The organism is Caballeronia sp. ATUFL_F1_KS4A, from assembly GCF_023630905.1.
Lineage (GTDB): Bacteria > Pseudomonadota > Gammaproteobacteria > Burkholderiales > Burkholderiaceae > Caballeronia > Caballeronia zhejiangensis.
Genome location: NZ_JALQEB010000035.1, coordinates 112334 through 169569, shown reverse-complemented (window position 1 = coordinate 169569; position 57236 = coordinate 112334). Strand labels below are relative to the sequence as shown.

General features: G+C 64.0%; 52 protein-coding genes and 2 pseudogenes (2 of these 54 running past the window's edge). 23 read left to right on the top strand and 31 right to left on the bottom strand.

Annotation, left to right across the window (positions count from 1 at the left end; all coding sequences use genetic code 11):
• The 3 genes from NCS03_RS23395 to NCS03_RS23385 form a co-directional block, all read left to right on the top strand.
• Positions 1 to 313, top strand: the final stretch of a protein-coding gene (locus NCS03_RS23395; protein WP_008349142.1) for an alpha/beta fold hydrolase. Its footprint begins 524 nt before the window's first position; only the last 313 of its 837 coding nucleotides appear in the window; its start codon lies beyond the left edge, outside the window; the stop codon is at positions 311 to 313.
• Between the two features lie 120 nt (positions 314 to 433).
• Positions 434 to 1672: an MFS transporter gene (locus NCS03_RS23390; protein ID WP_033536488.1), complete on the top strand. Its 1239-nt coding sequence runs from the start codon at positions 434 to 436 to the stop codon at positions 1670 to 1672.
• Between the two features lie 73 nt (positions 1673 to 1745).
• Positions 1746 to 2660: an NHL repeat-containing protein gene (locus tag NCS03_RS23385; RefSeq protein ID WP_250529897.1), complete on the top strand. Its 915-nt coding sequence runs from the start codon at positions 1746 to 1748 to the stop codon at positions 2658 to 2660.
• A 12-nt stretch (positions 2661 to 2672) separates the two neighbouring features.
• On the opposite strand, the gene NCS03_RS23380 is transcribed toward NCS03_RS23385, so the two are convergent.
• The 4 genes and pseudogenes from NCS03_RS23380 to NCS03_RS23365 form a co-directional block, all read right to left on the bottom strand.
• On the bottom strand, positions 2673 to 3566 hold the full coding sequence (locus NCS03_RS23380; RefSeq protein ID WP_372492544.1) for an ABC transporter substrate-binding protein: 894 nt from the start codon (positions 3564 to 3566) through the stop codon (positions 2673 to 2675).
• A 128-nt stretch (positions 3567 to 3694) separates the two neighbouring features.
• Positions 3695 to 4645 (bottom strand): annotated as a pseudogene (locus NCS03_RS23375) (ABC transporter permease subunit); the annotation flags it as partial.
• A 100-nt stretch (positions 4646 to 4745) separates the two neighbouring features.
• Positions 4746 to 6290, bottom strand: a complete 1545-nt coding sequence (locus NCS03_RS23370; protein ID WP_250529896.1) for a sugar ABC transporter ATP-binding protein — start codon at positions 6288 to 6290, stop codon at positions 4746 to 4748.
• Positions 6280 to 7521 carry an ROK family transcriptional regulator gene (locus NCS03_RS23365; RefSeq protein WP_175982673.1) on the bottom strand — a complete coding sequence of 414 codons (1242 nt, stop codon included), beginning with the start codon at positions 7519 to 7521 and terminating at the stop codon, positions 6280 to 6282. The genes NCS03_RS23370 and NCS03_RS23365 overlap by 11 nt, the downstream gene beginning before the upstream one ends.
• Positions 7522 to 7832: 311 nt before the next feature.
• Between NCS03_RS23365 and msrC the strand changes: the two genes are divergently transcribed.
• Positions 7833 to 8327 carry a free L-methionine (R)-S-oxide reductase MsrC gene (gene msrC, locus NCS03_RS23360; RefSeq protein WP_250529895.1) on the top strand — a complete coding sequence of 165 codons (495 nt, stop codon included), beginning with the start codon at positions 7833 to 7835 and terminating at the stop codon, positions 8325 to 8327.
• A 126-nt stretch (positions 8328 to 8453) separates the two neighbouring features.
• The gene (locus NCS03_RS23355) at positions 8454 to 9437 is read left to right on the top strand and encodes a substrate-binding domain-containing protein (RefSeq protein ID WP_033536490.1); all 984 of its coding nucleotides are present in this window, start codon (positions 8454 to 8456) and stop codon (positions 9435 to 9437) included.
• Between the two features lie 6 nt (positions 9438 to 9443).
• Here the strand turns inward: NCS03_RS23355 and NCS03_RS23350 are convergent, their stop codons facing one another.
• Positions 9444 to 10616, bottom strand: a complete 1173-nt coding sequence (locus NCS03_RS23350; protein ID WP_008349133.1) for a fumarylacetoacetate hydrolase family protein — start codon at positions 10614 to 10616, stop codon at positions 9444 to 9446.
• Positions 10617 to 10717: 101 nt separating this feature from the next.
• Here NCS03_RS23350 and NCS03_RS23345 point away from each other — a divergent pair, with 101 nt between their 5' ends.
• On the top strand, positions 10718 to 11464 hold the full coding sequence (locus NCS03_RS23345) for an IclR family transcriptional regulator (RefSeq protein WP_008349131.1): 747 nt from the start codon (positions 10718 to 10720) through the stop codon (positions 11462 to 11464).
• Here the strand turns inward: NCS03_RS23345 and NCS03_RS23340 are convergent.
• Complete coding sequence (locus NCS03_RS23340) at positions 11443 to 11985, bottom strand: universal stress protein (protein ID WP_250441225.1); 543 nt, start codon at positions 11983 to 11985, stop codon at positions 11443 to 11445. The genes NCS03_RS23345 and NCS03_RS23340 overlap by 22 nt on opposite strands.
• A 272-nt stretch (positions 11986 to 12257) precedes the next feature.
• Here NCS03_RS23340 and NCS03_RS23335 point away from each other — a divergent pair, with 272 nt between their 5' ends.
• The 3 genes from NCS03_RS23335 to NCS03_RS23325 are packed head-to-tail and all read left to right on the top strand — an operon-like array spanning position 12258 to position 16573.
• Positions 12258 to 13433 carry an HlyD family secretion protein gene (locus NCS03_RS23335; RefSeq protein WP_250529894.1) on the top strand — a complete coding sequence of 392 codons (1176 nt, stop codon included), beginning with the start codon at positions 12258 to 12260 and terminating at the stop codon, positions 13431 to 13433.
• Between the two features lie 4 nt (positions 13434 to 13437).
• On the top strand, positions 13438 to 15024 hold the full coding sequence (locus NCS03_RS23330; RefSeq protein WP_008349125.1) for a DHA2 family efflux MFS transporter permease subunit: 1587 nt from the start codon (positions 13438 to 13440) through the stop codon (positions 15022 to 15024).
• 1 nt (position 15025) lies between these two features.
• A complete protein-coding gene (locus tag NCS03_RS23325; protein ID WP_250529893.1) occupies positions 15026 to 16573 on the top strand; it encodes an efflux transporter outer membrane subunit in 1548 nt (515 codons plus the stop codon).
• Here the strand turns inward: NCS03_RS23325 and NCS03_RS23320 are convergent.
• Entirely contained in the window at positions 16570 to 16809 is a 240-nt protein-coding gene (locus tag NCS03_RS23320; protein WP_175982667.1) for a hypothetical protein, read from the bottom strand. The two genes, NCS03_RS23325 and NCS03_RS23320, sit on opposite strands and share 4 nt — an antisense overlap.
• A 219-nt stretch (positions 16810 to 17028) precedes the next feature.
• Between NCS03_RS23320 and NCS03_RS23315 the strand changes: the two genes are divergently transcribed.
• Positions 17029 to 17496: a response regulator gene (locus tag NCS03_RS23315; RefSeq protein ID WP_250529892.1), complete on the top strand. Its 468-nt coding sequence runs from the start codon at positions 17029 to 17031 to the stop codon at positions 17494 to 17496.
• Here the strand turns inward: NCS03_RS23315 and NCS03_RS23310 are convergent.
• Together NCS03_RS23310 and NCS03_RS23305 are read right to left on the bottom strand one after the other, a co-directional pair.
• Positions 17472 to 17882: a hypothetical protein gene (locus NCS03_RS23310; protein ID WP_008349118.1), complete on the bottom strand. Its 411-nt coding sequence runs from the start codon at positions 17880 to 17882 to the stop codon at positions 17472 to 17474. The two genes, NCS03_RS23315 and NCS03_RS23310, sit on opposite strands and share 25 nt — an antisense overlap.
• Positions 17883 to 18038: 156 nt before the next feature.
• Positions 18039 to 18953 carry a serine hydrolase domain-containing protein gene (locus NCS03_RS23305; RefSeq protein ID WP_250529891.1) on the bottom strand — a complete coding sequence of 305 codons (915 nt, stop codon included), beginning with the start codon at positions 18951 to 18953 and terminating at the stop codon, positions 18039 to 18041.
• A 151-nt stretch (positions 18954 to 19104) separates the two neighbouring features.
• On the opposite strand from NCS03_RS23305, the gene NCS03_RS23300 reads away from it, so the two are divergent.
• Both NCS03_RS23300 and NCS03_RS23295 read left to right on the top strand, forming a co-directional pair.
• Complete coding sequence (locus NCS03_RS23300; RefSeq protein ID WP_250458182.1) at positions 19105 to 20541, top strand: AarF/UbiB family protein; 1437 nt, start codon at positions 19105 to 19107, stop codon at positions 20539 to 20541.
• A gap of 237 nt (positions 20542 to 20778) precedes the next feature.
• On the top strand, positions 20779 to 25827 hold the full coding sequence (locus NCS03_RS23295) for an autotransporter outer membrane beta-barrel domain-containing protein (protein ID WP_250529890.1): 5049 nt from the start codon (positions 20779 to 20781) through the stop codon (positions 25825 to 25827).
• 4 nt (positions 25828 to 25831) lie between these two features.
• Here the strand turns inward: NCS03_RS23295 and NCS03_RS23290 are convergent, their stop codons facing one another.
• From NCS03_RS23290 to NCS03_RS23240, 11 genes are all read right to left on the bottom strand, one after another.
• Complete coding sequence (locus NCS03_RS23290) at positions 25832 to 26629, bottom strand: IclR family transcriptional regulator (RefSeq protein ID WP_175982662.1); 798 nt, start codon at positions 26627 to 26629, stop codon at positions 25832 to 25834.
• Between the two features lie 10 nt (positions 26630 to 26639).
• Positions 26640 to 27350 (bottom strand): SDR family NAD(P)-dependent oxidoreductase, encoded by a 711-nt coding sequence (locus NCS03_RS23285; protein ID WP_033536512.1) that lies wholly within the window; start codon positions 27348 to 27350, stop codon positions 26640 to 26642.
• An 11-nt stretch (positions 27351 to 27361) separates the two neighbouring features.
• Positions 27362 to 28663, bottom strand: a complete 1302-nt coding sequence (locus tag NCS03_RS23280; RefSeq protein ID WP_008349109.1) for an MFS transporter — start codon at positions 28661 to 28663, stop codon at positions 27362 to 27364.
• A 56-nt stretch (positions 28664 to 28719) separates the two neighbouring features.
• Positions 28720 to 29247 carry a 2,4'-dihydroxyacetophenone dioxygenase family protein gene (locus NCS03_RS23275; RefSeq protein ID WP_250529889.1) on the bottom strand — a complete coding sequence of 176 codons (528 nt, stop codon included), beginning with the start codon at positions 29245 to 29247 and terminating at the stop codon, positions 28720 to 28722.
• Positions 29248 to 29429: 182 nt separating this feature from the next.
• Complete coding sequence (gene cyoD, locus NCS03_RS23270; RefSeq protein WP_008349105.1) at positions 29430 to 29762, bottom strand: cytochrome o ubiquinol oxidase subunit IV; 333 nt, start codon at positions 29760 to 29762, stop codon at positions 29430 to 29432.
• Positions 29762 to 30370 carry a cytochrome o ubiquinol oxidase subunit III gene (gene cyoC / locus NCS03_RS23265; RefSeq protein ID WP_008349103.1) on the bottom strand — a complete coding sequence of 203 codons (609 nt, stop codon included), beginning with the start codon at positions 30368 to 30370 and terminating at the stop codon, positions 29762 to 29764. Before cyoC ends, cyoD begins: the two co-directional genes overlap by 1 nt.
• The gene (gene cyoB, locus NCS03_RS23260) at positions 30370 to 32379 is read right to left on the bottom strand and encodes a cytochrome o ubiquinol oxidase subunit I (protein WP_175982659.1); all 2010 of its coding nucleotides are present in this window, start codon (positions 32377 to 32379) and stop codon (positions 30370 to 30372) included. The genes cyoC and cyoB overlap by 1 nt, the downstream gene beginning before the upstream one ends.
• Before the next feature lie 3 nt (positions 32380 to 32382).
• The gene (gene cyoA / locus NCS03_RS23255) at positions 32383 to 33267 is read right to left on the bottom strand and encodes a ubiquinol oxidase subunit II (protein WP_175982658.1); all 885 of its coding nucleotides are present in this window, start codon (positions 33265 to 33267) and stop codon (positions 32383 to 32385) included.
• A gap of 368 nt (positions 33268 to 33635) precedes the next feature.
• Entirely contained in the window at positions 33636 to 33860 is a 225-nt protein-coding gene (locus NCS03_RS23250; protein WP_008349097.1) for a hypothetical protein, read from the bottom strand.
• Between the two features lie 104 nt (positions 33861 to 33964).
• Positions 33965 to 34489: a septal ring lytic transglycosylase RlpA family protein gene (locus NCS03_RS23245; RefSeq protein WP_502801539.1), complete on the bottom strand. Its 525-nt coding sequence runs from the start codon at positions 34487 to 34489 to the stop codon at positions 33965 to 33967.
• 54 nt (positions 34490 to 34543) lie between these two features.
• Positions 34544 to 35467 carry a peptidoglycan DD-metalloendopeptidase family protein gene (locus NCS03_RS23240; protein ID WP_250529887.1) on the bottom strand — a complete coding sequence of 308 codons (924 nt, stop codon included), beginning with the start codon at positions 35465 to 35467 and terminating at the stop codon, positions 34544 to 34546.
• Positions 35468 to 35629: 162 nt separating this feature from the next.
• Between NCS03_RS23240 and NCS03_RS31290 the strand changes: the two are divergent.
• The 11 genes and pseudogenes from NCS03_RS31290 to NCS03_RS23185 all read left to right on the top strand — a co-directional run.
• Positions 35630 to 36016: pseudogene (locus NCS03_RS31290) on the top strand (ATP-binding cassette domain-containing protein); the annotation flags it as partial.
• A gap of 98 nt (positions 36017 to 36114) precedes the next feature.
• Complete coding sequence (locus NCS03_RS23230) at positions 36115 to 37365, top strand: MFS transporter (RefSeq protein ID WP_250529886.1); 1251 nt, start codon at positions 36115 to 36117, stop codon at positions 37363 to 37365.
• A gap of 2 nt (positions 37366 to 37367) precedes the next feature.
• Positions 37368 to 38756, top strand: a complete 1389-nt coding sequence (locus NCS03_RS23225; protein ID WP_034472401.1) for a NarK family nitrate/nitrite MFS transporter — start codon at positions 37368 to 37370, stop codon at positions 38754 to 38756.
• Positions 38757 to 38960: 204 nt separating this feature from the next.
• A complete protein-coding gene (locus NCS03_RS23220) occupies positions 38961 to 42668 on the top strand; it encodes a nitrate reductase subunit alpha (protein WP_250529885.1) in 3708 nt (1235 codons plus the stop codon).
• The gene (narH, locus tag NCS03_RS23215; protein WP_250522087.1) at positions 42665 to 44218 is read left to right on the top strand and encodes a nitrate reductase subunit beta; all 1554 of its coding nucleotides are present in this window, start codon (positions 42665 to 42667) and stop codon (positions 44216 to 44218) included. The genes NCS03_RS23220 and narH overlap by 4 nt, the downstream gene beginning before the upstream one ends.
• A 13-nt stretch (positions 44219 to 44231) precedes the next feature.
• Positions 44232 to 44909, top strand: coding sequence for a nitrate reductase molybdenum cofactor assembly chaperone (gene narJ / locus NCS03_RS23210; protein ID WP_250441235.1), 678 nt, complete (start codon positions 44232 to 44234; stop codon positions 44907 to 44909).
• A complete protein-coding gene (gene narI / locus NCS03_RS23205; RefSeq protein WP_250529884.1) occupies positions 44906 to 45589 on the top strand; it encodes a respiratory nitrate reductase subunit gamma in 684 nt (227 codons plus the stop codon). The genes narJ and narI overlap by 4 nt, the downstream gene beginning before the upstream one ends.
• An 18-nt stretch (positions 45590 to 45607) precedes the next feature.
• Complete coding sequence (locus tag NCS03_RS23200; RefSeq protein ID WP_008349083.1) at positions 45608 to 47458, top strand: type IV pili methyl-accepting chemotaxis transducer N-terminal domain-containing protein; 1851 nt, start codon at positions 45608 to 45610, stop codon at positions 47456 to 47458.
• Between the two features lie 45 nt (positions 47459 to 47503).
• The gene (locus NCS03_RS23195) at positions 47504 to 48172 is read left to right on the top strand and encodes a response regulator (RefSeq protein ID WP_175982649.1); all 669 of its coding nucleotides are present in this window, start codon (positions 47504 to 47506) and stop codon (positions 48170 to 48172) included.
• A gap of 75 nt (positions 48173 to 48247) precedes the next feature.
• Positions 48248 to 49423, top strand: a complete 1176-nt coding sequence (locus NCS03_RS23190; RefSeq protein ID WP_250529883.1) for an NAD(P)H-dependent flavin oxidoreductase — start codon at positions 48248 to 48250, stop codon at positions 49421 to 49423.
• Between the two features lie 127 nt (positions 49424 to 49550).
• The gene (locus NCS03_RS23185; protein WP_008349074.1) at positions 49551 to 49772 is read left to right on the top strand and encodes a DUF3079 domain-containing protein; all 222 of its coding nucleotides are present in this window, start codon (positions 49551 to 49553) and stop codon (positions 49770 to 49772) included.
• 9 nt (positions 49773 to 49781) lie between these two features.
• Here NCS03_RS23185 and NCS03_RS23180 read toward each other — a convergent pair whose 3' ends face one another.
• The 11 genes in view from NCS03_RS23180 to NCS03_RS23135 are tightly spaced (at most 24 nt apart) and all read right to left on the bottom strand, a layout consistent with a single transcriptional unit that may run on beyond the window.
• The gene (locus NCS03_RS23180) at positions 49782 to 50810 is read right to left on the bottom strand and encodes a tetratricopeptide repeat protein (RefSeq protein WP_250529882.1); all 1029 of its coding nucleotides are present in this window, start codon (positions 50808 to 50810) and stop codon (positions 49782 to 49784) included.
• Positions 50807 to 51199: a cytochrome c-type biogenesis protein gene (locus NCS03_RS23175; protein WP_008349071.1), complete on the bottom strand. Its 393-nt coding sequence runs from the start codon at positions 51197 to 51199 to the stop codon at positions 50807 to 50809. The genes NCS03_RS23180 and NCS03_RS23175 overlap by 4 nt, the downstream gene beginning before the upstream one ends.
• Positions 51192 to 51731, bottom strand: coding sequence for a DsbE family thiol:disulfide interchange protein (locus tag NCS03_RS23170; protein WP_250436892.1), 540 nt, complete (start codon positions 51729 to 51731; stop codon positions 51192 to 51194). Before NCS03_RS23170 ends, NCS03_RS23175 begins: the two co-directional genes overlap by 8 nt.
• Positions 51728 to 53695, bottom strand: coding sequence for a heme lyase CcmF/NrfE family subunit (locus NCS03_RS23165; protein ID WP_250529881.1), 1968 nt, complete (start codon positions 53693 to 53695; stop codon positions 51728 to 51730). Before NCS03_RS23165 ends, NCS03_RS23170 begins: the two co-directional genes overlap by 4 nt.
• Entirely contained in the window at positions 53692 to 54147 is a 456-nt protein-coding gene (gene ccmE / locus NCS03_RS23160; RefSeq protein WP_250529880.1) for a cytochrome c maturation protein CcmE, read from the bottom strand. The genes NCS03_RS23165 and ccmE overlap by 4 nt, the downstream gene beginning before the upstream one ends.
• Complete coding sequence (locus NCS03_RS31175) at positions 54144 to 54269, bottom strand: hypothetical protein (RefSeq protein WP_268811663.1); 126 nt, start codon at positions 54267 to 54269, stop codon at positions 54144 to 54146. Before NCS03_RS31175 ends, ccmE begins: the two co-directional genes overlap by 4 nt.
• A complete protein-coding gene (gene ccmC, locus NCS03_RS23155; RefSeq protein WP_250529879.1) occupies positions 54266 to 55009 on the bottom strand; it encodes a heme ABC transporter permease CcmC in 744 nt (247 codons plus the stop codon). Before ccmC ends, NCS03_RS31175 begins: the two co-directional genes overlap by 4 nt.
• A 5-nt stretch (positions 55010 to 55014) precedes the next feature.
• Positions 55015 to 55683: a heme exporter protein CcmB gene (gene ccmB, locus NCS03_RS23150; protein ID WP_008349060.1), complete on the bottom strand. Its 669-nt coding sequence runs from the start codon at positions 55681 to 55683 to the stop codon at positions 55015 to 55017.
• Entirely contained in the window at positions 55680 to 56303 is a 624-nt protein-coding gene (ccmA, locus tag NCS03_RS23145; RefSeq protein ID WP_250529878.1) for a cytochrome c biogenesis heme-transporting ATPase CcmA, read from the bottom strand. Before ccmA ends, ccmB begins: the two co-directional genes overlap by 4 nt.
• Positions 56304 to 56327: 24 nt before the next feature.
• Positions 56328 to 56933, bottom strand: coding sequence for a NapC/NirT family cytochrome c (locus tag NCS03_RS23140; protein ID WP_008349056.1), 606 nt, complete (start codon positions 56931 to 56933; stop codon positions 56328 to 56330).
• A 20-nt stretch (positions 56934 to 56953) separates the two neighbouring features.
• Positions 56954 to 57236, bottom strand: the 3' portion of a protein-coding gene (locus NCS03_RS23135) for a nitrate reductase cytochrome c-type subunit (RefSeq protein ID WP_008349053.1). Its footprint extends 200 nt past the window's final position; the window shows 283 of its 483 coding nt (coding positions 201-483); its start codon lies off the right edge, out of view; it ends in the stop codon at positions 56954 to 56956.

The window sequence follows — 57236 nt, the reverse complement described above, 5'->3', positions numbered from 1 at the left end:
CGCGACGGTGCATCAGGGCGTCATCCAGAACTGGTGGCGTCAGGGCATGATGGGCAGCGCCAAGGCGCACTACGAGGGCATCAAGGCGTTCTCGGAAACGGATCAGACCGAAGATCTCAAGTCGATCTCCGTCCCCACGCTCGTTCTGCATGGCGAGGATGACCAGATCGTGCCGATCGCCGATGCCGCGCTGAAGTCCATCAAGCTGCTGAAGAACGGCACGCTGAAGACGTATCCGGGCTTCTCGCACGGCATGCTGACCGTCAACGCGGACGTCCTCAACGCAGACCTGCTCGCATTCGTGCAGGGCTGATTCACGCAGCCGGCGCGGACATTGTTCGTCCGCGCCGGCATCTCTGTTCAAGGCACACGGCTTTTTCCCGATTGGAAGCGCGCTTAAAGTGGCCAACTCCAATCTAGCCTCAGTGCCATCATGCAAATCGATACACCAGCAATTGCAGCATCGCCGGAAGGACGTTCGACGTCGATGCGCCAATGGCTCGCCGTCATCGCCGTGGCCGTGAGCGCGTTCGCGTTCGTGACGGCCGAATTCCTGCCCGTCGGCTTGCTGCCGCAGATCGCGCACGATCTCGGCGTGTCGCCCGGCGTCGCGGGTCTCATGGTGACGACGCCCGGCGTCATGGCCGCGATATTCGCCCCGACGCTCATCGTCAGCGCGGGCCGAATGGATCGGCGATATGTCTTCCTGCTCCTCACCGCCGTCCTTCTGATCGCGAACCTCGTCAGCGCCGTCGCGAACAATCTGCCGGTCATGCTCGCGGGCCGCGCCATGCTCGGCGCCGCGTTGGGCGGCTTCTGGACTTTGGCGACCGCCGCCGCGCCGCGACTCGTGCAGCCGAAAGATGCAGCGAAGGCCACCGCGACCATTCTGACCGGCGTGACGCTCGCGACGGTCGTCGGCGTGCCGCTCGGCACGTTCATCGCGTCGTTCGCGTCGTGGCGTTTCTCGTTCGCGGCGACGGCGGGACTCGTCGCCGTGGCGCTGATTGCACAGGCGCTGCTCGTGCCTTCGTTGCCGTCGGCATCGGCGTTGCGCATCGCCGATTTCAGAAAGCTGCTCGCGCGTCCTCACACGCGATTGAGCATGCTGATGGTCGCGCTCGTTTTCGGCGCGCATTTCTCGACCTACACGTACATTGCGCCGCTGCTCGAACAGGACTTCTCGTTGAGCACCATCACGCTGCTGCTCTTCGGCTTCGGCCTCGTCGGCTTCTTCTCGAATGCGCTGATGTCGATGGTCGTCTCCGGTCATCTCAAGAAGTCGGTCGCCGCGATGGTGTTGCTGCTGCTCGGCGCGATTTCGTCGATGCTGCTGCTGGAGCACTCGATCATCGGCGAAACGGCGGGGATGCTGCTGTGGGGCATTGCGTTCGGCGCCTTGCCGCTGTGCTTCAGCGTGTGGATTCAGCGCGGCACGGCGGACTTGCCCGAAGCGGGTTCCGCGATGTTCGTGAGCATCATCCAGGTGGCGATTGCGGTGGGATCGGCGGTCGGCGGCACGATCGTCGACCGTGCGGGCGTACACGCTGATTTCACGTTGGGACTCGCGCTCGCGCTGCTCGGACTCGTCGCGCTGCAACGGCTGGCGGCATGGGAGCGGCCGGCCCGGGCGTCCGCATTCAAGCGCGGATACGACGCTTCGCCGGATTGACCTGTCGCAAGCCGCGCTATATTGGTCGTTCGGTCCGACGCCCTTGCGCCGGGCTCATCGACGGGAGAAGTGCATGAAGCGTCGGCTGATGGCGGCAATCGCAATGACGATGTTCCTCGCGGCGTGCGGCTCCGTCGCGCCGGACGCGGCCGTGCAAACCGTCCCGCTCGCGGGCACGCCAAACGGCGTCGCAGTGCGCGATTCGGACGGCGCCGTGTTCGTCACCGACGACCGGACCAACGGCGTCGTGATGACGTCGCATATCGGCGAAGAGGACGCGCCCGCGTTTTCGCTCTACGCGCGCATTCCGGCAGCCGAGGGCGAACGCACGAGCCTGAGCCAGATCGCGTTCGCGCCGAACGGTCATCTGCTCGTCGAGCAATTCGGCTTCGGCACGTCGGCCGCGATCTACGATGTCGCGCCGAGCGGTCAGGTCGCGCTCGCATCGGACACGAATTCCGCGCGGCGGCGTGTCGGCCTGCTCGTGCTCGATGGCGGCACGTTTCTGTCGAGCTGGTTCATGGAGGAGGGTGGCGCGCCGGCAGAAGGCGGCGTCAGCGTGATTACGCGTGGCACGGCGCCGCGGCAGGTGATCGAGCGCGACATCGTCACCGGATTGGGCAAGCCGGTCGGCTTGGCTACGGTCGGCGACACGCTCTACATCAGCGATCAGGCCGCGAACCGCATCTATCAGGTGGACTTGCAGTCGGCGCGGGCGGCGAGCGCGCCCGTGCCGGCGAGCGATGTCTTCGCGACCGTCGATGCGCCCGACCTGATGGCCGCGACGCCCGACGGCCGGCTCTTCACGAAATGCGGCGCGCACGCCGTATGCAGCATCTCGAAGCGCGGCCGCGCGACGGTCATCGCCGACGATCTGCAATCGCCGCGCGGCGTGGCGGTGGACGTCGCGCGCAAACGGCTCGTCGTCGTGGATCGGTCGAGCGCGCCGGACAAGCCGAGCGCGCTGCGCGTGGTGCCGATCAAATAGCGACGGTGTCGCTCATCGCGGCGACGACCATCCCTTATAGCTGCCGACGTTGTCGCGCGTGACGAGCGTCGACGGCAGCAGGATCGTCGAGTTGGCGGGCTTCTTGCCGTTCATCAGATCGTAGCCGACGCTCACCGCCTGCTGCGCCATCGCCCACGGATCCTGGCTCGCCGACGCCTGAACCATCGTGTCGGTCTTGAGCGCGGTTTCGATATCGGGCGCGCCATCCACCGACGTAATCACGATGTTGTTCCGATGCAGTTGCTTCGCCGCGAGGTCCGTGCCGATCGCTTGCGGATCGTTGATCGCGAACACGCCGTCGAGCTTCGGGAAGCGCGTCAGATAACCCTGCATCGCGTTCATGCCGCCTTCGCGCGAGCCTTTCGCGTCCTGATCGTCGGAAAGTACCTTGATGCCCGGGTTCTTCGCGAGCACGCTCTTGCAACCGTTCACGCGATCGATCACCGCCGACACTTGCGGCCCGTTCTCGATCACCACGTTGCCCTTGCCGTTGAGCTTCTTCGCCAGATAATCGCAGGCAATCTCGCCGGCCTGCACATTGTTGGTCTGCACGGTCGCGTCCGCGCCGGCCGCCGCGACGTCCACCGCGACCACGACGATGCCCGCCTTCTGCGCCTTCTTCACCGCCGGCTCGATCGCCTTCGGATCGACGGCGTTCAGCAGGATCATGTCGACCTTCGCCGAAATGAAATTGTCGATCTGCGTGAACTGCTTGTTCATGTCGTAATCCGACGAAACAGCCGTCACCTTCACGTTCGGATTGAGCGTCTTGGCCTTCGCTTCCGCGCCCCTCGAGATCGTCACGAAGTACGGATTGCCGAGCGAGCCGACCGTGATGCCGATGGACTTCAACTGCTTGTCGGCGGCGTGCGCGGATAGCGACATCGTGAAACCGAGAGCGAGTGCGACGCTGGCGAAAAGCTTGTTGTGTTTGCGCATGTTGTTGTCTCCGGGGTGGTCCATATTTTTGAGGGCGGGCGCAAGCGGACCCGAATGCGCCCGGTTTAGCCAGATCAGGTGCGAGCCGAGCCGCGCTGACGGTAACGATCGAGCGCCACCGCGCCGATGATCACGAGGCCCTTGATGATGTACTGCCAGATATCCGACACGCCGAGCAGCACGAGGCCGTTGGAGAGCACCGCGATGATGAGTGCGCCGACCAGCGTGCCGACGATCGAACCCACGCCGCCGACGAAGCTCGTGCCGCCGAGAATGACCGCGGCGATGGCGTCGAGTTCATACGACTGGCCGAGTTGCAAACCGTTCGCGGCGTAGAGACGCGCGGCCGACATCACGGCGCCGAGACCGGCGAGCAGGCCCGAGATCGCGTAGACGAAAAGCTGGATGCCCCAAACCTTGATGCCGGAAAGACGCGCCGCTTCCGGATTGCCGCCGACCGAATAGATGCGCAGTCCGAGCACCGTGCGTCGCAGGATGAACCACGACACCAGCACGACGAGCAGCGCGATGATGACGAGCCAGGGCACGCCGAAGAGCGTGTCGTTGCCGATGAACGCGAACGGCAATTGCGGATTGAAGATCGTCGTATCGTGACCGATGAGCCGCGCGATACCGCGCACGGCGGTCAGCGAACCGAGCGTCACGATGAACGGCGGCAGCTTGAGCAGCGCGATCAGCAATCCGTTGATGACGCCGAAGCCGAGACCGACGGCGAGCGCGGCGGGAATGCCGAGCCATCCCCATCCCGGAATGTTCGATGCGAGCAGTGCGGCGACCGCGCCCGCCGAGAGAATCGAGCCGACCGACAAGTCGATGCCGCCCGTCAGAATCACGAAGGTCATGCCCGCCGCGAGCACGATGTTGATCGATGCCTGCTGCGTGACGATCGACAGATTCTGGAAGCTGAAGAAGCCGTCGGTGACGATGCCGAAGCCGATGCACAGCAGGATCAGCACGGGCAGCATGCCCGCGGTTCGCATCAGCACCTGCATGCGTTCGCGATGCTCGATGCGGTTCTGCCGCTGCGATACGCTCTCCGCCTTCGCAACCGGCGCGCTGTCGTGGTGTTTCGTCGTGTTAGCCATGTCTCTCTCCAGATATCCTTTAAGCCGCCTGATCGAGCGCGACCTTCGAGCCCGTCGCCAGTTCGATGATCCCTTCCTGCGAAATCGGCTTGCCCGAATGGCCGCCGAGTTCGCCCGCGATTTCGCCTTCGCGCATCACGAGCACGCGGTCCGCCACGCCGATCACTTCCGGCAGCTCGCTCGAGATGACGATCACGCCGACGCCCGACCGCGCGAGATCGTTGATGATTCGATAAATCTCCGACTTCGCGCCGATATCGACGCCACGTGTCGGCTCGTCGAGAATCAGCACTTCGGGCTTGGTTTCGAGCAGGCGCGACAGCAGCACCTTCTGCTGATTGCCGCCCGACAGCGCGCCCACGTTCACGCGCATGTTCGGCACGCGGATGGTCAGCGCGGCGATCGCGTCCTTCGCGCGCGCGTTGCCGCGCGGCAGGTCCATCACGCCGGCTTTCGCATCGCGTCCGGCGACGGTGATATTGATGTTGTCGCGCACGCTCATGTCGAGGAAGAGGCCCTGGCCCTTGCGGTCTTCCGTCAGATAGACGAGACCGGCATCGATCGCGTCGCGCGGCGTGCGCAGCTTGAGCGGCTTCCCGTGCATCGACACTTCGCCGCGTATCGCCGGTTCCGCGCCGAAGATCAGACGCGCGAACTCCGTGCGTCCCGCGCCGACGAGTCCCGCGATGCCCAGCACTTCGCCCTTGTGCAGATCGAGGCTGCATCCTTTCACGCGATTGCCGTCCGCCATATCGCGCACGGACAGCACGACGTTGCCCGGATCGTAAGGCGCGTGCTGCTTCTTGTAGAAGCCGGAGATGTCGCGGCCGACCATCATCTTGACGAGGCTGTCGGCGGAGAGTTCGTCGCGCATCAGCGTGCCGACGTACGCGCCGTCGCGCAGCACCGAAACGCGGTCGCTCAGTTCATAAATCTCCGCCATCCGATGACTGATGTAGATGATCGCGATGCCTTCCTCGCGCAGTTGCCGCACGAGCTCGAACAGGCGATCGGTTTCGCGCGAGGAGAGCGGCGTGGTCGGCTCGTCCATCACGAGGATGCGCGCGTGAGCATGCACGGCGCGCGCGATTTCGACGAGTTGCCGCTCCGCGATCGACAGGTCGCCGACGAGCGTATGCGGCTTGAAGTTCGCACCGAGACGCTTGAGCACGTCGGTGCACCCGCGCTCCATGCCCGCGCGATCGACGAGCCTGCCGCGCCGCAGTTCGCGCCCCGCGTAAATGTTCTCCGCGACGGAAAGATTCGGCGCGAGGCTCAGTTCCTGATAGATCACCGCGACGCCGAGCGCGCGCGCGGCGAGCGGCCCGTCGATGGTGACGGTCTTGCCGTCGATCAGGATTTCTCCGCCCGGATCGGCCTGATACGCGCCCGAGAGGATTTTCATCAGCGTGGATTTGCCCGCGCCGTTTTCGCCCATCAGCGAATGCACTTCGCCGGGATAGACCGACAGACGCACGTCGTTCAACGCGCGCACGCCGGGAAAGGTTTTGCTGATGCCGCGCATTTCGAGCAGCGGCGGTCGGCTGGAAGCATCATGCGGCATGGTTCATCTCCTGCGGTTTGATGCCCGCGTGGCGGATCGCCGCGCGCGGTGAGAAGTTGAAGAACATCGGCAACGTGGCCGCGCCGATCGCGCCCGCATCCGGGCCGAAGGAGCCGCGCACGAGCGTCGGGGTGCCGCGCGCTTCGGGCGCGTTGGCGGCGAGCGTCGTCGACAGACGTGCGACGAGCTTGTCGAGGAGGCCGCCGTCGATGTCGGAATCGATCACGACCATCGGCACGTCGAGCACGCAGAGCGTCGCGCGCAGGGCGGGCGCGAGCGCTTCGATGCAGTCGTCGATCCATTCGTCGACGGCGGGAAGACTGCGCTCGATGCAAGCCTGCAGATCGACGCGGTTATCCGCCGCGGCGCCACAGTAGTTGAGATGCCGCACGAGCGCGTTCAGCGATGCGCGCGACAGCAGGATGTCCCACTGGCCGGCCGGTTGCGGCGCGGACGGCAGGCGGCTCGGCGGCACCGGAATCACGCCGATGTCGCCCGCATTGCCCGACGCGCCGCGCAGGCAGTCGCCGTTGATCGCGATGCCGCCGCCAATCGCGGAGCCGAGAAAGAGATAGACGAAGTCGTCGCAACTGCGGCCGTGGCCGTAGAAAAGCTCGGCCGTCGCGGCGGCGTTGCCGTCGTTTTCGCTGAAAACCGGCAGCGAGAGCGTGCGCGCCAGTTCATCGGCGAAATCGGTTTCGTCCCACGCGCGGAAGCGTTCGGCGGGCAGGCCGAGTTCGCGCAGCCAGCTGCCGAGATTGAAGGGCTGTGCGATGCCGATGCCCGTCAGCCGCTCGCGCTCCGGCTCGGAAAGCAGGCGAAGCATGCTTTTGACGTCGCGTTGCACGATTTTGAGCACTTCGGACGGATGCGGCAGGATGGCGTCCAGCGCGCTGCGGGCGAGCACGTCGCCGGCGAAATTCACGAGCACCGTTTCGATGCCCGTGCGATCCAGCCGCACGCCGATACCGAACGCGCCGCGCGGATCGAGCCGGATCAGCGACGCGGGCTGACCGCGCTGTCCTTCGAGACGACGACCGGTGTATTCGATGAGGCCCGCATTTTCCAACGATTCGACGATGCTGCCGACCGCCGTGCTCGTGAGATTCGCGTGACGCGCGAGATCGGCCTTCGATGCCGGCTCGGTGCGCCGCAGCGCCTGCAACAGCAGACGTTCGTTGTACCGGCGCACGCTCGCGGAATTGCTGCCTCTGCCGCTTGGGGATTTCACGCGCTGTCTCCGAAGTAGCCGGCCATCGAATCGTGGCCATTAATTAAATCAAGTTGATTTATTTAAGACCGACGGCGCGGCGAAGTAAAGCAGGGAAATCCCGAAGCATTTTGTTCAGCGGAATGCGAAACGCGCTGCGCGACCATTGCAAACCGCGGACCCGGTGCGCTTTCACACTAGGCGATGCAATCGTCAGTTCCAAGCTTTGCGACACGGCTTTGCAGCCAGCTTTCGACGCGCGGCGCGCGCAGCGTCGTGCGGATCGATGTGCTATCGTCGGCGACACTTTTCGACACATTGGCCGCCGTTTCATGTTCTCGATTTCCGAAGCCACGCACGCGACCAAGGCCGCGCAATACGACGATCTGCTGCAGCGAGCCCGCGCGCTCCTCGCCGATGAAACCGACTTCATCGCCAACGCGGCGAATTTTTCGTCGCTCATCTATCACACGCTGCCGGATCTGAACTGGGCCGGCTTCTATCTGTTCGACGGCACCGAACTCGTGGTCGGGCCGTTTCAGGGCAAGCCGGCGTGCGTGCGGATCGCGCTTGGACGCGGCGTCTGCGGCACGGCGGCGCGCGAACGGCGCACGCAGGTCGTGCCGGACGTGCACGCGTTTCCGGGCCACATCGCCTGCGATTCGGCGTCGCGCTCGGAGATCGTCGTGCCGCTCGTCGGAAGCGACGGCGCGCTGATCGGCGTGTGGGACGTCGATAGCCCCGTGCCGAACCGCTTCGACGATGAAGACGCGCTCGGCATGGAAGCGCTGTGCGCCGAGTTCATCGCGCTCGCGTGGAAAAAATGAACGTCGAAGCAGCGGATAACGGCGCGGCCGCGCTCGTGGAAGCGGCATCGCGCTGAGAATTTGTCCTCATCGGACGACTGGTCGCGTGCGTCTACAATGGGACGTTTTCATCCGTCTCAAAATTTCATGACGAGCCTCGTCCGCCGCCGCCTGCTTGCCGCATGCGCCATGAGCGCGTGTGCGTTCGCGCGCGTGCGCGACGTGCGCGCGGCATCGGACAAGGCGACCGTCGCGCTCGTGATGAAGTCGCTCGGCGATCCGTTCGTCGTGTCGATGATCGAAGGCGCGCGCAACTATCAGCGCCATTACGCATCGCAGCTCGATCTCACGACGAACGGCACGCTCACCGACAACGACGTCGCCGGGCAGATTCACATCGTCGAGTCGCTCATCGAAGCGAAGGTCAACGCGATCGTCATCGCGCCGGCGGATTCGAAGGCGCTGCTGCCGGTGGCGGCGAAGGCGATCGCGGCGGGCATCATCGTGATCGCCATCGACAATCCTTTCGACGAAGCCGCTCAGGACGCGGCGCGCGTCACGATTCCGTTCGTCGGACCGGACAGCCGGCGCGGGGCGAGGCTCGTCGGTGGGTATCTCGGCTCGAAGCTGAAGGCGGGCGATGAAGTCGGGATCATCGGCGGGCCGGCGAACGATCGCAACGCGCAGCAGCGCACGGTCGGCTTCACGGACGCGATGAACGCGGCGGGCATGCGTATCGCCGCCGTGGACAGCGGCGACTGGACCCTCGTGAGCGGCAAGGCGAGTGCGCTGGAGATGCTCTATGCGCATCCGGACTTGCGCGGCTTGCTCTGCGCGAACGACAACATCGCGATGGGCGCGATCGACGCGATCCGCATCGCCGGAAAAAGGGGCCGCGTGCTGGTAACGGGCTACAACAACATCGAAACCGTGCAGCCGATGCTCGACGACGGCCGCCTGCTTGCGACCGTCGAGCAATTCGGCGCGCGGCAGGCGGTGTTCGGTCTGGATGTCGCGGTGAAGGCGCTCGTGGAGAAGCGGCGGCAGAGAGACTTGTCGCCGTATATGGAAACGCCGGTGCAACTGGTGACGAGAGGGGCAGCGAAGGGGTTTCGGTTCGGGGCTTCTTAGAGCGCGTTAAACCAGCCCCCGCGCCGCAAGACTCCGATACAGCGCCCGCACCCCGAACGTCCACGGCTCGATTTCCGTCGACAGCTTCACCGTATTGACGAGCGCGCCGAGACTGGGCGTCGAGATCGTCACGACATCGCCGAGATGATGCGTGAAGCCGCCGCCTTCGGTGTCGCGGTCCTTGATCGGCGAGAACATCGTGCCGAGGAACAGCATGAATCCATCCGGATACTGATGATGCGCGCCGTGCGTCTGCGTGACGAGATCCGCCGGATCGCGGCTGATCTCGCTCATGTGGCTCACGCCTTCGAGCACGAAGCCATCGTCCGCGCCTTCGATGCGCAGCGACACGCTCGTCGCGCGCACCGAATCCAGCGTGAAGCGCTCGTCGAAAAGACGCACGAACGGGCCGATCGCGCACGACGCGTTGTTGTCCTTCGCCTTGCCCAGCAACAGCGCGCTGCGGCCTTCGATATCGCGCAGATTCACGTCGTTGCCGAGCGTCGCGCCGACGATCTCGCCACGCGCATTCACCGCCAGCACGATCTCCGGCTCCGGGTTGTTCCATTTCGACGTCGGATACAGGCCGACATCCGCGCCGAACCCGACCGACGACATCGGCTGCGACTTCGAAAACACTTCCGCGTCCGGCCCGATTCCCACTTCCATGTATTGCGACCACGCGCCGCGACGCTCCAGTTCGGCCTTCAGCTTCATCGCGGCGTCCGAGCCGGGCTCGATCTTCGACAGATCCGCGCCGATCAGCTTGTTGATCGTGTCGCGCACTTCCTGCGCGCGGCTTGCGTCGCCGCCCGCCTGCTCTTCGATGACGCGCTCCAGCAAACTCACCGCGAACGTGACGCCGCACGCCTTCACCGCCTGCACGTCGCAGGGTGCGAGCAGGCGCAGGCCGCCGGCCGATGCATCGAGCGTCGCTTGCAGCAGATCCTGAACGTTGCCGAGATGCTCGCCTTCGGCGTTGCGGGCGATGTCGAGCGCATCGGCGTGATCGAAGAGGTCGGCGGTGGTCGGCGCGGCGCGCGTGATGTCGAACACTTCGCCCTTGCGCACCGCGACGACGGCGGGACCGTTCACGGGCGCAGGGCGCCAGACACGGCCGATCAGCACGGCGTCGGCGAAATCTTCGGGCAGACAGGAGGAGACGTTGACGGTTTGCATGAATGCGATGACAGGCGGGAAAGGAATGCCGATCGTAGCCCGCGTGTCGAAGAGTGTCCATTGGGTTGATTAAATGTCCAACCCGTTGGAATAATGCGGTCATGGAAAAAACTTACGACGTTCCCGCGCTGCGCCGCGCCAGCGACATTCTCGAAGCGCTCGCCGCCGCCGCGAAACCGGTGCGTGCGGCCGCGCTCGCGGAACAAACCGGCCTCTCGCGCAGCACGCTTTATCTGATGCTGGAAACGCTCGCGCGCATGCAATGGATCGAAAAGCGCGACGACGGCTACATGATCGGCGTCGGTCTCTTCGAGCTCGGCAACGCCTATGTGCGGCACGACAAGCTGCAAGCCGCGTTTCGCGAAGGCGCCGGCGCGTTCATCAACAAGCACAACGAGGTCGTGCAGCTCGCCGTGCTCGACGGCGTGCAGGTTGTCTACATCGCGCGCGAGGACGCGCATCGTCCGGTGCGGCTCGTGTCGGATCTCGGCTCGCGTCTGCCCGCGCATTGCTGCGCGCTCGGCAAGGCGCTGCTTTCCGGAATGACCGATGAAGCCGTGATCGAGCGCCTGCCCGACCGTCTCGAAGCGGTGACGCCGCGCACCATCACGCGGCGCGCGGCGCTACTGCGCGAACTCGCGTCGATTCGCGCGAGCGGTCTCGCGGTCGAGCGCGAGGAAGTCGCGGAAGGCCTCGCGTGTTTCGCGGCTTACGTCGGGATGACGCCGGCGGGCAAGCGCGTCGCGGTATCGACGAGCGTGCCGGTCGGCCGGCTCGATCCGAAACGTGAGAAGCAGATTTCGATCGGCATCGTGCAGCTTGCAGCTCACCTGCGCGGCGCGCTCTGACGATGTGATACGCGCGTGCCAGCGCAGGCCGACGAAGCGGCGACGCGCGCGTGATCGGTTCCTGCGGAAAGCGGTGCGCTCGCGTGCGCCGCGATCAGCACGTCGCATGTTGCGTGCGAGCACACTACATCGCGCAGACGCGCTTCGCCGTGCCGCCAGCCGGTTTCCGCCTCGCCGCCGAGCACGATCAGATCCGCGCCCGCCGCCTTCGCCTCGCGCGCGATCAGTTCGCCGACGCTCGTGCCGTCGAGCGGCTGCGTGACACTGCGCGCAATGCCGTCGATGCCCGCGCTATCGATCAATCGCGCCGCATAGCGCGTGACGGCACGCGCGTGATCCTCGATGACATCGAGCGTTTCGCCCGGATTGCTGTCGGCGGTGACGATGGCCCACCACGGCGCCTGATCGACGATGTGCAGCGCGGTCAGCCGCGCGTTGCAGTCGCGGGCGCGCGTGATGGCGGTGGTCAGGGCGCTTTCGCTGAGGCTCGTGCCGACCGCGACGAGAATGTGCTTGTACATGATGAGTCTCCGTCTGTTTGGTTCAGAGCGGATGATCGGCTCGCAAAGTTAGCGGGAAATGAGCGCGCAATTGCATCTTTTACAAAGCGACTGGATCGCTGGCCATTGCGCCCGCGCCGCTGCGCCTTCGCGTATCGAAACCGTAAGGGAATACCGTTTGCTGATCGTGTGCCTTCCGAATGCCTTGATCGAGCGTCCGAGCGCTCCGGCATTCGCGCAACTTCGCCCGGCGTTCGTCCGGGTCTCACCCGATTACCCGATAGCGAGCGGCGATGTCAGACCGAGACGACTCCGATACTCAAGACGAAGCGCGCGAGAATGAGCGCAAGGACGCGAAAGACGACGGCGACAAAGCGGAAGACAAAGCGGAAGACAAAGCGGAAGACAAAGCGGAAGACAAAGCGCGCAAGAAGCCCGGCAAAAAGCCGCTGATCATTCTGGGCGTCGTCGTCGTGGTGCTGGCGATCGGCGCGTTCGTCTGGTGGTTTCTGACGCGCAATCAGGTCAGCACCGACGACGCCTACACCGACGGCGATGCCGTCACGATCGCGCCGAAGGTATCGGGCTATGTCGTGACGATGAACATCGACGACAACCGCTTCGTGCACAAAGGCGATCTGCTCATCAGGATCGATCCGCGCGATTATCAGGCGCAACTCGATCAGGCCAACGCGCAGCTCGGTCTCGCGCAGGCGCAACTGCACGCGGCGCAAACGCAGCTCGAAGTGGCGCGCGTGCAGTATCCAGCGCAGCTCGCAGAGGCCCAGGCGCAGGAGCTCAACGCGCGCGCCAATCTCGCGCAGGCGAGCGCGGCGTACGAGCGGCAGCATTCCGTCGATATCCGCGCGACGTCGCAACAAAACATCGACACCGCGGACGCCCAGCAAAAGAGCGCGCAGGCAAACGTCGCGCAGGCGCGTGCGCAGGTCCGCACCGCGAGCCTCGTGCCGCAGCAGATCGCGCAAGTCCTGGCGACCGTCGAGGAGCGGCGTCAGCAAGTGCGGCAGGCGCAGGCGCAAGTCGAATCGGCGCAACTGAATCTCTCGTACACGGAACTGCGCGCGCCCGCCGATGGCTGGATCACGAAGCGCAACGTGCAATACGGCACGTTCCTGCAGGCGGGCACGTCGATACTTTCGCTCGTCACGACGCGCGTCTGGATCAGCGCGAACTTCAAGGAGTCGCAACTGGATCGGATGCAGCCGGGCGACAAGGTCGATATCGACGTCGATGCGTATCCCGACATGAAGCTGCACGGCCACGTCGACAGCGTGCAGCTCGGCAGCGGCTCGCGCTTCTCCGCGTTCCCCGCCGAAAACGCGACGGGCAACTTCGTGAAGATCGTGCAGCGCGTGCCGGTGAAGATCGTCATCGACGATGGATTGAAGCCGGGCACATCGCTGCCGCTCGGGCTTTCGGTCGTGCCGACCGTCATGCTGCGCCATTGACATCATGAGCGACAGCACCGCGGAACACGACCACAGCGGCTGGAAGCCGAGCGCGAATCCGTGGCTCATCGCCGTGGTCGTCACGCTCGCGGCGTTCATGGAAGTGCTCGACACGACCATCGTGAACGTCGCGCTGCCGCACATTTCCGGCACGATGTCCGCGAGCTACGACGAAGCGACGTGGACACTCACGTCCTATCTCGTCGCGAACGGCATCGTGCTGCCGCTTTCGGCGTACTTCTCGAAGATACTCGGGCGCAAGCGCTACTTTCTCATCTGCATCGGGGCGTTCACGGTCTGCTCGTTCATGTGCGGCATCGCGTCGAATCTCGGTGAACTGATCGTCTTCCGGATTCTGCAGGGCTTCTTCGGCGGCGGCCTGCAACCGAGCCAGCAATCGATCATTCTCGATACCTTTCCGCCCGAGCAGCGCGGCCGCGCGTTCTCGATCTCGGCGGTCGCGATCGTCGTCGCGCCGGTGCTCGGGCCGACGCTCGGCGGCTGGATCACCGATAACTTCACCTGGCGCTGGGTCTTTCTCATCAACGTGCCGGTGGGCGTGCTGACGACCATCGCGGTGATGCAGTTCGTCGAAGATCCGCCGTGGGAAAAACGGCAAGACCCGAAGAAGATCGGCATCGATGTGGTCGGCATCAGCCTCATCGCGCTCGGGCTCGGCTGTCTGCAAGTATTTCTCGATCGCGGCGAGGACGACGACTGGTTCGCGTCGAACTTCATCGTGACGTTCGCGGTGCTCGCGGCGGTAGGCATCGTCGGCGCGACATTCTGGCTGCTGTACGCGAAGCGGCCCGTCGTCGATCTTCGCGTGATGAAAGATCGCAACTTCGCGCTCGGTTCGGCGGCTATCGTCGGATTCGCATCGGTGCTGTACGGCAGCGCCGTGCTGATACCGCAGCTCGCGCAACAGCAGCTCGGCTACACGGCGACGCTCGCGGGCCTCGTGCTCTCGCCGGGCGCGATCTGCATCGTGTTCCTGATTCCCGTCGTCAGCAAGCTGATGAACGTGATCCAGACGCGCTTTCTCGTCGCGTTCGGCTTCTTTCTGATGGGATGCGCGCTCTTGTATTCGCATCATCTCGTGCCGAACGTCGATTACGTGACGCTGACGAAGATGCGCAGCGCGCAATCCATCGGCATCGGCTTTCTGTTCGTGCCGGTCACGACGCTCGCGTATCTGTCACTGCCGAAGTCGCTGAACAACGATGCCTCCGCGCTCTTCACGATGTTTCGCAACGTCGCGGGATCGATCGGCATCTCGCTCGCGACCGCGATGATCCGCGAGCGCACGCAGGCGAACATGGCGCATATGGTCGAGCATCTGACGCCGCTCAATCAGCCGTACAACGAGTCGGTGCAACGCATCGCGCGCACGCTGATGGACAGTGGCCAGACGATGTCGCAAGCGATGTCCGCGGCGACCGGGCAGATGTACAAGACGCTCGTATCGCAGGCGACCATCCTCGCGTATCTCGACGTGTTCGCCGCGTGCGCGATCTTCGCGTTCATGTTCATACCGCTCACGTTTTTCTTTTCGCCCGTGAAGGCTTCGGGCCAGGCGGGAGGGCATTGAGATGAAGCTGCGTCCAATCATTCCGTTCATTCCGATGTTCGCGCTCGCATTGAGCGCGTGCGCGGTCGGCCCGGATTTCACGCCGCCGAAAGCCGATGTTCCCGATAACTGGCGCGACACGCAGCGCGCGCAGAACGCGCCGGACGATCCGCGCGTGCCCCATGCCGACGCGCCATCGACGGCGCAGATTTCCGCCGATCCCGATCCGCGCTGGTGGAAGCAGTTCAACGATGCGACGCTCGATGCGCTGATCGAACGCGCCATCGCGGGCAATCTCGATTTGCAGAGCGCGGTGCTGCGCATCGCGGCGGCGCGGGAAGAGAGCGTGTCGGCGGCGGCGCAGGGCTTGCCGCAGTTGAGCGCGAATGCGAGCGTGAAGCGCCAGCAACTCGGCTTGAAAGGCCTGCTCGAATCGCAAGGCGTGTACGACAAGCTCGACGGTCTCGGCGCGAACGGCGCGCAGATCCGTCAGGGACTCGATTCCGCGACCGGTCCGGTCACGCTGTTTCAGGACGGCTTCGACGCATCGTGGGAACTCGATCTTTTTGGCCGCGTGCGGCGTTCGGTGGAATCGGCGAATGCGCAGACGCAGGCTGAAATCGAAAATCGCAACGACGCGCTCGTTTCGCTCGAATCGGAAGTCGCACGCACGTATGCGCAATTGCGCGGCGCGCAGGCGATCAAGCAGATCACACTCGCCGAGATCGACGCCGAAGAGCAGATTCTCGATCTCACGCGCGAACAGGCGCGCGTCGGCCTGACGAGCCAGCAGGACGTGCAGAGCGCGAGCGCGCAAGTCGGATCGTTGCAGGCGCAACTGCCGACGCTCGATGCGCAGATCGCGCAGGCGATGAACGGTCTCGCCGTGCTGACCGGCAACGCGCCGGGCACGCTCGACGCGGAACTGTCCGATGCGCGCGCGTTGCCGCCGGTGCCGCCGGTCGTGCCGATCGGCTTGCCGTCGACGCTCGCGCGCCGTCGTCCAGACATTCGCCGCGCGGAGGCGCAACTGCATTCCGCGACCGCTGAAGTCGGCGTCGCGGTGGCGCAGATGTATCCGGATATCTCACTAACTGGGCAGGTCGGCACGCGTGCAACGAAGGCGCGCTATCTCGCGCATTGGTCGAGCCTGTTCTGGTCGGTCGGGCCGAGCATTTCGCTGCCGATTTTCGAAGGCGGCGCGTTGCGCGCGAACGTGCGCGTGGCGAAGGCGCAGGCGGGGCAAGCGGCGTTGCAGTATCGGCAGACGGTGCTCAACGCGTTGCAGGAAGTGGATAACGCGCTGGTTTCGTATCGGACCGAACAGGACCGGCGCGCGGCGCTCACGCGCACGGTCGAGGCGAATCGCGTCAGCCTGCAACTCGCGACGGACAGTTATCGCAAAGGACTCACGCCTTTCGTGACCGTGCTCGATGCCGAACGTCAGCTTGCGCAGACGCGCGAGCAGCTCGCGCAATCGACCGTCAATGTGACGACCGATCTCATCGCCGTGTACAAGTCGCTCGGCGGCGGATGGCAGGACGACGCATCCGCGACCGCGCAAAACTAACGTCTGCGCTTTTTCCAGTCGTAGTCGGCGGGCGGATCGGCGACGCCGGGCTTGCCGACCGAATGCGGGTTTTCACTGCATAGCGTGACGAAGCCGATGTTCTCGCCAGCGGCTTGACGGCGGCGCAGGTCTTCGGCGAAACGCAGCGCATCGGCGAGCGCGTTCGCATCGAAGCGCTTGTAGCGTGCCGCGCCTTCGGCGTCAGGGTTGTCGCCAAGCCAATACACGACGAACATCGATTAGCCTCTCGTTTGGAGATGAATGCACCATCGTCGACGCTCATGCGACGACGATGCAAATCCTGCACGGCGCGCGTGCATCGACGCGCCGCGACAGCCACCGGGTAATCCCGAAGTGTAACGTCGGCGCGCCGCATGCCGCCTGACGCCACGCTTTTGCGGGCCCGCGAGGGAATGATCGTTGCTCTCATCTCCGTTCATTCCGAGGCCCGAACGATGCAACGACACGAACGTGTTTCCACGCGAGCGCTGTGGCAGATTCCGCCGCGCGCGACGTGCTGCGACGAGCCGCGCGTGCTCATCGCCGATGACGACATGGACGCGACGCGCGCGATCTGTCTCGCGCTCGAAGACGCCGACTTCGCCGTGCGCGCGGTGCACACGGGCCTCGACGCCGTGTCGCTCGCGCGCAAGTGGCGGCCGGGCGTCGTACTGCTCGATCTGATGATGCCGCTCGGCGATGGCTGGGAAGCGGCCGAAGCGATCCGCGCCATCGATCTGTCGATGTTGCTGCTCGCGCATACGAGTTGCACGGATCCGCAGGATCTGTCGCGCGCGCAGCGCACCGGCTTCAACGGCTACTTTGTCAAGCCGACCGAACTCGACGGCATGATCGCGGTGCTGCGCGATTATTTCTCGGCGCGTCAAGGCGAGGGCGATCATGCATCGGTGCGCTTGCGCTGAACGAGTTCGAGCTTCGGCGCGAATGGTTCGACATCGCGCTCTGCGTCCGCTTTCAACATGTCTTCCCAGTACTGACAATAGCCGGCCCAGAACGGCATCTGCGTATGCGCGGATGCAGCCGTCGGCAGCGGATCGGGCAGCATGCGGCGCAGGCGTCCGATCTCCTTGTGCTTCCATTGCAGCAGCGCGCGGCGCTCTCCGCGCCGCGGCGGGCACATTTCGTTCATGCTCGCAACAGCTATCGAGAAACCCTCGGCGGGGCGCGATGCCATTTTCGTCAGCACCGCGGTCTGCGGGCGCGGCCCGCGTTCGTGACAGATGATCGCGCCGATCTGCCCAAGGATGTACATCGCTTTCGCCATCGGCGGTTCGGAATGGTGTTGCATGGCGCCTCTCTTTTTATCGTTATGAGTCTTCGTGCACGGCGCTCGAAGTTTTCTCGATCTTGATGTGAATGCGTCCAGGCGACGCATTTATAAGATACCGTATTGAGATTAATCCGAAATGTGCATCGACAAAAAGATACAGTCGCGCCGTCTCTTTCACGCCATGTCGAGCACATGACGCTCGAACAGGTCGCGCATGTTGCGATGTGCATCGCCGCTGTCGCACGTCGTGGCCGCGACGATCCGCTCTCGTTGCGCGATGAAGATGAACTGGCCGCCGTGTCCCGCCGCGAAGACATAACGCGGATCGATCCAGCAGAGATAGCCGTAGTGCGCGTCCATCGGCGGGCCGCCGTCGCTTTGCACCGACATGGCATCGTCGATGAACGCTTCGTCGACGATGCGCGCGCCACGCCATGCGCCGCGATGTATCATCAGAACGCCGAGCGAAATCATGTCGCGTGCGCGCAGCAGGAGACCGCGCCCGCCGAACGTGTGACCGTCCTCGTCGCTGATCCATTCGCTCGCTTCGATGCCGAGCGGCGCGAACAGCGTGTCGCGCGCGTAATCGGCGAGCGTGCGCCCCGTCGCGGATTCGAGCGCCAGCGACAGCAACTGGACCGCGTGCGAATCGTATTGAAAGCGCGTGCCCGGCTCGCTCGCGAAGGGCCGCGAGAGAATGAAGCGCAGCCGGCTTTCATCGTCCGAGAAGCGCTCGCAACTGCCGAGCACGCAGTCGTCGATGGTGCGCTGGTCCCATTCGAATCCCGATGTCATCGTGAGCAGATGCCTGAGCGTGATGCGCTGCACGCGATGATCGAGCGCCGTGTCGCACATGGGCGGCACAAGGCGCGCGGCGGGGGTATCGAGCGGCGGAAGCGCGCCTTCGCGAAGCGCCGCGCCGACGGCAAGCGCGACGATGGTCTTCGTGGCCGAGTTGATGTTTTCGAGCGATTCCGGCGTCACGTCCTCACGATAATCTTCGAACGCGATCGCATCGTCGTGCGCGACGATGAAGCTTCGCACGCCGGATTCGTTCGTCAGCGCTTCGCGTAAGGAAGAAGTCGTCATTTAAAAAGGATCACGAAGTAAATGAGGAAGGATTCGTTTCGTCCGCGTGCATGCAGGAACGAATCGTGTTACATAGTCAGCAATCCGGATGCCACGCACGGCGGCATCGCAGCCTTTCAGCGGTTTCAACTCACTTTCAGCGAGCCCGAATTTGTCAGTCCGACGACTCGCGACGCTCTGGCGTCTTGGCCGGGCGTTCGTCCGCGAAAGCCATCTGACCGGCGACGGCGCAGCGATGACGCGCGTCGCGCGCTTCTTCGCCACGCATGGCGCGCGCGCCGCGCCGCTGGCAGCCGGCGTGCCCGCGCTCTCGCAACTTTCGCGCGTGCTGGAGAACGCGTCCGGCGCGCTCGCGAGTCATCCGGCGCTTGCCGAAACGGCGGTGCGCGTCGCGCTGTCCGAACTCGACGGGCTCTTCACGCCGTACGACGCAACGCGCTTTCGCGACGCTTGCAGAGCCGCGTTCCCGCCCGCGCTTTCCTTCGAACTCACCGAGTTGAGCGCGGTGCCGTTGCGCTCGGGCATCGCGGAGCAGACGCATCGTGCGCGCCTCCGCGATATGGCGGTGCGCGTCACGCTATTGCGCGCCGACGCGCATGCCGAACTCGCTGACGATCTCGACCTCGCGCTCGCGGCTGCGCGTTTCGCGGAACGCCGTTCGGCGAAGGCGCGCGAGATGCATCCGGTGGAATGGGTGCGCCGTTCACGCGAGAGCGTCGATGCGATGATCGACTTGCGCCAGCGCGCCGCCGATCAGAGCTACTTGCGCTTTCGCCTGCGCGACGACGCGCGTCTCGCCGTGCCCGAAGTGCTCTGGGACTATTGCAACGATTCGGTGCTGACGACACGCGCGATCGAAACGGCCGCACTGTCGGATGCGCAAGCGCTCGCGTCATGCGGGCTCGATCAGGCCGATGTCCTCGCGACGCTCATCGAAGCGTTCTTCGAAATGGCCCTGGGCGTCGGGCTGTATCACGCGGGATTGGACGCGGCGGGCGCGCGCGTGGGCATCGAAGGCGAGACGCGCGGCCAGATCGTGCTGGAAGCCGACAATCCGATGATGTTCTTCGCGGCGCACGAGCGCGACTTCATCGTCGGCGTATCGCATGCGCTGATGGAGGGCGATCACAAGGCGGCCGCGCGCGCACATCTCGAGCACGGCCGGCCCGAGACGCATGCGACGCATCACGAAGTGCGCGTCGAAGCGACGTATCGGCGCGAAGCCGAGCGCTTTGCTTCGCCGCACGCACGCAGCAAGGTCGGTGTCGCGCATCTGTTCGGCGCGATCGGCAAGGCGCCCGCCGAACATATGTTCAGCGCGTCGCACGGGCGCATCGCGTCGCGCGCGGTGCTGCTCGCGCGTTCGGCGGAACGCATCGAGCGCCTCGCGGAGGACATCGCGCCGGACGTCGACGTATGGAAGATCGCGCGCAGGGTCATCGTGCGGCTCGCGGCGGATCAGATCGGCTTCAGAAGCATGGCGGCGCGCTTTGCGCACGAAGCGACGCACTGGCCGCACACACTGCCGCGTCTGCCGCGGCTCATCGCACAGCGGGCGGATGCGGCGGGCGCGTTTCGGCGGGACTGAAGGGCGCAGCGAAGCGTTTCATTTTTCTCTCCGCAGCAACAGTTGTTCGCATCGTTGCATATTTTCTTCGTCTTCGTAAATTCGAAGGAATGCTATGCAATGCGTCAACGAATTGTGGAAACGCACATCGAGTTTCATGAACGAAGAGGAGAGCTTATATATTTTTCTGGTGTGGTTTCCTAGAATGGCGTATCGATCGGTTTGGGCTGCCTGTTGACAAGAAGATGGAGCAAGGACATGAGCAAATCGCGAGATGGTCATCTCAAGTGCACTTTGTTCCGTACCACTCTGAAGCCTTTGTCCGCGGCGACTCTGCTGGCGTTCGCCGCGTCGAGCCACGCCGGGCCGATCAATTCGACCTTCGACGGCGTCACCGTCTCGGACGATCTCACCTATAGCGTCGATCCGGACACGCGTGTGTCGGCGGTGCTCGGCGATGCGATCACCGTCGCCGGTCAGCCCGGCGCGACGCTGAACAACGCGGGCATGATCGTCACATTGACCGGACTCGCCGCCGTTCGATACAACGTCCGGGGCTCGCTGACCAACGCCGCGACTGGACAGATATTCGGCAACGTCTCCGGCGTCGTGATGAGCGGCGGCGGGGCGGTCAACAACGTCGCCAATAGCGGCGACATCAGCGCGGGAATCGGGCAGGCGATCGCGTATCGAGGGGCGACGGGCGGAAGCATCGATAACTTTGGCACGATCGACAGCCAGACAGCCGGCGCGGGCATTGTGAAGTCGTCGAGCGATGGCGTGATGATCGATTCGTCGGCGGCAGTCATCATCAATAACCATGCGGGGGCGACGATCGGCTCGGGCAGCGGCGATGCGGTGCTCGGACGCGGCGTCGCGATCGTGTCGGGCAATGTAGTCATCGTCAACGACGGCACGACCGAAGGGCATCGCGGCGGCGTGGTGAGCGCATCGAGCGGCACGGTTCGCATCGACAACAGCGGTTCGGGGCAGATCATTGGCAATCTCGGACCCGGCGTGCAGTTGCAGAGCGGCGGCGTTCTCGAAAACAGCGGCATCATTTCGAGCTCGGCGCAACCGGCCGTCGTGCTCGCCGGCGCGAACAACGCGGTCACGCTGAACGGCGGCGCATCGCTCGCCGGCGCCAACAACGTTGCGATTCTGAGCCAGGGCGCGGGCAATGCCGTCACGCTCAACGGGTCGGGCACGCTCGATGGTGGTCTCGTGGCCACGCCGGGTAACGGCTTCGGGCAATTGACGGCGAGCGCGGGCAGTGACTGGACCTTGCACGGGGGAGCAGCGCTGGGCGGAAGTTCGTCGTCCGCGCTGCATGTGACCGGCAATCTGACGCTCGACGGCGCGCTGACGCAGGAAGGCGGCGGCGGAACGCTCATCGATTCGGGCGGAACACTCACGCTCGGCTCGGTGGTATCGGGCGATTTCGTCAATAACGGTACGCTCAGCCTCAAACCGCAAAATTCCGTCGGTCTGGGCGGCGCGTTGTCCGGCGTGGGATCGCTGGTGTTCGCGGGGCCGGGCAGCGCGGTGCTGACGGGCGTTGGTTCGACGCAAGGCTCCGTGCAGGTCGACGCGGGCACGCTCGTTCTCGGGCAAACGGGCGCATTCAATGCAGGCACATGGTCGACGGGGTCGGGCGCGGGCACGACGCTTTCGCCAGGCGCGACGATAAGCGTCGGCTCGACGTTCACGCAGTCGGCGAATAGCCAGTTGACGGTCGGACTCGATTCGACGCAGCCCGTCGTCACGGCGGCCAACGCCGGACTTCTCGGCACGCTCAACGTGAGCGGCTTCGGCCCGAATGCGCCTCACACGGCGAGCGCCCTCACATCCACGGCGTTCACGATCGTCCAGACGACGGGCGGCATCACGGGCGATTTCACCAACGTGGGCTTCGGAGGCACGCCGAATCCGATCGACTATCTGACGGTCTCCGGCGCGAAGACCGCGGATAACCTGAGCTACACCGTCGGCTTCGGCCTGACGTGGAACGCCGGGCCGCAGCAGGGCAACGGCGTGTTCACGCTCGGCGCGCCGTCCGATGTTTTCGATGTCGACGTGCCGCTGAATAATCGCCTCGGCGTTTTCGCCAGCGGATGGGACGGCCGCACGCTCACGAAAAGCGGCCCCGGCACGCTGATCGTCTCGGCGCCCGCCGGCTACTCGGGCAGCACGCTCATCAACGGCGGCACGCTGCGGGCTGGCGTCGGCAACGCAATCACGAGCAGCGGCGACGTGCAGATCGCGCGAGGCGCGACGTTCGACCTCAACAATCTGCCGCAGCTCGTCTCCAACCTTTCGGGCGCGGGCAACGTCACGCTCGGCAGCGCGACGCTCAGGCAAAACAGCACCGCCGATACCCGCTTCGATGGCCAGATCAGCGGCACGGGCGGACTCATCAAACTCGGCCCGGGCGCGTTCACGCTGGGCGGCGCGAACAGCTATACAGGCGATACGGTGATCGGCGCGGGCACGCTGGTCGCGGCGGCGAGCAACGCGCTCGGCGCGGGCAATGTCACGAACAACGCGACGTTGCAACTCGATATGGCGGGCGCGGGCGCGTTGCCGAACGTGTTGGGCGGACTGGGCGCGCTGGTCAAGACCGGCGCGGGGCTGGCGTTACTGAGTGGCACCGGGTCGTCGCAAGGGTCGGTCGCCGTCAATGCAGGCACGCTTGCGTTTGCCCAGAACGGCGCGTTCGCAACGACCGGCGATTTCACGACGGCCGCGGGCGCGGTCACGCTGCTGTCGTCGCAATCGCAATTGTCCGTGGGCAACAACTTCGCGATGAACGGCACGCTCGCCAACGTGGCGGGCGGCGCGTCGACCGCCATCACCGCGAGCACGGCTACGATCGCACCCGGCGCGTCCTTCGATCTCGCGGGATTCAAGGCGCCAGCGAATGCGACGCCGCAACAGTTGGCATCATCGGTGATTCCGGAGATCCGCACGACGAACGGCCTGAGCGGCACGTTCGATACGCTGAAAATCGGCGGCTCGCCATCCACCAACGTCGATTTCGCGACGGTGACGGCGGCCTACGGCCCGAACAGCTTCGATGTTGGCGTCGGCCTGACGTGGTACGCCGCTTACAGCACGACGCCCGAAAAGGCGAACGGCCTGTTCACGCTGCCCGATGCCGGCGATTCGTTCAATCTCGAAGCCCCGCTCGCCGACCAGGCCGCCAACCCCGCGACGAACTGGGACGGCAAGACGCTCACCAAGGCGGGCGCAGGGAGGCTGACGCTCTCACAGGTCAACACGTACACCGGCGCCACGCTCGTCAATGGCGGCACGCTCCAGGCGGGCGCGGCGAACGTGATCGCGGCGAGTTCGCAAGTCGCGCTGGCATTGGGTACGACCTTCGATCTGAACGGCTTCGATCAGCAGGCGAACAGCCTTTCCGGCGCGGGCAACGTCACGCTCGGCGGCGCGACGCTCACCGCGAACAACAACACCGATACGACCCTGAGCGGCGTCATCAGCGGCAATGGCAATTTGACCAAGACCGGCGCGAACACCCTGACGCTGAGCGGCGACAACACGTATCCCGGCGCGACGACCATCGAGGCGGGCACGCTGCGGCTGGGCGCGGGCGGCGCGTCGGGCGGCGTTGCGGGCAATATCGTCGATAACGGCACGCTCGTCTTCGATCGCAGCAACACGTACAACTACGGCGGCGCGATCAGCGGTAGCGGCAGCGTCGTGCAGCAAGGCAGCGGCAGCGTCGTACTGCAGGGCGTTCACACCTACGCCGGCACGACGCAGGTCAACGCCGGATCGCTCGTGCTCGCCAACGGCGCACAGCTCGCCAACACGCCGCAAGTGAACGTCGCGTCCGGCGCGACGTTCGGCGGGTACGGCGGCGTCGGCGGCTCAGTGGTCAACAACGGCGTGCTCGCGGTCGCTGACGCCGCGCCCGGCTTCACCAACGGTCCTGCGGGACAGTTCGTCATCGGCGGATCGTTGACGAACGCCGGCCAGATCCGCATGGCGAGCGTCACGCCCGCGAGCACGCTGACGGTCAACGGCAATTACACGGGCAACGGCGGACAACTCGCACTTTCCAGCGCGCTCGCCACGGACGATTCGCCGACCGACCGTCTCGTCGTGAAAGGCAACACGGCGGGCCAGACATCGGTCAGGGTCAGCAACGCGAACGGATCGGGCGGACTCACGAACAACGGCATCCAGATCGTTCAGGTCGATGGCCAGTCCGACGGCGTCTTCACGCTGAACGGCCGCGTGATCGCGGGGCTGAACGAATACACGCTCGCGAAGGGCGGCGTGAATACGCCCGACGACGGCGACTGGTACTTGCGCACGAGCGCGTTGCTGCCGCCCGAGCCCGGCGCGTATCTCGGCAATCAGGCAGCCGCGCAGAGCATGTTCGTGCAGACATATCACGATCGCGCGGGCTTTCCCGATCAGTTCTCCGCCAACGGCGCGGCATCGAACGATTCGACAGCGTGGGTCCGCGTGCGCGGCGGGCATACGGACAGCAACGCGCTCGGCGGGCGCATCGACGAATCGACGGATTCGGCGATGTTTCAGGCCGGCATCGATGTCTATCGTCGCGTGGTCGACAATCAGCGCTTTCAGGTCGGGCTGATGGCGGGCTATGGTTCATCGCGCACGGATGCCAGCGCGCAGAACAACAGCGCAACCGCGCGCGGCAATGTCAACGGTGCGAGCGGCGGCGTGTACGCGACGTGGCACGGCAACGCGGCGAGCGCCGCCGGACCGTACGTCGATACCTGGCTGCAGTACGCGCATTTCAACAACTCGATCGATAGTCAGGGTCTTCCCGGCGACACGTATTCGAGCCACATGTGGGCGTATTCCGTCGAAGGCGGATGGGCGCTGCCGGTCGCGAACACGTCCATCGGGCCGGTGTTCGCGGAGCCGCAGCTTCAGTTGGTTTACTCAAACTATTCGCAGGACGATCACTTTGCGAACGGCGTCGGCACGACGGTTCACAGCGAAAACGGCACGAATCTGACGACGCGCCTCGGCGTGCGCCTTTTCACGACGCCCGTCCCGGAAAAGTCACGCGCGTGGCTGCCCTTCGTCGAAGTGAACTGGCTGCACGATACGGGCGGCAACGCGGTTTCGTTGAACAACGTCGTCGCGTCGCAGGACGGGCCGAACAATCGCTACGAGATCAAGGTCGGCGCGCAGGGACAGCTCGGCAAACAATGGCGCGCGTGGGCCAACTTCGGCTATCAGGGTGGCAACGGCGGGTATCACAACTACGAAGGTCTGGTCGGCGCGCGCTACGTGTGGTGACGTTTCAACGCGTACCCGGCGACATACGCTCCGCGATCGCGCGCGACGCGTCCTTCAGCGGCTCGACGTAGGTTTCGAGCGGCGTCGCGCTCTTTCTGAACAGCGGAATGCTGATGCTCACGCAGCCGAGCGTCACGCCATTCGCGCCGACGATCGCGCTGCCGTAGCAGAAAATCTGCGCCTCGTTTTCCTCGCGGTCTTCCGAATAGCCGCGCGCGTGGGTTGCGTCGAGTTCGGCGTCGAGCGCGGCGCGATCGGTGATCGTGTTCGGTGTGAAGCGTTCGAACTTCAGGCCATGCAGCAATGCATCGCGTTCGGCGGGCGATTGCGTCGACAGATACGCCTTGCCGACGGAACTCGAATACAGCGTCACGCGCGTGCCGATGCGCGACGCCATGCGAACCGCATGCGGGCTTTCGAGCTTCTCGATGTACACCATCTCCGAGCCGCTGCGCACTGCCAGATGCACCGTCTCCTGCGTCGCGTCCCGCAGCGCCTGCAACGCGTCGGTGGCCGCGATGCGCAAATCGGAGCGCTCCCAACTGCGGCTCGCGAGCGACATCAGCCGCGGGCCGGGCGCGTAACATCCGCCGCGCACGCTTTCGACGACCAGGCCTTCCGCGATTAGCGCGCCGACGATGCGATAGACCGTCGGACGCGGATAACCGCTCGCCGTGGTGAGACGCGCGATGGTCGGCGGTTCGCCGGCATCGGCAATGAGTTGCAGCACCGCCATGAACTTCGAGAAGGCGGCGGTGCCGGTGGCCTTGGCGGCGTCGAGGGAAGCGGTGTCTGAGGGCATGATGCGGGAATCATGCCACGAGATAGCCGCCATCGACGGGTACGATCGCGCCCGTCATGAACGACGCCGCCGGTGACGCGAGAAACGCCGTCACGCGCGCGACGTCTTCCGGCAAGCCCCAGCGCTTCATCGGCGTGCGGTCGAGGATCGCTTGCGAGCGGCCGTCGTCGTTCTGCAGCGCTTGCGTGAGCGGCGTCGCGATCCAGCCGGGCGCAACGGCATTCACGCGGATGCCCTCGGCGGCATAGGCGATCGCCAGCGATTTCGTCAGTTGCGCGACGCCGCCCTTGCTCGCGCTGTACGCGGGCACGAGTCCGCCGCCGAAGAACGTCAGCATCGACGCCGTGTTGATGATCGAACCCTTGCTGCGCGCGAGCAGTGGACGCGCGGCGGCGCACATGCGCATCGTGCCGTTGAGATTCACCGCGATCACGCGCTCGAATGTTTCGATGTCGTGCTCGTCGCCGCGCCGGATCATGCCCGCGCAGTTGACGAGCACGTCGAGCGAATCGATACGCGCAAAGAGCGCGGCGACGCTGGCGGCATCGGCGACATCGAGTTCGACGACTTCGATGCCGGGCGCGTCGGTCGGCGCTAGGCCGGCGGCGATCACGCGCGCGCCGAGCGCCGCGAATTGCTGCGCGATGCCCGCGCCGATGCCCTGCGTGCCGCCGGTCACGACGACGGTCTTGCCCTTGAAGAGATCAGCTTGAAAAGTCATATCGGTGCGATTCATACGGCGGGAACGGGTTCGGTCTGGCGCTCCGCGTCCTCGATCGGCGCGCGCACGACGAACATGTAGACGAGCGCAGCAGCGAACGCGACGCCCGCGCTGATCAGAAACGCGTTCACGAACGAATGCGTCTTGTCGACGACGAGGCCCGTGATGAACGGCGCAAACGAGCCGCCGAAGTAGCCGCCGAAGTTCTGGATACTGCCGAGCGACGCGACCATGTGGCGCGGCGCGGCAACGGAAACGAGCGCCCACGCGGCGCCGCTCGCCATGTTGACGAAGAACATCGCGGCCGACAGATAGGCGATCGCGAGCGTCAGGTTCGGCGTGAACGCGGCGGGCACGGTGAACAGCGCCGCGCCGATGAGTCCCGAGCAGATCGGCCACTTGCGGCTGCGGATCGGGGCGACGCCGCGCGCCATCAAACCATCGGCGATGAAGCCCGAGGACAGCATCCCGAGCGTACCCGCGAGATACGGAATCGTCACGACCCAGCCGGTCTTCGCGATCGTCAGATGACGCTCGTGTTCGAGATACGCGGGCAGCCACGTGAGATACAGCCACACCATGTAGATCACGCCCATGAAGCCGAAGATCATGCCCCACGTCGTCGCCTTGCCGAAAAGGCCGCGCCATTCCGCGAACGTCATGTTGCGTTCCTTGCGCTGCGCCGGTTCGCCCTCGGTCAGATGCGCGAGTTCTTGCGATTCGAGCTTCACGTCCTTCCGGTTGCGATAGACGATGTACCAGCCGATCGACACCGCAATCCCGAGCGCGCCCATGATGATGAACATGTTGCGCCAGCCGAAGGACAGCAGAAGCACGGTGAGGATGGGCGGCGCGAGCGCGGGTCCGATGGTCGATGACGTGACGAAGATGCCCGTCGGCTTGCCGCGTTCGCGTTGCGCGAACCATTCGGACACGACCTTTGCGCCCGCCGGAAATTGCGGCGCCTCGCCGATGCCGAGCGCGATGCGCGCCGCGAGAAACTGATGCAGATTCGTGACGAGCCCGCCGAACAACTGCGCGACCGACCACACGAACATGCCGAGGCCGAGCATGATGCGCGCGCCAAAGCGGTCGAGCATCACGCCGATGGGCAACTGCGAGAACGCGTACGCGAACGAGAACGCGGAGAGCAGCAGGCCCATCTGCGAGGCGGAGAGGCCGAGCTCCTGCGTGACGGAGTGATTCGCGATCGAGAGCGTGCTGCGATCGAGATAATTCACGATGCCCGCGAGCGTCAGAAAAGTGAGCGCGACCCACTGAATGCGCTTCAGGCGCGGTGATTTTTCCAGCATGTTGTCTCCTCCGAATGCTCTGTCGAGTCTGTTAGAGGGTTGAGTTTGGGTGGATGCTAGCGAATGAATTGATCGACGAAGTCGGCACCGAGTCCGACCGATTCGTAATGCTTGCGGCACATGTCGACTTTGGTGAAGACGTCTTCGTAGCCGGTGTAGTTGCCGTACGGGTCGCAATAGAACATCACGCCGTTCACCTGGAAGTACGTGATCATTTCCTCGACGTCTTCGGGAACATAGAGCGTGTGCGTTTCGCCGGGCGGCTCGAAGACATAGCTGCCTTCGGTCGCTTCCCAGTCATGTTCGAGATAGCGCCAGCGGCCTTTGAGCACCATGCCGTGGACCGCCTGCGGATGACGATGACGCGACAGCACGCCGGATTTGCGCACGCGCAGGAGGTTCATCCAGTAGCCGGTCGACACGTTCAGACACAGCGGACGGAACCAGACGTTTTCGGCCTGCGGCACCCATTCGCGCTCGTCGGCAGGAATCGCGCTCGGCACGACGATTTCCTTTTGCGCTTCTTTAGGGAAGGGAAGTTGATACGGCGTCATGACATCCGCCGCGGGTTTTGGCGCGGTCATCGCGTCTCCTTGTCCATATTGTGGATTCGTGAATCAAATTATGGACAGATATTCTTCCTCGTTCCGCGAATTGTCAAGATTCTTCAACGGATGATGAATTCGTGCAGATACCGCCTTTTCGACGGACGAAAAAAAAGGCGGACCGGCAGGTCCGCCTTAGATCACGCGATGAAGCCGAGCGATTAGCGCGCCATCATCAGCATGTGCACGTTATGCATCACCCAAACCGTGCCGACGATAAGAATCAGCGACATGAGAATGGTGTAGGCAAACGAGATCGCATGCCAGCGCTGTCCCTTCGACGAGTTGACGTGCAGGAAGAACACCACATGCACGATCACCTGCACCGCGGCCAGCACGGCGAGCGCGACGATCGCGCTTTCGCCCTTGAACGCGCCCGAGGTCGCGGCCCAGAACGACGCCACAGTTAGCACGACAGCCAGCACGAAGCCGATGAGATAACCGCGCACGGTGACGTGCGGGAAATCGCTTGTTTCGGTATGAGCATGTGCCATCAGACGACGCTCCCAAGGTAGACGAAGGAAAACACGCAAATCCAGACGATGTCGAGGAAGTGCCAGAAAAGGCTCAGGCAAGCGAGACGGCGCAATTCGCGTTCGTTCATTTGCGGATTGCGTGCGATCTGCACGGCCAACACGACCAGCCAGATCATGCCGATGGACACGTGCAAACCGTGCGTGCCGACGAGCGTGAAGAACGCCGACCAGAACGCGCTGCGTTGCGGACCCGCGCCTTCAGCGATCAGATGCGCGAACTCCTGCATTTCCAGAAAGAGGAAGCCCGCACCCAGCAGGAACGTGACGAACAGCCACGCGAGCACCGCGCCCGACTTGCGGCGCGTCGCCGAGATCATCGCGAGACCGAAGGTCAGGCTGCTCGTGAGAAGCAGGCCCGTTTCGTACGCGACGTCCTTCAGGTTGAAGAGATCCTTGGGCGTCGGGCCGCCTGCGGTCTGCATCGCGAACATCGCGAAGGTTGCAAAGAGCGACGCGAACAGCACGCAGTCGGTCATCAGATAGGCCCAGAAGCCGAACACCGAATGCGACTGGTGCTCGTGCTCATGGCCATGCGCGTGTTGCGCGGATAGCGTCGATTGCGACATTACATTGCCTCCAGTTCGAGTTCGCGAGCCGAGCCGGCCTTCGCAGGCGTCTTCGGCGGACGATTGCGCTCTTCGGTCGACTTCACGGTCGCGGCCGGGATGATGAAGCCGGCGTTATCGCGGAAGCTGTAACCGATAGCCGTCGCGAAGATGCCGACCATGCTTGCAGCCGCGAGCCACCAGATGTGCCAGATAGCCGCGAAACCGAAGGCCAGCGCGAACAGGCCGATGACCAGACCCGCGCTCGTATTCGACGGCATGTGGATGTCGCGGTACGGACGCGTATCGATGCGGCCGTGTTCCTTGGCATCGGCGAAGTCGTCGAGTTCGCGCACAGCGGGAATATTCGCGAAGTTATAGACCGGCGGCGGCGAGCTGATGGACCACTCGAGCGTGCGCGCACCCCACGGATCGCCGGTGACATCGCGATACGCAGGCTGATTGCGGCGGATGATACTGACCACGATCTGCGCGACCTGGAACACGACACCCAGCGCGATGATGCCCACGCCCACGGCAGCGGCGATGAAGAACGGCTGCCACGACGGGTCGTCGTAGTGATTCAGGCGGCGCGTCGCACCCATGAAGCCGAGGATGTAGATCGGCACGAACGCGACGAAGAAGCCCACGAACCAGCACACGAACGCACTCTTGCCGAGCTTTTCATCGAGCTTGAAGCCGAACACCTTCGGCCACCAGTACGAAATGCCGGCGAAGTAACCGAACACCACGCCGCCGATGATCGCGTTATGGAAGTGCGCGATCAGGAACAGGCTGTTGTGAAGCACGAAGTCCGCGCCGGGAATCGCGAGCATCACGCCCGTCATGCCGCCCAGCGTGAAGGTGATGACGAAGCCGATGGTCCAGAGGATTTGCGAAGTCATCTGCACGCGGCCTCGGTACATCGTGAAGAGCCAGTTGAAGATCTTCACGCCGGTCGGGATGGAAATGACCATCGTCATAATGCCGAAGAAGGCATTGACGTTAGCGCCCGAGCCCATCGTGAAGAAGTGGTGCAGCCACACGAGGAACGACAGCACCATGATGCAGCACGTGGCCCAGACCATCGTCTTGTAGCCGAACAACGGCTTTTTCGAGAACGTCGCGACCACTTCCGAGTAAATGCCGAAGGCGGGCAGAACCAGGATGTAGACCTCAGGATGACCCCAGGCCCAGATCAGGTTCAGGTAGACCATCGGGTTGCCGCCGCCGTCGTTCGTGAAGAAGTGCATGCCGAGGTAACGGTCCAGCGCAAGCAGCGCGAGCGCGACGGTCAGGATCGGGAACGTCGCCATGATCAGCACGTTCGAGCAGAACGCCGTCCACGTGAAGACCGGCATCTTCATCCACGTCATGCCGGGCGCGCGCATCTTCACGATCGTCACGAAGAAGTTCACCGCGGTGAGCAGCGTGCCGACGCCGGACAACTGCAACGCCCAGATATAGTAGTCGACCCCGACGCCCGGATTGAACTGCGTCTCGGAGAGCGGCGGATACGCGAGCCAGCCCGTCGTCGAGAACTCGCCGATGAACAGCGACAGGTTGATCAGAATGGCGGCGACGGCCGTCATCCAGAACGACAGCGAGTTGATGAACGGGAACGCCACGTCACGCGCGCCGATCTGCAGGGGCACGACGAGGTTGAAGAACGCGACCAGCAGCGCCATGGCCATGAAGAAGATCATGATCGTGCCGTGGGCCGTGAAGATCTGGTCGAAGTGATGCGGCGGCAGATAGCCGGGCCCATCGAGCGCGATGGCCTGTTGCACGCGCATCATGACGGCGTCGGCGAAGCCGCGCACGAGCATCAGCCCGGCGACGACCAGATACATGACGCCGATGCGCTTGTGATCGACCGAAGTCAGATACTCGCGCCAGAGCCAGCCCCATTTGCCGAGTTTAGTGATAAGGCCGACCGTACCGAGCGCGAGGACCGCCATGAAGACGGTCGCCCCCATGATGATTGGCTCGTGGTACGGGATCGCCTCAAGCGTTAGTTTGCCGAACATGGCTTACCCCTTGGTTACACAATTTGCGCCTACGACCGAGTTGCCGTAGTTGTACTTCGCGACGATGTTGTTGAAGAGCTTCGGATCGACGGTCGAGAAGTAGCGCACCGCGACCTTTTCGCTCGGACGCGCGACGCCGGCGTAGACGTCCATGCTCAGATTCTCGGGCGCGTTCTTGACCTGCTTCAGCCACGCGTCGAAGTCTTTGTTGGACATGGCCAGTGCACGGAACTTCATGTCGGAGAAGCCCTTGCCGCTGTAGTTCGCCGAGATGCCTGCGTAGTCGCCTGCGTGATCGGCCATCAGGTGCAGCTTCGTCTGCATGCCCGCCATCGCGTAGATCTGGCTGCCGAGTTGCGGGATGAAGAACGAATTCATCACCGAATCGGACGTGATGCGGAAGTTCACCGGCGTGCCGACCGGGAACGCGAGCTGGTTCACCGACGCGACGCCAAGATCCGGATAGATGAACAGCCACTTCCAGTCGAGCGCCACGACTTCGACGTTGATCGGCTTGACTTCGGATTGCAGCGGCTTGTACGGATCGAGCTCGTGCGTGGTTTTCCACGTGAGGATGCCGAGGTACAGGATGATGGCTGCGGGAATCGCCCAGACCACGACTTCGATGGCCGTGGAATGCGCCCATTTCGGCGCATACGTGGCCTTCGTGTTGGACGCGCGATAGCGCCATGCGATGAACAGGGTGAGCAGGATCACCGGGACTACGACGAGAAGCATGGCGTAAGTCGCGGTGGCGATCAGCGACGATTCCGCTGCGCCAATCACGCCTTTCGAGTCCAACACCTCCAGCTTGCATCCCGAAAGACAAAGACTGGCTATCAACCCCGATAACAATGGCACTGCTAAACGTTGGGTATTTTCATTCATTGCATTCGCTGGTTTCGATGATCGAAGCGTCCCGGGAAGAACGCCGTTGCACGGCTTTGCGCCGCGTCAAGATCATGCCACGCGCGATTTTTCGCGATGACGCGAATGGTTGAAATTTTGTTTCAGATCAAGTTGATGCGACGGAGTGTCGCGCGAAGGCGGAACTTTTTGCCTACTCCGAAAGGAGCAGGCGAGTCTACAACGAAGGGATGGAATTGCGAGTGTGATAAAGCGACGTCAAAGCGTGTTCGAGCCGCGCGCGATGGATCGCCGCGATAACTTCGCCGGGTTCGATCGTCTCACGTGGTGAAGCCGAGCCGCGTGCCCGGGTGAAGCCACGGCCCAGGCGCCTTCTTCGGTTCTTCTCGCTAAAGCCCGGCGAGAGGCCGGGATTCCCGAATGGCATTCGATCGCTCGATTTCATCGCGCCGTCGCTGGCTCGCATCGGCAACGGCTTCGCGGTTCGAAGCGCTCCATGCGGACATGGTCGCCTGCATCACGTCGATCGGACTCCCCTTGGTGTCCATCGCGGCCAGGACGCAACCCAGAAGGTAGGTCAGCACGAACAGGAAGATGCAGGACCGGCGCGTCATGAGTTGCGGTGCATAGGCGGCAATGGCAGGAGCATTGCCTTGGTGAGCGGGAGGCGGGGGGACGCTGCCCGCTTGTGTGAGAGTCGAGACATGGGAGCGGCAGTCTACGACGGAGTATGGAAACCGGAATCGGTCGATAGTTCGACTTGGGCCGAACCACGCCGGACAATGCCCAGCGCAGCGGCTGCCCCGTATGACAGATCGATGATTCTGTTGCGTGAAACCGGACCGCGATCGTTGATTCGGACGAGGACGGACGGGCTCCCTCCCGGAAGCGTGACGCGGATCCACGATCCGAGCGGTAGCGTGCGATGTGCCGCTGTCATGGCATACATGTCGAAGCGCTCGCCGCTGGCGGTGCGTCGACCGTGAAACGTTCGCCCGTACCAGGATGCAATCCCGGCTTGATGGTACGCGCGCGCGGTCGGTGTCTCGTCCGGCCGGTCGGATGAAGTGATTTCGGTCGAAACGCAATCGTCGTTTGCGGATTGAACCGGCAGGCTCGACGCGCTCGCCGGTTGGTTTGTCGAAGCGCCCTCATTGCCTAGCTCCGACAGAGAGGCTGCACATCCGGCGATCAACAGGATGCAGGCGAAGGCGCTGAGGATGCGCGGCTGAAGCATGTTCATTCGGTGCATATCGCTTTGTTCGAGAGCAAGTAACCTGACCTGACGTTCGACGGATCACGAAGCGCAGTCGGAAAGGTAGGGGAGGGGATCGACTGGCTGACGATCCCGTCTCACCTCGAAAAGCAGCGATGGCTGACCATTCGTTTGAGCGCCCATCGTCGCGATGGCTTGCCCCTTCGTTACGTCGGCCCCTTCCTTGGTCAGAACGTTTTGGATATGGCCATAGGCAGTCAGGTAGCGACTGTCATGTTTCAGTATTACGAGGCTGCCGTAGCCCGCGATCTCGTTACCCGCATACACCACGCGTCCTCCTTTCGCCGCACGGATCGTGTCTCCCGCTGCGCCACCGATGACAACGCCCCGGACCCCGTCCACGCCGAAGCGCTTCAGGATTGGGCCCTTTATCGGCCAGGACAAGGAATCGGATCGGCAGCGTGTTGCGGTCACACTCCGCTGCGTGGAATCGTCCGAGCCGGCAACCGATGCCGATGGCGGACCGACCCGCAGCAGTTGGCCGTTCGTCAGTGGAGTGCTGGCGGAAAGCCCGTTCCAGGCGGCGATCGCGTTCGGGTCGCGACCGTAGGCGGCTGCGATCGAAGCGAGGGTGTCCGCGCCTGTGACGCGGTAGAAGCCGGCAGGTGCCGCCGGGGCAGCGGCAGCGTCGGTTTGCGAAGCTGGCTTGGTCGCGGTCTGCTCGAGCGTTCGACTGGCGCATCCGCCAAGAACGAAGCTGAAGACGACGGCAAGACATGCTGCGCACGACAGGCGGCGCGATTGGACAGAGCTAATCATTTGGACTTCTTTGAGCTTCGGTGCCGGCAAAGAGGCGAAGTGGCGCACTTTTGCCATGCCGCGCTGGTGGTGTTGATCGGATTGTTTGGCGGATGCGACGCCGGCAAAAGCCAGCGGCGGCGGAAGCAGCGAGTTCGAATCTGCTGAACATCGCTCTATCTCAAATTGCACGAGGCGAAGCGGCAATTCGTCATTGCGGATAACGGTGTTTTGCGTCCGGCGTTGACCGTTACACCGTCGGTTGACACTCTTTGACGATGCGGTGGAAAAAAAAGGCGCGCTCGCCGGGCGCCACGCTTGGAACTGACATTCGACGCGATGAAAGCAGCCATATCGCGTTCCACGCGGCTCGGCCCGAGCGGTTGCGGCAAGACGACGCTGCGCTCCATTGCCGGGCTGGAACGTCCGGTCGGCGGATCGATTTCGGTGAACGGCGTGACCGTTTTCTCGGCGCGCGACGAGACCTTTGTGCCGCCGAATCGCCGCAAGTCCGGCATGGTGTTCGAACCGCTCTCGAACCTCGACGCAAAGCTACGCGACAGGATGCGTTTCGAGCTTCGGCACGACCGATTTCATGATCGGCGGAGAGATCGTGCTCGCGCGTGTGCATCCATCGCACAAAACGCCGGTCCGGGGGACCATCCGTTTTTCGATCGATCCGGCGAGTTGCATCGCGCTGGCATCGCAGAACGCGTGACGCGACAGGCACTACTCCGTCCGGACTACGCCGCATGAGCTAGCGGCACAGCGCCGCCGCATCCGCACGGCGGATAGGCGTCTCGCGCGACGCTCCTTACCCTTGTCGGGAAAGTTACAACGACAAGGAAAGGACGATGAGCGTCGTCGACTCAACCCTCGCTACAAAAGCATCGACCGACACGCGCGCCTGGCGCGTGCTCGGCGCAAGCACCTTCGCATTCACGATCTGCTTCGCCATCTGGATGGTCTTCGCCATTCTCGGCATCCCTCTCAAAAAGCAGCTTCATCTCACCGATACCGAGTTCGGCCTCATCGCCGCGACGCCGGTGCTCACGGGTTCGTTGCTGCGCGTGCCGCTCGGCATCTGGACCGACCGTTTCGGCGGCCGTATCGTCTTTTTCTGCACGATGGCAGTCACTATCGCGCCAATCTGGCTGATCGGCTATGCCACGGAACTGTGGCAATTCCTCGTGCTCGGCTTGTTCGTCGGCGTCGCGGGCGCGTCGTTTTCAGTCGGCACGCCGTATGTCGCGCGCTGGTTCCCGAAGTCGCGTCAAGGCCTCGCGATGGGCATCTTCGGCGCGGGCAATTCGGGTGCGGCGCTGACCAAGTTCGTCGCGCCCGTGCTGATTCTCGCGGCGGGCACATGGACGATCGTGCCGAAGGTCTATTCCGTCGCGATGCTCTTCACCGCGATCGTCTTCTGGTTCGTGTCGGCGTCCAATCCCGCGCATCGCAGCGCCGGCACGCAGAGTTTCGCCGCGCAGATGACCGTGCTGAAAGACCGGCGCGTGCTCCGTTACGCGCAGTACTACTCGGTCGTGTTCGGCGGCTACGTCGGCCTCGCATTGTGGATGCCGCAGTACTACGTGAATCAGTACGGCTTCGGCATCGAACAGGCCGCGTTTCTCGCCGCTTGCTTCTCGTTGCCGGGCGGCGTGCTGCGCGCGCTCGGCGGCTGGATGTCGGACCGCTTCGGCGCGTACCGCACGACCTGGATCGTCATGTGGGTCGCGCTCGCGTGCTTCTTCCTGCTGAGCTATCCGGTGACGGATTTCGTCGTCCACGCGAAAGACGGCCCGCGCACGTTCCACATCGAAATGGGACCGGTCGCCTATACGGTGCTCATGTTTGTCGTCGGCGTTGCGATGGCGGTCGGCAAGGCGTCGGTGTTCAAGTTCGTGTCGGACGAGTTCTCGACGAACATCGGCGCCGTGTCGGGCATCGTCGGCCTCGCGGGCGGACTTGCCGGCTTCCTGTTGCCGATTCTCTTTGGTTTGCTCGTCGACCTCACCGGCGTGCGTACCACCTGTTTCATGCTGATGTTCGGCGCGACCGCGGTCAGTCTCATCTGCATGCACTTCACGTTTCAACCCAAGCACTAACCATGTCTTCACGCTATCTGCTCACTCGCTGGGATCCCGAGAACGCCGCCTTCTGGCGCGCAACGGGCGAATCGGTCGCCCGCCGCAACCTCTGGATCTCGATTCCCGCGCTCGCGCTGGCGTTCGCCGTGTGGTCGCTATGGAGCGTCGTCGTTGTCAATCTCGATAAGGGTGGTTTTCACTTCACGAAGGACCAGTTGTTCTGGCTCACCGCGTTGCCTCCGCTTTCTGGCGCGACGCTGCGCATCTTCTACTCGTTTCTCGTGCCGATATTCGGCGGACGCCGCTTTACAGCGTTCTCCACCGCGAGTCTTCTGATTCCAGCGCTCGGCATGGGCTTGGCGCTGCGCGATCCGTCGACGGGCTATCCGACGCTGCTCGTTCTGGCGTTGCTGTGCGGCCTCGGCGGCGCGAATTTCAGTTCGTCGATGGCGAACATCAGCTTCTTTTTCCCGAAGGCGAAGAAGGGTTTCGCGACGGGCATGAACGCGGGCATCGGCAATCTGGGCGTGTCGATCGTTCAGTTCGTGACGCCGCTCGTGATCTCGGCGAGCGTGTTCGGCGCATTCGCGGGCGCAGGCCAGTCCTACGACGTGAACGGCGTCGAGCACAGCATCTGGCTGCAGAATGCGGGCTTCATCTGGGTGCCGTTCATCGTCATCTCGGCGCTCGCGGCCTGGTTCGGGATGAACGACATCGCCGATGCAAAAGCCTCGTTCGCCGAACAGGCCGTCATATTCCGGCGCAAGCACAACTGGCTCATGTGCCTGTTGTACATCGGCACGTTCGGTTCGTTCATCGGCTTTTCGGCGGGCCTCGCGTTGCTGACGAAGGCTGAGTTCCCATCGGTCAATCCCACTGCTTACGCGTTCCTCGGGCCGCTCGCTGGCGCGCTCACGCGGCCGGTCGGCGGCTGGATCTCGGATCGCCTCGGCGGCGCGCGCGTGACGCTGTGGACCTTCATCGCGATGATCGCGGCGGTGTTCGGCGTGATGGCGTTTCTGCCGCACGACGGCGCGAGCGGCAACTTCGCCGGCTTCCTCGCGATGTTCATCGCACTGTTCGCGCTGACGGGCATCGGCAACGGCTCGACCTTCCGCATGATCCCCGTGATCTTTCTGACGCAGAAGCAGCGCGAAGCCGAAGGCGAATCCGACTCGGCGAAAAAGCAGGCGCTGCACGAAGCGGGAAAAGAATCGGCGGCGGTGCTCGGCTTTGCCGGTGCAATCGGCGCGTACGGCGGCTTCTTCATTCCGCGCAGCTTTGGCACGTCGATGAGCATGACCGGCTCGCCCGACACCGCGCTCTGGTGCTTCATCGCCTTCTATGCGCTGTGCGCGGCGGTGACGTGGTTCTGCTATGCACGCCGCAATGCGGACATGCCTTGCTGAACCCTCCGGCACGCGGTGCGCGTAGTCGGGCCTCAAGTTCGTCCGCGTGCGCGGAGATAGACCTAGTCCGAAAGGAGTACGCGCACTAGTCCGTCTGATGCGCGTCGACGCCTCCTTTCGGGGAATGGGCGCGCGGCGATCGCGTCCCTACACTCGAATCAACGTATTCATGGCGGCGCATGGCCGCCACGCCCGGAGAAACGGATGAGTCACTTTCTGGATCGGCTGAAGTTCATGTCGCGCATCAAGTCCACGTTCTCGAATGGACATGGCGCGGTCGTGAACGAAGACCGCAAATGGGAAAACGGCTATCGCAGCCGCTGGCAGCACGACAAGATCGTGCGCTCCACGCATGGCGTGAACTGCACGGGCTCGTGCTCGTGGAAGGTCTACGTGAAGAACGGCCTGATCACGTGGGAAACGCAGCAGACGGATTATCCGCGCACGCGCCCCGATTTGCCGAATCACGAACCGCGCGGGTGTCCGCGCGGCGCGTCGTATAGCTGGTACGTGTATTCCGCGCAGCGCGTGAAGCATCCGATGGTTCGCGGCCGTCTCATCGAAATGTGGCGCGAAGCGCGCAAGACGCTCGATCCGGTCGCGGCGTGGGCGTCCATTTGCGAAGACCCCGTGAAGGCAAAGCGCTACAAGAGCGTGCGCGGCCTCGGCGGTTTCGTGCGCGCCGACTGGGACACCGCGAGCGAGATCATCGCGGCGGCGAATGCGTACACCATTGGCAAGTACGGGCCTGACCGCGTGATCGGTTTCTCGCCGATTCCAGCGATGTCGATGGTTTCCTATGCGGCCGGCGCGCGCTATCTGAGCCTGATCGGCGGCGCATGCCTGTCGTTCTACGACTGGTACTGTGATCTGCCGCCCGCATCGCCGCAAATCTGGGGCGAGCAGACCGACGTGCCCGAATCCGCCGACTGGTACAACTCCACGTACCTGATGGTTTGGGGCTCGAACGTGCCGCAGACGCGCACGCCCGACGCGCACTTCTACACCGAAGTGCGCTACAAGGGCACGAAGACGGTCGCGGTGTCGTCGGATTACGGCGAAATGGTGAAGTTCGGCGACATCTGGCTCGCGCCGAAGCAGGGCACGGACGCCGCGCTCGCCATGGCGATGGGCCACGTCGTGCTGAAGGAATTCCACGCGAGCGGCAAGTCAGCGTACTTCCGTGACTACGTGAAGCGCTATACCGACATGCCGATGCTCGTCGTGCTGCGCGAACACGAAGGCACGCTCGTGCCCGATCATTTCCTGCGCGCATCGCAACTGCAGAACGATCTCGACGAAGCGAACAATCCGCAATGGAAGACGCTCGTCATCGACGAGACGAGCGGCAAGATCGTCGCGCCGAACGGCACGATCGGGTTCCGCTGGGGCGAGGCGAATCACAACGACGGCGCGAAAGTCGGCCGCTGGAACCTCGAACAGAAGGACGGCGGTTCGGGTCGCGACATCGATCCGTGCCTGTCGCTGATCGACGCTCATGACGAGATTGCAGAGGTGAGCTTCCCATACTTTGGCGCGGAGCATGACGCACTGCTCGCGCGTCGCGTGCCGGTGAAGCGCATCACGCTCGCAGACGGCACGGGCGCGCGCGTTGCGACCGTGTACGACTTGCAGATGGCGAACTACGGCGTGGATCAGGGCCTCGGTGGCGCGAACGTCGCGACGTCCTATGACGACGACACCCCGTACACGCCCGCATGGCAGGAAAAGCACACGACCGTGCCACGCCATCTCGTGATCCAGGTGGCGCGTGAGTTCGCCGACAATGCGGACCGTACGCAAGGCAAGAGCATGGTGATCGTCGGCGCAGCGCTGAATCACTGGTATCACAACGACATGATTTATCGCGGCATCATCAACCTTCTGATGATGTGCGGCTGTGTCGGCAAGAGCGGTGGCGGCTGGGCGCATTACGTCGGCCAGGAAAAGCTCCGTCCGCAATTCGGCTGGGCGCCGCTCGCGTTCGCACTCGACTGGTCCCGTCCGCCGCGCCAGATGAACGGCACGTCGTTCTTCTATAACCATACGAGCCAATGGCGTCACGAGAAAGTCGCCGTCGACGAAATTCTCGGGCCGACCGCCGACAAGTCGCGTTACGAGAATCTCTCGATGCTTGACATGAACGCGAAGTCCGAGCGCATGGGCTGGTTGCCCTCGGCGCCGCAACTCGGTGCGAATCCGCTCGATATCGTCGACGCCGCGAAGCGCGCGGGTCGCGATCCGATTGAATACACGGTGGAGCAACTCAAGTCGGGCAAGCTCGATTTCGCATGCGACGACCCCGACAATCCGGCGAACTTCCCGCGCAACATGTTCGTGTGGCGGTCGAATATTCTGGGCAGCTCCGGCAAGGGACACGAATACTTCCTGAAGTATCTTCTCGGCACGCAGAACGCGCTCTTCGGCGATGAGGCCGACGCGATCAAACCCGGCGAAGTGAACGTGCGCGACGCGGCGGAAGGCAAACTCGATCTGCTGACCGTGCTCGATTTCCGTATGAGCACGACTTGCCTCTATGGCGACATCGTGCTGCCGAGCGCGACGTTCTATGAGAAGAACGACCTCAACACGTCGGACATGCATCCGTTCATCCATCCGTTGTCAGAAGCGGTGCAACCGTTATGGCAAAGCAAGAGCGACTGGGAAATTTATAAGACCATCGCGAAGAAGTTTGCGGAAATCGGCGGAAAGCATCTCGGCACGCGCACGGACCTCGTCTGCACGCCGCTCATGCACGACACGCCGGGCGAACTTGGCCAGGCGTTCGAGCCGAAGGACTGGCGTCGCGGCGAATGTGACCTGATCCCGGGCAAGACCGCGCCCTCGATGACGGTCGTCGAGCGCGACTACACCGCGATCTACGAGAAGTTCACGTCGGTCGGTCCGCTGCTGGAGAAACTAGGGAACGGCGGCAAGGGCATCAACTGGAATACGGCGTACGAAGTCGAAGAGCTCGGGAATCTATCCGGTCAGAGCAAGGGACGTCCGCGTCTTGAGACGGCCATCGACGCCGCCGAGATGATTCTCACGTTTGCGCCTGAAACGAACGGCCACGTCGCGGTGAAGGCGTGGGAAGCGCTCTCGAAGATCACGGGACGCGATCATTCGCACCTCGCGCTCGGTCGCGAGCACGACAAGATCCGTTTCCGCGACGTTCAGGCGCAACCGCGCAAGATCATTTCCGCGCCCACATGGTCCGGGCTCGAGTCGGAAGAAGTCAGCTACAACGCGGGCTACACGAACGTTCACGAACTGATTCCATGGCGCACGCTCACGGGGCGTCAGCAGTTCTATCAGGATCACCGCTGGATGCTCGATTTCGGCGAGGGCTCGTGCGTCTACAAGCCCGCGATCGACACGAAAACCATTGCGCCGATGCTCGGTGCAAAGCCTAACGGCGAGCACGAACTGGTGCTGAACTGGATCACGCCGCACCAGAAATGGGGCATTCACTCGACGTACACGGACAACCTGCGCATGCTCACGCTGTCGCGCGGTGGCCCGCATGTGTGGGTCTCGGAAGCGGAAGCAAAGGAAGCCGGTCTCAGGGACAACGACTGGGTCGAAGTGTTCAACGTGAACGGCACGCTGACGGCGCGCGTCGTCGTCAGTCAGCGGGTGCCGCGCGGAATGTGCCTCATGTATCACGCGCAGGAAAAGATCATCAATGTGCCGGGCGCGGAGACGAGCGGCATGCGCGGCGGTATCCATAACTCGGTCACGCGCACAGTGCTCAAGCCGACGCACATGATCGGCGGATATGCGCAGCAGGCTTACGGTTTCAACTATTACGGCACCGTGGGCAGCAACCGCGACGAATACGTGATCGTGCGCAAGATGAAGAAAGTCGACTGGCTCGAAGGCCCGCTGAAGGAAGGAGCAGCATCATGAAGATCCGCGCCCAGGTGGCGATGGTCCTGAATCTGGACAAGTGCATCGGCTGCCATACGTGTTCGGTGACGTGCAAGAACGTGTGGACATCGCGCGATGGCGTCGAGTACGCGTGGTTCAACAACGTCGAGACGAAGCCGGGCATCGGCTATCCGAAGCAGTGGGAGAACCAGGAGAAGTGGAACGGCGGCTGGATTCGCAAAAGCGACGGACGCATCGAGCCGCGCCAAGGGCCCAAGCTGAAAGTGCTCGCGAACCTTTTCGCGAATCCGAATCTGCCTGCCATCGACGACTACTACGAGCCGTTCACATACGACTACGAGCGCCTGCAGAACGCGCCGCTTTCGGAAACGCCGCCCACGGCGCGCCCGGTGTCCGCGATCACGGGCAGGAAGATGGACAAGATCCATTGGGGTCCGAACTGGGAAGACGATCTCGGCGGCGAATTCGATTCGCGCGGACGCGACGCGCTCTTCGAAAACGTGCAGAAGGAGATGTACTCGACATTCGAGAACACCTTCATGATGTATCTGCCGCGACTGTGCGAGCACTGCCTGAATCCGGCATGCGTGGCGTCGTGCCCGTCGGGCTCGGTGTACAAGCGAGAAGACGATGGCATCGTGCTCGTCGATCAGGACAAGTGCCGCGGCTGGCGCATGTGCGTGTCCGGTTGCCCGTACAAGAAGATGTATTTCAACTGGAAGTCGGGCAAGGCCGAGAAGTGCGTGTTCTGTTATCCGCGTATCGAAGCGGGTGAGCCGACGGTGTGCTCGGAAACCTGCGTAGGCCGTATCCGCTATCTCGGCGTGATGCTGTACGACGCGGACCGCATTGCCGAGGCTGCGTCGGTCGAAGCGACGACGGATCTCTATCAGTCGCAACTCGATCTGTTCCTCGATCCGCACGACCCGCAAGTTCAGGCGGAAGCGCTCCGTCAGGGCATCGCGCAAAGCTGGCTCGACGCGGCGAAGCGCTCGCCGGTGTATCGCATGGCGTGCGAGTGGAAGGTCGCGTTCCCGTTGCATCCGGAATACCGCACGCTGCCTATGGTCTGGTACGTGCCGCCGCTCTCGCCGATCCAGTCGGCCGCGGATGCCGGTCACATGGGCATGAACGGCGTGATTCCGGACGTGAAGAGCTTGCGCATTCCCATGCGCTATCTCGCGAACCTGCTCACCGCCGGCGATGAGGCGCCGATCGTCTCCGCGCTGAACCGCATGCTCGCGATGCGCGCGTTCAAGCGTGCGCAGAACGTGAACAACGTGAACGATGACGCCGTGCTGAACGATGTCGGCCTCACCGCGTCGCAAGTGGAAGAGATGTATCAATTGATGGCGATCGCCAACTACGAAGACCGTTTCGTCGTGCCGTCGTCGCACAAGGAAATGGCGCAGGACAGCTTTGACGAAAAGGGCAGTTGCGGTTTCTCGTTCGGCAATTGCGGATCATCGGGGGTATCGGACGGATCGCTTTTCGGATCGCGAACGCACGGCGAAGTAAGCTACGCGGCGTTGCCGAAGTCGCGCAAGAAGGCACTGCAGGAAGGCTGACCGAGGATCACACATGTCGCTCTATTCCATACTTTCCGCGCTGCTCGATTATCCCGAGCCCGCGCTTCTTGACGCGCTGCCAGAAATCGAAGCCGCGTTGCACGACTGGCCGCAGGCCCAAACGCGCCTTGCACCGCTCATCGCGTCGCTGAAGCGTCCGCTGATCGAAGTGCAACTTACATACGTGGCCACGTTCGACCGCAATCCGTCGCATTCGCTGCATCTGTTCGAACACGTTCATGGCGAAAGCCGCGATCGCGGTCAGGCGATGGTCGATCTGCTCGACGAGTATCGCGGTCTCGGCCTCGATATCGAATCGAACGAATTGCCCGACTACGTGCCGCTTTTTCTCGAAGCGCTGGGCGCGATCGAGCCGGCCCGCGCGCAGTCGCTGCTCAATGACGCCATTCATGTGCTCGATGCCATCGGTGAACGTCTCGCGCGCAATGAGAGCCCGTATGCCACGGTTTTCGCGGTGTTGCGCGAGCTCGCGACGGTCGACCCGCGTCCGCTCGCGCAGCCGCCCGTGCGCGACATGGACGAAATGCTCGAAACCTTCGGTCCGGGCGCGGACGGGGTCGAGCCTCTGCTCGCACCGCACATGCGCCAGGATACGCAGACCATTCGCTTTCATCCGCGCGGCGCAATGACTGCCGGCGCGGCCGCTCTTGCCGCAAAGGACGCACGATGAACATGCTCAACTCCTTCGTTTTCGGTATCTATCCGTATATCGCCGCCAGCATCTTTCTCTTCGGCAGCTTCGTGCGTTTCGAACGCGAGCAATATTCGTGGAAGGCGGATAGCACCCAACTCGTCGATCGCGGCAATCTCAGACTTGGCAACATCTTGTTTCACGTCGGGATTCTCGGGCTGTTCTTCGGGCATCTCGTCGGCCTGCTCACGCCGGTCGCCGTATGGGACGCGCTCGGCGTCCAGCATAGCGTCAAGCAGGTATTCGCAATGATCGCTGGGGGTGTAATGGGCACGTTATGCCTCGCAGGATTGCTGATCTTGCTGCATCGACGCTTGACGAGCGCGCGCCTGTCCGCCGTGACGAAAGTCGGCGACCGCGTGTTGTTGCTGTGGATCTTGATCACGCTGCTCCTGGGTCTATCGACGATTGGCGTATCGGCCGGTCACATGGACGGCTCGATGATGGTGCGGCTCATGACCTGGGCCCAGCACATCTTCACGTTCAGAGCCGATGCCGCGCACTATGTCGCAGATGCGCCGCTGCTCTTCCGTATACATTTGTTCATGGGCATGAGTCTCTTCGTGATATTCCCGTTCACGCGTCTCGTGCATGTGTGGAGCGGCTTCGCTTCGCTCGGCTATCTTGGGCGGGCCTGGCAATTGGTCCGCAGCCGCTGATTCCCTTGATCGAGAAGCATGTTCCTGTCGTCGTTTCGCGAACGTCTGACCACACGCATCGTCACGCTGTCGATGGTGTCGCTGGTTCTCGTGCTCGCGATGATCGGCGGGACACTCTGGCTCTCATGGCAACTGCAGGGTGCAGGCGCCGCGATCAACGACGCAGGCAGCCTGCGCATGCGCGCAAACGCAGTCGCAATTGCGCTATTGAAGGGTGAAAAGGCGCCATCGCCGTTGCTGCAACTGCAGATCGAGCAGATGAACGCAACGCTCGACCGCCTGCGTAAAGGCGATCCAGCGCGCCCGCTCTTCCTTCCAGACGATGTCGATGTGCGCCGACAGTTCGATCACGTCGCGAACGCGTGGCATTCGCGACTCGAACCCGATGTTCGCGAGGGCATGGCGAGCGCAGACCCACAGGCGGTGGCGCGCTATCTGCTGCAATTGCGCACTTTCGTCACTGGCGCCGACGACCTCGTCGGCTTGATCGAGCGGGAGAACGCACGCAAGACCGCGTGGCTGCGCACGTCGCAGATGGCGCTTGCGGCGATGGCGTGTATCGGCACCGCGGCGATCGTCTATTTGCTCTTCTTGTGGATCGTCGTGCCCGTTCAGCGCTTGCAGGACGGGCTTGCGCGCATCGAGGCACGCGAGTTCGATGCGCGTCTGCCCGTCGAAACGCAGGACGAGTTCGGACATCTTGCCGCGGGCTTCAATCGCATGGCCGCGGAATTGCAGACGCTCTATCGCGACCTTGCGGGCCGGGTCGAAGCGAAGACCGCCGAGCTGGCCGCGCAGAACCGCGAACTGACGGCCCTTTATGAAATGGCGGCGTTCGTGAATCAGCCGAATGACGTCGACGCGCTGTGCCGAGGCTTTCTTGCACGCCTCATGCGTCAATTCGACGCCGACGGCGCGGCGGTTCGTCTCTTCACCGAAGATGGTCAAGTGCGTCTGATCGGCTCGGAAGGATTGCCGGCCGCGCTGCTTCAGGACGAAAGTTGCTTCGCCGCAGACGCCTGCGCATGCGCGCAGCGTTCATGCCAACGCGCGGGTTTCGCGAGCGTCGCGGCGTTCAGCATCGTTTCGCAAGGCGAGAAGCTCGGCGCGTTCTCGCTGCACTTCGGCGGCGAGCGGACTATTCCCGCAACCGAAGCGCACTTGCTCGAAACACTCGGCACGCACTTCGGCACAGCGCTCAAGAACCGACGGCTTGCGGCATTGGCGCGGCAGCTTGCGGTGTCGGAGGAGCGAAATCTCGTTGCGCAGGGCTTGCATGACAGCATCGCGCAAAGCCTGAACTTCATGAAGATGCAGGTACATCTTCTGGATGCGGCCACGCGCGAAGAACGCATGGACGAAATCCGCGAAATCGTGCCTATGCTTACGGGCGGATTGGCGGAAAGCTACGACGACGTTCGGGAACTCCTGATGAATTTCCGCACTAGGCTCGGCACCGGCGATCTGAGGCGGGCGGTAAACGAATCCGTCGAACGCTTTGGCATGCAAACGGGCATTGCGCCATCGCTCGATTATCGGGAGGAAGGCGGCTTGCCTTTGCCGCCGGATCAGCAGTTGCAAGTGCTTTTCATTTTGCAGGAGGCGCTGTCGAACATTCGCAAACACGCGGAAGCTCAGCGCGTTTTCGTGACGATCGTCAATGGTCGTGACTTTAGCCTCCTTGTCGAAGATGATGGTCAGGGCTACGATCCAAAGGAGATGGCCGTCCTTGGCGAGACGCATGTCGGCTTTCATATCATGCGCGAGCGCGCGCAAAGGCTCGGCGCAATTCTGCGGCTGACCGGAGCGCCAGCATGCGGGGCGCGCGTCGAACTCGTCTTGCCCGCCCCGGCGCGTCAGGCTGTCTGAATATGGTCACGCGCGCTCGCTTCGAGAGCTGCTTCGAGTTGTGTCATGACCATCCGCATTCTGTTGATCGACGACCACGCGTTATTTCGCTCAGGCGTTCACGCGCTCCTGCAACGGCAGTCAGACTTCGAAGTCGTCGGCGAAGCGTCCGACGGGCTCGAAGGTCTCAAGCGCGCCAAGCAATTTCGCCCGGACGTGATTTTGCTCGATCTCAACATGCCCGGACTATCCGGCCTCGAAACGCTCAAGTTGCTCGTGCAGGACGTACCGGAAACGGCGGTCGTCATGCTGACCGTATCCGAAGATCTCGACGAACTTTCATTGGCATTGCGCGATGGCGCGTGCGGCTATCTGCTCAAGAGCATCGAAACGGAGACGCTCGCAAGCGCGATCCGCAAGGCGGCGGGGGGCCAGCCCGTCATCGCGGACGACATGACGGCGAAGCTCATCGCAAGCATGCGTGCACCGAAGGCAGCGCCGGTTCCCGCTCCAGCGGTCGCCGCCGATCCACTCACTACGCGCGAGCGCGACATCATGCGCGAACTGTCGCACGGTGCAAGCAACAAGGAAATCGCGCGCTCGCTGATGCTCGCGGAAAGCACGGTGAAGATCCACGTGCGCAACATTTTGCGCAAGCTCAATCTCACGAGCCGCGTGCAGGTCGCGATATACGCGGTCGGGCACGATGCGGTGCAGGCAACGGAAGCCGTTTGAACGGTCGTCGCGCTGCATCGAAGCTCGGATCACATCAAGCTGTACACCATGAATTCACATCAAACTGATTTGCCCATGACCTCTCACGATCATTCTTTCGCGCCGCTCACGATTCGCGGCCGCAATCTGCTGCCGATCGTGCAGGGCGGCATGGGCGTCGGCATTTCCGCGCATCGGCTCGCGGGCAGCGTCGCGCGAGAAGGCGCGGTCGGCACCATCGCGAGCATCGACTTGCGTCATCATCACGAAGACTTGCTCGCCATGTGCCGCGAAGACCACTCGCGGCCGACGCTCGAGCGCGCCAACCTCATCGCGCTCGCGCGCGAGATCAAGTCGGCGCGCGAGTTGTCGCAAGGACGCGGCATGATCGCCGTGAACGTGATGAAAGCCGTGAGCGCGCACGCCGATTACGTGCGCGTGGCGTGCGAAGAGGGCGCCGATGCCATCGTGATGGGCGCGGGCCTGCCGCTCGACTTGCCCGATCTCACGCAAGGTTGCGATATCGCGCTCATTCCGATTCTCTCCGATAGCCGCGGCGTCACGCTCGTCCTCAAGAAATGGATGAAGAAAGGCCGCTTGCCCGACGCCATCGTGATCGAGCATCCCGGACACGCGGGTGGCCATATCGGCGTCGCGGACGTCGCCGATATGAACGACGAGCGCTTCGGCTTCGAGCGCGTTCTGAAGGAACTCGATGCATCGTTTGCGGCGCTCGGACTCAAGCGCGAAGACGTGCCGGTGATCGTCGCGGGCGGCATCAACAGCCATGAAGCCGTGCGCAAGTGGCTCACGGCCGGCGCCAACGGCGTGCAGGTCGGCACGCCGTTCGCCGTCACCGAGGAGGGCGACGCGCATCCGGAGTTCAAGCGCGTGCTGGTCGAGGCGGAGCCCGAAGATATCGTCGAGTTCATCAGCGTGACCGGCCTGCCCGCGCGCGCCGTCAAGACGCCGTGGCTCATGCGCTATCTGCGTAACGAAGAACGCATTCGAACGAAAATCGGCGCGCGCAAACAGACGTGTCCGTCGGCGCTCGAATGCCTGAGCGCGTGCGGCTTGCGCGATGGCATCGAGAAATTCGGGCATTTCTGCATCGATACGCGGCTTGCCGCGGCATTGCGGGGCGACGTCGGCAATGGACTGTTCTTCCGCGGGCGTGAAAAACTGCCGTTCGGCGCAGCGATCCGCAACGTGCGCGATCTGATCGAACTCCTGTTGACGGGCGCGACGAAATCGTCCCCGGCGGCGTGCTGAGAAGCGGAAACATCGTGTTTCGCTGCGAGCCGTGACCGATCGTCCCGTTCCTATTGGCTCGGAACGGGGCCGATCTTAGGCTTGATGCCGATTGGCTCGCACGCCGCAATCCACGGAGTACCGCACGATGTCGAAGCGCTTTCCCCTGAACCCAAAGCATCCCGAGCGCAATTGCTGGGGCTGCGATCACTATTGCGCGACGGACGCCATGCGTTGCGGAAACGGTTCGAGCCGGACGCAGCATCCGGCCGAGTTGCTTGGCGAAGACTGGTACGAGCAAGGCGATTGGGGCCTCGAAATCGCCGACAACGCCAAGTCGATTCAACCGTCCGTCGCCAAAGCGCGCTGAATCGCGACTTCAGCGCACGATTTCGCCGATCGTCAGTTCAATCACGCCCGCATCTTTCGTCGATACCCGTCCGCTCGATCCGCTCAGATCGCCGGGCGATGGCCGCGCTTTCCCGGACCCCGACACGCGCGCAGCGATGTCGATGCGCTCGAAATCCGAGAGGCGGCGGTTCGGCGTCATCGACATTGAATCGTTGAGATAAACCGTCGCAGGAAGCTGGTTCGCGCTCAGGCGCTGGACCGCGATCGGCATGCGTGAGCCATCGTCGGCGAGCGCGTAGACGAAGACCGTATCCGTTGGACGGACGCGCGACGCGAACTCAGGGCTCAACTGCACGCGGACTTCGATCGACGCCGAACCGGTGCCGTCCGCGATCGCCCGCACTTCGTCGATATTCTTCTGCGCCTGCTGCGCGACCTGCGGCGCGAGATCCGGCACCTGCCTCAAACGCTCCCAGTATCCGATGGCTTGCGTGTATTCGCGCCGGTCGAATGCCGCCGATGCAGCCAGCGCCAGCGCCTTCGGCTGCGTCGCGTCGAGCGCGAGCGCCGAGTGGATGACCTTCAGCGCCGCGTCGTTGAGATCGCCGCCGTTCGCGCTCGCGATGGCATCGGCGTAATCGGCAAGCAATTCGGCATCGCGCGGATTCAGCGCAACCGCCCGCCGATACGCCTGCGCGGCATCGTCGGCGCGCGTCAGCACCATGTACGAACGCGCGAGCATCGTCCAGCCTTGGGCGTCGTCGGGATTGCGCCGCAACCGCGCGGCCAGAAGACTGACGGCCGCTTCCATCGACCGGGGCGTGTCCGCGTGTTCGCTCACCGATGAACCCGCCGCCGCTTGAATCGCGAGCGCCGCCGGATCGCCGACACGCATGTAAAGCGTCAGCGCGGACGCCGGCACGAGCGCGATCAGCAAGCCGGCGAGCGCGGCGTGCGTCGTTCGCTGATTCGCGACGCGCGCGCGCAACAGCGGCGGCACGACGCATGCGAGCGCGGCGAAGAGCATCGCGGCAACGATCAGCCAGAACGGGATCATCGGCTCATGCTCCTTTTTCTTCGGGTCTGATGCGCGCGCCGGATATGCAGCGCCATCGCAACCGCGCCCGCCGCGAGCACGGCGAACGGCCCGAACCACAGCGCCCACGTGACGGGCTTCACGGGCGGCCGATACAGCACGAAGTCGCCGTATCGGCGCACCATGTACGCCTGAATCTGCTCGTCGCTCGCGCCTTGCCCGACTTGCTCGCGAATGCGCGCGCGCAGATCGGCGGCGAGATCGGCGGTCGAATCGGCGAGGCTCTGGTTCTGGCACACGACGCAGCGGAAATGCTCCGCGAGATGGCGCGCGCGTTCGTCATCGGGCGATTGCTGCGCCTGAGCGCACCCGATGCACGCAGCGATCATCCACGCGAGCCGCCTAATCACGCGCGTTCTCCTTTTGCAGCTTGCCGACGAGCGGACCAATCACGCCATCGATCGACGCGCGCGTGAGCGGTCCCGCCTGCCGATAGCGCACGACGCCCGCGCGATCGATCACGAACGTCTCCGGCACGCCGTACACGCCATAGTCGATGCCGGTGAGCCCGTCGCGATCGACGAACGACGTCACGTACGGATTGCCCGCCGTCTCGAGCCATTGCAGCGCGGGCGCGCGTTCGTCGCGGTAGTTCAGGCCGTACACCGGCGCCGCGCCGCTCGCCGCGAAATCCATCAGGACGGCATGCTCATCGCGGCACGCTTCGCACCACGACGCCCACACGTTCAGAATCCACACCTGTCCGCGCAGCGCATGCGACGACATCGTCCGGTTCGCGGCATCGAGACGCGGCAGATCGAACTCCGGCGCGGGTTTGCCGATGAGCGCGGAAGGCAGGCGACGCGGATCGTGGCGCAAACCGGCCGCGAGCACCGCGACGAGCAGACCGAACACGGCGAGCGGAATCAGAAAGCGCTTCATCGTCCTGTCTCGCCGATGCTTCGGGGCGGTTCCACGGCAATCGCAACGGCGGCGGCTCGCTGCGGCGCGCGCAGCTTTGCGTAACGCCGATCCGCCGCCGCGAGCAGGCCGCCGAGCGCCATCAACACGCAGCCGCCCCAGATCCAGCGCACGAACGGCTTGATCTGGATACGCACGGTCCACGCGCCGCCGCCCGCCGGCTGATCGAGCGCGACGTACAGATCGCGCAGCACGCCGCGATCGATGGCGGCTTCGGTCGTCGGCGTGTTGGAGGCGAGGAATTCGCGTTTCTCCGGATGCAGTGTCGCGATAGCTTTGCCGTCGCGCGTCACCGCGATCGTCGCACGCGTCGCGCGATAGTTCGGTCCGTCGATCGCGCGCACGTTGTCGAGCCGGAAGCGATATCCGCCCGCATCGACGCTCTCGCCGGGCGCGAGCCGCGCGTCGCGTTCGACGGGAAAGCCCTTCACCATCGTCACGCCGACGACGAACACGCCGACGCCCGCGTGTGCGAGCCACATGCCGACGGTCGCGAGCCGCACGCGCTGCCGTCCCTTGATGACGCGCTCGATCACGTTCGTCGCGATCGTCGCGAACGTCCACGCGGCGAGCAGCAAGCCGAGGCTCACGAACGGACGCGACACGCCGGGCACGAACGCGCTCGCCACGCTCACGAGCGCGGCCCAGCGCAGCCGCACGGCAAGCTGCGGCAGACGCGCGGCCTTCCAGCGCGCGAGCGGCCCGACGCCCATCAGAAAGATCGCGGGTGTCATCAGCGGGACGAACACGCTGTCGAAGTACGGCGCGCCGACGGAAATCTTGTCGAGATCGAGCGCGTCGAGGACCATCGGATAGAGCGTGCCGAGCATCACCGATGCAGCGGCGACGAGCATCAGCAGATTGTTCGACAGCAGCAACGCCTCGCGAGATACGGGCTCGAAACCGACCGCCGACACGGCTCGCGGCGCGCGCCACGCGAACAGCGCGAGACCGCCGCCCGAAAACAGCGCGAGCAACGCGAGGATGAACACGCCGCGCGCCGGATCGGACGCGAAGCCGTGCACCGATGTCACGACGCCCGAGCGCACGAGAAACGTGCCGAGCAACGAGAGCGAGAACGCGCAGATCGCGAGCAGCGCGCTCCACGCGCGAAACGCGCCGCGCTTGGCGGTCGCGGCGAGCGAATGAATCAGCGCGGTGCCGACGAGCCACGGCATGAACGACGCGTTTTCGACCGGATCCCAGAACCACCATCCGCCCCAGCCGAGTTCGTAGTATGCCCACGCGCTGCCGAGCATGATGCCGAGCGTCAGGAACGTCCATGAGGCGAGCGTCCACGCGCGCGAGGCGCGCGCCCAGGCGGAGTCGAGCTTGCCATCGAGCAGCGCGGCGATGGCGAACGCGAACGCCACCGAAAAGCCGACGTAGCCCATGTACAGCAGCGGCGGATGAATCACCATGCCGGGATCCTGCAACAGCGGATTGAGATCGCGGCCGTTCATCGCGGGCGGCATGATGCGCGTGAACGGATTCGACGTCAGCAGCATGAAAAGCAGAAAGCCCGCGTCGATCCAGCTCATCACGCCGAGCACGCGCGCCGCGAACGGCAACGGTAGGCGCTTGCCGAAGCACACGACCGCGCTCATCCAGAGCGTGAGCAGCAGCGCCCACAGCAGCAGCGAGCCTTCGTGACCGCCCCAGACCGCGGTGAACCGATAAATGGCCGGCAGCGCCGAGTTCGAATTCCCGACGACGTAGATCACGGAAAAATCGTCGTCGAGAAACGACGTCGCGAGACAGCCGAACGCGATCGCGACGAAGCCGAATTGCCCGCACGCGGCGGGCGCGGCGACGCGCATCCATCCTTCGATGGCAAGTCGCGCGCCGAGCATCGGCACGATGCCCGCGACGAGCGCGAGCAGCATCGCGAGGATGAGCGCGAAATGGCCGATCTCGGGGATCATCGGCGCGCTCCCGCGTTCCCGTCCGCCGATGCGCGCGCTTCACGCAGCGCGCGTTCGAGTGGCGGCGGCGTGTACTTTTCGTCGTGCTTGGCCAGGACTTCGTCGGCGTGAAAACGTCCGTCGGCGCCGAGCGTGCCTTGCGCGACGACGCCGCTGCCTTCGAGAAAGAGATCGGGCAGCGCGCCCGTGTAGACGACAGGAATCGACGCGCGCCCGTCCGTGACGACGAAGCTCACCGTGCGGCTGTCGGCGTGCTTCAAGAGCGATCCGCGTTCGACGAGTCCGCCGAGCCGGAAGCGCTGCGTGCGCGTTTCCTCGTGCGACGCGATCTCGCTCGGGCTGACGAAGAACATCACGTTGGCGCGGAACGCGTTGAGCACGAACGCGCACGCGAGCGCGGCGCTCGCGAGGCCGAGCGCGATGAACGCGAAGCGGCGATGGCGCGCTTTCATCGGCGCAGCGCGCGGTGGACGAGCCACGCCTCCGCGCCCATCAGCAGAAAAGTGATCGCGAACGCGGCGCAAAGCAGCGGATTCGCGGCGAGCATCGTCGGGACGGATGCGAGCGTGTTCATGCGGCACGCTCCTCGATTCGCGACGGACGCTCGTCGCTCGCGCGCACGCGTTCGGCCGCGCGCAGGATGACGCGCGCGCGCGCCAACGCCACGGCGATCGCATACGACCAGAATCCCGCCGTCATCAGGACGATGCCCCAAGCCATCGACGTTTCCATCGCGACGCCGCTGCCGAATCCGAGCGACGGTCCTTGATGCAGCGTGTACCACCATTGCACGGAAAAATAGATGATCGGGACATTCACGACGCCGATCAGCGCGAGCACCGAGCACGCTCGATCGGCGCGGCGGGTGCCGTCGATGGCCGCGTGCAGCGCGAGATAGCCGACGTACAGGAAGAACAGGATCAGCTCCGACGTGAGCCGCGCGTCCCAGACCCACCATGTGCCCCACGTCGGCTTGCCCCACAACGCGCCCGAAATCAGCGCGATCGCCGTGAACGACGCGCCGGTCGGGGCGAGCGCGCGGGCCATCATCGCGGAAAGGCGCGCGTTCATCGCGAGATGCAGCGCGCTGTACGCGGCCATCACGAGGTAGATGAGCATCGACATCCACGCGGCGGGCACATGCACGAACATGATGCGGTAGATGTCGCGTTGCAGCGCATCGGCGGGCGCGACGCCGAGGCCGATCACGAGTCCCATCGCGATGAACACGACCGACGCGAACGCGAACCACGGCGTCGCGCGCGCGGCGAAGCGTTCGAAGTTGCGGGCGGACGCGTAGCGGAACCAGTTCATAGGCGCTATTCCATCGATATGCGCAGGGCCGCCGCGCTCGCGAACGGACACAGCCATAGCGCGATGCACAACGCCGCCGCGAGCAGCGAGAAATTCGCGTTCGCCCATGCGGCGCTCGCGGCGGGATCGGCCGCGCCGACGCCGAATACGAGCACCGGCACGTAGAGTGGAAGAATCAGCAATGCGAGCACGACGCTGCCGCCGCGCACGCCGAGCGTGAGCGCCGCGCCCATCGAACCGATCAGCGAAAGCAGCGGCGTGCCGATCAGGAGCGACGCCATCAGCATGAGGATCGTGCGCGCATCGAGCCCGTATTCGAGCGCGACGACGGGCGCGAGCACGACGAGCGCGAGACCGGTCGTGATCCAGTGAGCGGCGATCTTGCCGAGCACGATGCCCGCGAGCGGCTGCGGCGAAAGCAGCATCTGTTCGAGCGCGCCGCTCGCGAAATCGTTGCTGAAGAGCTGGCCAGCCGAAAGCAGCGCCGCGAACAGCGCCGTGACCCACAGCACGCCCGGCGCGATTGCGTGCAACAGCTTCGGATCGGGACCGACGCCGAGCGGAAACAGACTCGACGCCAGCACGAAGAAAAGCAGCACGGAAAGCGTCACGGTGCGCGAGCGCCAGTTCAAGAGCAGCTCGCGCCGGATCACCCGAAGCGTCAGCGCGATCATGCCGCGCTCCGTTCGAGATGCAGATGACGTGCGCGCGCGGCATCGACGGCAAGCGGGCGATGCGTCGTCGCGACGAGCGCGCCGCCTTCGCGCAGATGATCGTCCATGCATGCGGCGAACCAGAGCGCGCCCGCGTCATCGACGGCTTCGGTGGGTTCGTCGAGCAGCCACAGCGGCTTGGCCGCGAGCACGAGCCGCGCGAGCGCCACGCGCCGCCGCTGACCTTCCGACAGCCGGTTCAGGCGCGCGTGCATCAGCGGCCGCAAACCGGCGCGCTCGAGCACGTCGCGCTCGTTCGCGCGCAAGGCGTTCGCGCCGAGCAACGCCGCGAAGCGCAGGTTTTCCGCGACCGTCAGTTCGCCGTTGAAGCCGTCGGCGTGGCCGAGATACGCGAGGTCGCGTCTGAAGCGCGCCGGATCGTCGCGCACGTTCACGCCGCGCCACGACACCTTCCCCGCGGCGGGCGGCAACAGACCCGCGAGCGCGGCGATCAACGAGCTCTTGCCGCTGCCGTTCGCGCCGTGGATGAGCAACGCCGCGCCGCCATCGACGCACAGATTCACGCCGGCGACGATCGTGCGGCTGCCGCGCATCACGTCGAGTTGCCGGGCGCTGAGCATGAATGTTTCCTCTCTTGGCGTTGTTTACTGCTTCTTTCTGTCGTCGATTTCCTGCGCCTTCGCCATGTTCGGCAGTTCATGCGCGATGCCCTTGTGGCAATCGATGCACGTCTTCTCGCCCGTCTCCAGAAAGCGCTGATGCGCCTGCTGCGCGCGCGGGCTTTGCCGCGTGAAGTCCATGTACTGGAACGAGTGGCAATTGCGGCATTCGAGCGAGTCGTTCGCCTTGAAGCGCGCCCATTCGTGCTCGGCCAGTTCGAGCCGCTTGTCGAGGAACTTTTCGCGCGTGTTCACCGCGCCGAAAATCTTCGCCCACACTTCCTTCGACGCCTGCATCTTTCGGGCGATCTTGTCGGTCCAGTTGTGGGGAACATGGCAGTCCGAGCACTTCGCGTGCACGCCCGTGCGGTTGCTGAAGTGGATCGTGTTCTTCAGTTCGGCGTAGGTGTTGTCGCGCATCTCGTGACAGCCGGTGCAGAAGACTTCGGTGTTGGTCAGCTCCATCGCCGTGTTGAAGGCGCCCCAGAACACCACGCCGGCGACGAAGCCGCCCAGCGTCAGAAAGCCGAGGCTGTAATAGAGGCTCGGCCGGCGAATGGTGATCCAGTAGCGCTTGATCAGTGCCCACATGATGGTCGCTTGTTTATCGTCTATCGCTTCTTGGTTTTGTCCGGCTGCTGCCTGACGTCTTCGACGGCGACGAACGTATTGCCGACGAGCGGTTTCGTATCGGCCTGCGGGACGTGGCATTGCGTGCAGAAGTAGCGTCGCGGCGACAAATGCCCGGACACGCCGCCCTCGCGATCCATGTAATGCGACACCGCCACCGGCACCGCGCCGCTTTCCTCGGCGCGGCTGCGCGCGTGACACCCGAGACAGCGGTTGGCGTTCTTGTCGAGCTGATAGTTGTCGATCTTGTGCGGGATCGTCGGC

Bases quoted from the DNA above. Each gene is read 5' to 3' on its own strand.
- NCS03_RS23325 (WP_250529893.1), top strand. From the start codon at position 15,026: ATGAAGCTGCGTCCAATCATTCCGTTCATTCCGATGTTCGCGCTCGCA.
- cyoD (WP_008349105.1), bottom strand. From the start codon at position 29,762: ATGGCACATGCTCATACCGAAACAAGCGATTTCCCGCACGTCACCGTG.
- NCS03_RS23385 (WP_250529897.1), top strand. From the start codon at position 1,746: ATGAAGCGTCGGCTGATGGCGGCAATCGCAATGACGATGTTCCTCGCG.
- NCS03_RS23355 (WP_033536490.1), top strand. From the start codon at position 8,454: ATGACGAGCCTCGTCCGCCGCCGCCTGCTTGCCGCATGCGCCATGAGC.
- NCS03_RS23180 (WP_250529882.1), bottom strand. From the start codon at position 50,810: ATGATCCCGTTCTGGCTGATCGTTGCCGCGATGCTCTTCGCCGCGCTC.
- NCS03_RS23320 (WP_175982667.1), bottom strand. From the start codon at position 16,809: ATGTTCGTCGTGTATTGGCTTGGCGACAACCCTGACGCCGAAGGCGCG.
- NCS03_RS23250 (WP_008349097.1), bottom strand. From the start codon at position 33,860: ATGACGCGCCGGTCCTGCATCTTCCTGTTCGTGCTGACCTACCTTCTG.
- NCS03_RS23380 (WP_372492544.1), bottom strand. From the start codon at position 3,566: ATGTCGCTATCCGCGCACGCCGCCGACAAGCAGTTGAAGTCCATCGGC.
- NCS03_RS23245 (WP_502801539.1), bottom strand. From the start codon at position 34,489: ATGAACATGCTTCAGCCGCGCATCCTCAGCGCCTTCGCCTGCATCCTG.
- NCS03_RS23225 (WP_034472401.1), top strand. From the start codon at position 37,368: ATGTCTTCACGCTATCTGCTCACTCGCTGGGATCCCGAGAACGCCGCC.
- NCS03_RS23195 (WP_175982649.1), top strand. From the start codon at position 47,504: ATGACCATCCGCATTCTGTTGATCGACGACCACGCGTTATTTCGCTCA.
- NCS03_RS23170 (WP_250436892.1), bottom strand. From the start codon at position 51,731: ATGAAGCGCTTTCTGATTCCGCTCGCCGTGTTCGGTCTGCTCGTCGCG.
- msrC (WP_250529895.1), top strand. From the start codon at position 7,833: ATGTTCTCGATTTCCGAAGCCACGCACGCGACCAAGGCCGCGCAATAC.
- NCS03_RS23315 (WP_250529892.1), top strand. From the start codon at position 17,029: ATGCAACGACACGAACGTGTTTCCACGCGAGCGCTGTGGCAGATTCCG.
- cyoB (WP_175982659.1), bottom strand. From the start codon at position 32,379: ATGTTCGGCAAACTAACGCTTGAGGCGATCCCGTACCACGAGCCAATC.
- NCS03_RS23345 (WP_008349131.1), top strand. From the start codon at position 10,718: ATGGAAAAAACTTACGACGTTCCCGCGCTGCGCCGCGCCAGCGACATT.
- NCS03_RS23390 (WP_033536488.1), top strand. From the start codon at position 434: ATGCAAATCGATACACCAGCAATTGCAGCATCGCCGGAAGGACGTTCG.
- NCS03_RS23290 (WP_175982662.1), bottom strand. From the start codon at position 26,629: ATGCCCTCAGACACCGCTTCCCTCGACGCCGCCAAGGCCACCGGCACC.
- NCS03_RS23190 (WP_250529883.1), top strand. From the start codon at position 48,248: ATGACCTCTCACGATCATTCTTTCGCGCCGCTCACGATTCGCGGCCGC.
- NCS03_RS23335 (WP_250529894.1), top strand. From the start codon at position 12,258: ATGTCAGACCGAGACGACTCCGATACTCAAGACGAAGCGCGCGAGAAT.
- NCS03_RS23340 (WP_250441225.1), bottom strand. From the start codon at position 11,985: ATGTACAAGCACATTCTCGTCGCGGTCGGCACGAGCCTCAGCGAAAGC.
- narI (WP_250529884.1), top strand. From the start codon at position 44,906: ATGAACATGCTCAACTCCTTCGTTTTCGGTATCTATCCGTATATCGCC.
- NCS03_RS23285 (WP_033536512.1), bottom strand. From the start codon at position 27,350: ATGACTTTTCAAGCTGATCTCTTCAAGGGCAAGACCGTCGTCGTGACC.
- narH (WP_250522087.1), top strand. From the start codon at position 42,665: ATGAAGATCCGCGCCCAGGTGGCGATGGTCCTGAATCTGGACAAGTGC.
- cyoC (WP_008349103.1), bottom strand. From the start codon at position 30,370: ATGTCGCAATCGACGCTATCCGCGCAACACGCGCATGGCCATGAGCAC.
- NCS03_RS23165 (WP_250529881.1), bottom strand. From the start codon at position 53,695: ATGATCCCCGAGATCGGCCATTTCGCGCTCATCCTCGCGATGCTGCTC.
- ccmA (WP_250529878.1), bottom strand. From the start codon at position 56,303: ATGCTCAGCGCCCGGCAACTCGACGTGATGCGCGGCAGCCGCACGATC.
- NCS03_RS23185 (WP_008349074.1), top strand. From the start codon at position 49,551: ATGTCGAAGCGCTTTCCCCTGAACCCAAAGCATCCCGAGCGCAATTGC.
- NCS03_RS23140 (WP_008349056.1), bottom strand. From the start codon at position 56,933: ATGTGGGCACTGATCAAGCGCTACTGGATCACCATTCGCCGGCCGAGC.
- NCS03_RS23310 (WP_008349118.1), bottom strand. From the start codon at position 17,882: ATGCAACACCATTCCGAACCGCCGATGGCGAAAGCGATGTACATCCTT.
- NCS03_RS23275 (WP_250529889.1), bottom strand. From the start codon at position 29,247: ATGACCGCGCCAAAACCCGCGGCGGATGTCATGACGCCGTATCAACTT.
- NCS03_RS23330 (WP_008349125.1), top strand. From the start codon at position 13,438: ATGAGCGACAGCACCGCGGAACACGACCACAGCGGCTGGAAGCCGAGC.
- NCS03_RS23305 (WP_250529891.1), bottom strand. From the start codon at position 18,953: ATGACGACTTCTTCCTTACGCGAAGCGCTGACGAACGAATCCGGCGTG.
- ccmC (WP_250529879.1), bottom strand. From the start codon at position 55,009: ATGAACTGGTTCCGCTACGCGTCCGCCCGCAACTTCGAACGCTTCGCC.
- NCS03_RS23230 (WP_250529886.1), top strand. From the start codon at position 36,115: ATGAGCGTCGTCGACTCAACCCTCGCTACAAAAGCATCGACCGACACG.
- narJ (WP_250441235.1), top strand. From the start codon at position 44,232: ATGTCGCTCTATTCCATACTTTCCGCGCTGCTCGATTATCCCGAGCCC.
- cyoA (WP_175982658.1), bottom strand. From the start codon at position 33,267: ATGAATGAAAATACCCAACGTTTAGCAGTGCCATTGTTATCGGGGTTG.
- NCS03_RS23370 (WP_250529896.1), bottom strand. From the start codon at position 6,290: ATGCCGCATGATGCTTCCAGCCGACCGCCGCTGCTCGAAATGCGCGGC.
- NCS03_RS31175 (WP_268811663.1), bottom strand. From the start codon at position 54,269: ATGAACACGCTCGCATCCGTCCCGACGATGCTCGCCGCGAATCCGCTG.
- NCS03_RS23280 (WP_008349109.1), bottom strand. From the start codon at position 28,663: ATGCTGGAAAAATCACCGCGCCTGAAGCGCATTCAGTGGGTCGCGCTC.
- NCS03_RS23200 (WP_008349083.1), top strand. From the start codon at position 45,608: ATGTTCCTGTCGTCGTTTCGCGAACGTCTGACCACACGCATCGTCACG.
- NCS03_RS23350 (WP_008349133.1), bottom strand. From the start codon at position 10,616: ATGCAAACCGTCAACGTCTCCTCCTGTCTGCCCGAAGATTTCGCCGAC.
- NCS03_RS23220 (WP_250529885.1), top strand. From the start codon at position 38,961: ATGAGTCACTTTCTGGATCGGCTGAAGTTCATGTCGCGCATCAAGTCC.
- ccmB (WP_008349060.1), bottom strand. From the start codon at position 55,683: ATGATCGCGCTGACGCTTCGGGTGATCCGGCGCGAGCTGCTCTTGAAC.
- NCS03_RS23295 (WP_250529890.1), top strand. From the start codon at position 20,779: ATGAGCAAATCGCGAGATGGTCATCTCAAGTGCACTTTGTTCCGTACC.
- ccmE (WP_250529880.1), bottom strand. From the start codon at position 54,147: ATGAAAGCGCGCCATCGCCGCTTCGCGTTCATCGCGCTCGGCCTCGCG.